Genomic DNA, 57390 nt, shown 5'->3' on the forward strand with positions numbered 1-57390 from the left:
CTTTGGTTGTGGCGCACACGGCACGGCGCTCGGCTTCCTCATGGAGTTCGAGCGCCTCGACTTTCCCGTGGCTGTAGAAGAACTGGCGCGCAGCGTGGGCGTCGAAGTTCCACATACGGATAGCGAACGGACCTCGTCCGAACCGCTGTTCACGGTACTCGAGAAAGCTGCCCACATTTTCAGACAGGCGCTGCGCGATAATCCGGTAGCCATTGACTACCTCAGGGAACGCGGCCTCGATGGTGAAACAGCACGGGAGTTCGGCATTGGCTATGCGCCGGCCGGCTGGGACACCCTGCTGAACAGCCTGGGCACCACCGAAGCGGACAGGGCACATCTGCTCGCAGCCGGACTCGTGATCGCACGCGACACGGGTGGCTTCTACGACCGGTTCCGCGAACGGATCATGTTTCCAATCCGCGACACGCGGGGCCGGGTCATCGCCTTCGGCGGGCGGATCATCGCCAATGGCGAACCCAAGTATCTGAACTCGCCCGAAACGCCGCTCTTTCACAAGGGCCGCGAACTGTATGGCCTGTATGAGGCACGGCGAGCCGAGCGGAATTTTGAGCGGATTCTGGTCGTCGAGGGCTACATGGACGTCGTGATGCTGGCCGCACATGGCATTCGCAATGCCGTCGGGACACTTGGCACAGCGACGACCACCGAGCACCTGCGTCGCCTGTTTGGCGTGACCGGCGAAATCGTATTCTGTTTCGATGGCGACCGGGCCGGTCGAGATGCAGCCTGGCGGGCACTGCAGACCAGCCTGCCACTGCTGCAGGATGGACGGCAGGTCCGCTTTCTCCTCCTGCCCGACAATGAAGACCCCGACTCGCTGGTGCGCCGCGAAGGCGCAGAGTCTTTCACCAGGCGCATCGGCACAAGCATGCCGCTGTCCGGGTTCATGATCGATTCGCTGACTCGCGATCTCAACCTCGACAACCTGGCAGACAAGGCGCGCCTCGCAGCACTGGCAAAGCCGCTGCTGGCCCAGTTGCCCGCCGGGGTGTATCGCGAACTGCTGACCGAGGAGCTGGCCCGCTGCGTCGGCCTGCCCCGTAACCGGCTCGAGGAACTGATGACCGGCGGCGCGCAGTCGCCGCTACCCGACCAGAAGCTGCCCCGGCGCAGCACAAGACCGGTCCGGCCCCATGGCGTGGCTAACCGGAGAGGATCTCTCAGCCGCCAGGCGATCAGCCTGCTGCTGCACTACCCCATTGTGGCCAGCCTGATACCCCTGCCGGATGCGCTGCTCTCGGCCGAGCTGCGCGGCCTGGAACTGCTCCGCGAACTGCATGGGCTTGCGAGCAGCCGGCCCGGCTTTGGCACTGCGGCCCTGCTTGAGCGTTTCCGCGGCCGCAGTGAACTGCCGCATCTGGCGCAACTGCTGGCCGAAGAACAGCTGATCGGTGCTGAAGATGCCAGTACCGAATTTGCCGATTGCCTGGAGCGCCTGGTTTCAGCTGCTATGCAGCAGGAACTGGCCGCGCTATTGCAGGAGGCCGGCCAGAGAACCCTGTCAGCCGAGGAACTTAGCCGCCTGGCCGACCTCCAACGAACGGTTGTCGCCAGTCATGGCACGGCCCGCCGGGGCCTTGATAACTAAGGCTTTGACGCATTGCTCCATCAAGAATTGGCAATCAGTGACCGACAAGATCAACCGTGGACCGGGTCCCCGCGACAGGCTGCAAGGGAATTTCTCTTAGGAGGCCGGCCGGTGTTCCGTATAATGGCGTGTTTTTATTTCTACGGCGAGGGCTGGTGAGTGGGTGAGCCAATCGAAAACAAGAATACCGAACAGCAGTCGCAGCTGAAGCTCCTTATCGCCCGCGGCAAGGAGCAGGGCTACCTGACCTACGCCGAGGTCAACGACCACCTGCCCAACGACATCGTCGATCCGGAGCAGATCGAAGACATCGTAAACATGATCAACGACATGGGGATCACGGTGCATGAGAAGGCACCGGATAACGAGTCGATTCTGCTCTCCGATTCCACGGTAGCAACTGACGACGAGGCAGCTGAAGAAGCCGCACAGGCCATTGCCACGGTTGACAGCGAATTCGGCAGAACCACCGACCCGGTGCGCATGTACATGCGCGAAATGGGTACCGTCGAACTGCTCACCCGCGAGGGTGAGATCCGCATTGCCAAACGCATTGAGGAAGGCCTTGATCAGGTCAAGCTGGCAGTCGCCATGTTTCCTCCCACCTACGATGTTCTGTCCAGCGCCTACGCGCCGGTACAGGCCGGTGAGGCGCGTCTGCAGGAGGTGCTGACCGGCTTTATCGATCCCAATGCCGTCAATGACGTGCCGCCACCCCCGGCGATACGCGATGCAGCGGCCAGCGTCGACAAGAATGACAATGACAGTGATAACGACAGCGATAGCGATGATTCCGACAGCGACACGGCCGACGAACCTGAAGATCAGGGCCCGGACCCGGTCGAAGCCGAAAAGCGCCTGCAGTCAATCTTTCGCCGCCACAAGCGTGTACTTACCGATCTCGACAAGGCCGGAAGCAAGGACAAGAAGGTGCAGAAGGCCCGCGAGAAGCTGGCCGGCGAGGTCATGGAACTCAAGCTCGCGCCCAAACTGTTCGATCAGCTGACCAATACGCTGCGTGAAGTCGTCGCCAGCATCCGTGCCCAGGAACGCAAGATCATGCAGTTCTGTGTGCGTGACTGTGGCATGCCACGCAAGGACTTCCTGGCCAGCTTCCCGGCCAATGAAACCAACCTGAAGTGGGTCGACAAGCACATCAAGGCCAAGCGCAAGTATTCTTCTGCGCTGCTCAAGATGCAGGAGGATATCCAGAAAGCGCAGAAGCGCCTGCAGCTGATCGAAACCGAAGTTCACCTGTCGATTCCCGAAATCAAGGAAATCAACCGCGAGATGTCGATTGGCGAGGCCAAGGCCCGCCGTGCCAAGAAAGAGATGGTCGAGGCCAACCTCCGGCTGGTTATCTCGATTGCGAAAAAGTACACGAATCGCGGCCTGCAGTTTCTGGATCTCATCCAGGAAGGCAACATCGGCCTGATGAAGGCTGTGGATAAGTTCGAATACCGGCGCGGTTACAAGTTTTCCACCTATGCGACCTGGTGGATCCGGCAGGCCATCACCCGCTCGATCGCCGACCAGGCACGTACGATCCGTATCCCGGTGCACATGATCGAAACGATCAACAAGCTCAACCGTATCTCCAGGCAGATGCTGCAGGAGATGGGCCGTGAGCCAACGCCGGAAGAACTGGCTGTCCGCATGGACATGCCGGAGGACAAGGTTCGCAAGGTGCTCAAGATCGCCAAGGAACCGATTTCAATGGAGACACCCATCGGCGACGATGAGGACTCACATCTCGGTGATTTCATTGAAGATACCGCGGTGTTCTCGCCGATCGAGGCGGCGACGATCGAGAGCCTCAAGGAAACCACGCATAACGTGCTCGCCGGCCTGACGCCGCGCGAGGCGAAAGTATTGCGCATGCGCTTTGGCATCGACATGAATACCGACCATACCCTTGAAGAGGTCGGCAAGCAGTTCGACGTAACCCGCGAGCGTATCCGGCAGATTGAGGCGAAGGCGCTGCGCAAGCTGCGCCATCCTTCGCGCAGCGATCAGCTGCGCAGCTTCCTGATCGAAGACTGAACGACCCCGCCGGGCATGCCGCGTGGTGTGCTCAGGCGGGATAGATTTCGCTGATCGGAATCGAACGGCCGTTGCCCTGCACGATACGGCAGTGCTGGCGTCGCAGCTGGCGCGCCTCGGCAACGCCACAGGAGTGGGCGATCACGTTCACTTCCTTTTCCATGTTCTGCTGATAGCGCATCACGCGCCTGGCCTTGTCTTCCGGAACCAGGCCGCGCTGCAGCCGCTCGTCGTGCGTAGTGATGCCGGTCGGGCAGGTATTCTTGTTGCAACGGAGCGACTGGATGCAGCCGAGCGCAAACATGAAGCCGCGGGCCGATGTCACGAAATCCGCACCGGAACACAGCGCCTGCGCAACGTTTGCCGGCGTGGTGAGTTTGCCACTGGCAATCAGCCGGACCCGGTCCTTCAATCCATGGCGGATCAGCAGGTCGGCGACCAGCGGCAGGCTCTCGCGAATCGGCAGACCGACGTTATCGATCAGGGCCATGGGCGCAGCACCTGTGCCGCCATCACCCGAATCGATGGTAATGAAGTCCGGTGCGCTCTCAATGCCACGCCGGCCGATTTCCTGAAACAGTTCGTCAAGCCAGTCGGTCGAACCGACAACCGTCTTGAAGCCGACCGGCTTGCCGCTGATCTCGCGAACCCTGTGTATGAAATCCAGCAACTCGCCGTTGCTGGCAATCTCGACATGGCGATTCGGGCTCAGTGAATCCTGTCCGGCCGGGATACCGCGAATGGCGGCGATCTCGGGCGTCACCTTGTCGCCCGGAAGAATCCCGCCCTTGCCGGGCTTGGCCCCCTGACTCAGTTTTATCTCGATCATGCGTACCTGGGTGTGCGCGGCCACGGCACGCAGCCGCTCATCGTCGAGGCGGCTAAGCGCGTCGCGCACCCCATACTTGGCTGTGCCCATCTGAAACACGATGTCTGCACCACCCTCCAGGTGATAAGGCGAAAGACCACCTTCGCCGGTGTTCAGCCAGCAACCTGCCGCCCTCGCACCCTGCGACAGTGCCTGTACGGCAGGCTTTGATATCGCGCCAAAACTCATCGCCGAAATATGGAAGAAGCGGTCCGTCGCATAGGGCGACCTGCAATAAGGCCCTATCGTCACTGCGGAAGGTTGCCGGACGTCCTCGTCGAGCGACGGGAATGGCGCATTGACGAAGATCGGTGTACCGACCGGACGGAGATCGCGGGTAGAACCAAAAGCCACCATGCTGTCTACGCCCTTGGCGGCCCGATAGGCCCAGGCGCGCTCGGCACGATTAAAGGGCAGTTCTTCACGATCCATGGCAAAGAAGTACTGGCGAAAAAACTCACCGAGGTTCTCGAACATGTACCGGAAGCGGCCAACCACCGGAAAATTGCGCCGGATCGCATGCGTCGTCTGCGTGACGTCGATGACATACATGACGACGACGGCCAGCACGCCGGCAACAAATGCGAACACGAATGCATAGGTCAGCAGATTCAGGAGTACGGATACAAAACTCACAGGCATCCCCTTCAGCGATGTGTACGACGCCTACGCCGTGCCTTGCGCAATTGCCGCCCGGTCAGCTTGCGCCAGAGGCGGCGAATCACCCGCGCCACCGATTCAATCATGGTCGGATGGTAGTAGCCGCGATCCTCGGCCGGAATCAGATCATAGCGACGCCGGTACTTCAGCTTCACCCAGGCATTCAGGTCCATGCGACAGATCTGCCGGAACAACAGGCCATTTAGCCATCCGCCACGCCTGCTGCGCAGCACTGCCGAACCGAAATCCAGCAGCACAGGACGACCATCGGGACTGATCAGGATATTGCCGCGGCGCTTGAGATCCGCATGCGCCACCCCGGCCGCATGCACAGCGAGAATGGACCGGAGCAATTCGCTGAAAAACATGTCGCGGTCGCGCAGGGCCGTAGCCGTTTCGCGGTAAGGCTCGCCCTCAAGAAACTCGAGCAGGAGGCTTCCGTCTGCTTCCACGCCGAAACAGCGCGGCACGCCAGGGACGCCCTGCAGACGTTGATAGGCCGCATACTCCCTGCGCAACATCACGCGGCGCAGCCAGAGCCCGAGCCCGTGTCCCATCGGTTGCTTGACGACGACCCGGCCCGTACCGGTATCGCGCAGGTAGACAACCCCCTGGTAACCGCGGCTCAGGAATTGGTCAATCTGCACCACGGAGGCATCAAGCCCGCATGCCGATCCAGGCAATGCAGATCAACGTGAATGCCAATACTAGGGGCTCAAGGTTCTGCCGCAGCGAAGTCATCAGTGACCAGCTGGCTGGCCCGCGCGGGATCAGCTTGCGGGGAATCACGGCTGGTACGGTACTGCTCCAGCGCTGCCATTCCTCGCCGAAAATACGCTGCAGCTTGCGGTCCTCGTAGCGGATCGCTACGGGATAGTAGAACCACCAGAAAGCCACAGCGACCAGCGGTGCCCACCAGCGCCCGCAGGCCGCAGTAAAGCCGATGAGGATCAGCAGATTACCGGTATAGAGCGGATGTCTGACCAGCGAATACGGCCCGTCGGTTGCCAGCTGTTTGTTCTTGACGATGAAACCCGAGGCGTAAACCCGCAACAGGGAGCCAGCAGCCACGCAAAACACCCCGAACCAGAACCCCGCAGGAACCGGTGTCGAGAAGAATGCGAATACGGGCATCAGTGCCAGGCCAACCCCCTGCCGCATTACTTCCTGATATCGCAGCTCGCGCACCATGTGTGGGATGCCGGTCAGTGGCGGGAGGTCTGCTGTTCGGCGAGACATGCGCTGTTCCTGTATTGCGGTTTTCGTCGGCAGTGTAGCCTCCGGACCAAGCTTAGGGCCAATTGGTACGCCGGCTGCTAGAATTGCCGCTGCCGATGATCGGGCCTGTAGCTCAGTTGGTTAGAGCGGCGGACTCATAATCCGTTGGTCCCAGGTTCAAGTCCTGGCGGGCCCACCAAATCAGGAAATGAAAATGCCCGCCGACGCGAGTCGGCGGGCATTTTCAGGAACCGTCCCGATCAGGTACTGACAACGACCGGAGATTTCCGTCGTCGTGCGCTACCTTCAGTAGCGGGGTCCGCGCGGACCGCGGCCGCCGCCATCACGGCCACCGCCGCCACCGTAACCGCCACCACCCTCGCGACCACCGCCGCCACCGTAGCCGCCACCGCCCTCGCGACCGCCGCCACCGCCGTAGCCGCCACCGCCCTCGCGACCGCCGCCACCGCCGTAGCCGCCACCGCCACGACGACCACCGCCACCACCACCGCCACCCTCGCGCTCACGCGCTTCGTTGACGCGCAGTTGACGACCACCCATGTCGTGGCCATTCAAACGGGCGATTGCGGTCTGGGCATCCGACTCGGGCATTTCCACAAAACAGAAACCGCGAAAACGGCCGGTCTCGCGATCGTTGATCAAACGAACTGCGTCGACTGTTCCATGTTGCGAAAACAACTCACGAACCGACTCCTCATCGGCGGTATATGGCAGATTGCCTACGTAAATCCTGGTCATGACGGGTACCTATTGAATCCTCAAGGTTGATGGACGGCACGAGAACAACGGCAAGAGGGCGCGAGCAAGGCTCACGTCCATGATTCGGAATTCGAAGGGAGAATCTGCAGGAAAACGGTTCACGGAAGGTGTCACAGAACGCTGCTTGCGGATTCGACTCAGATGCGGATGGCCCGACTCTAGCACGGCCTTCCCCGCGTTGCGATGGGGCAAGCTCGTAAGCAGCGCAAAAGAACGGGGTTCCGGATTGGCAGCCGGGGCGCATAGAATCCGGGCTGCCGTATTCCATGCGCACTGAGGTAATGCATGTCTGCACCGGGTCTGGGCGCTTTTTCTCATGTCACCATCGGCGTGGCGGACCTCGATACGGCCCTCGGCTTCTGGCAGCAAAACTTCGGGCTGGAAGTTCGCGTCGACCGCCAGGGACCGGACCAGGTCCTCGGGTTGCTTTGGGGCATCGACCCACTGACCATCACCCGTCAGGCAATCGTCGGCACTCCGATCGGTCTCGGGCGCTGGGCCACTGCCGGCGCAATGCACCTGGTTGAATTCAGGGATCCGCTGCCACCTGTACGGCGGGGTGCCAAAGCCTGGGACCTGCTCCCAAAAAATCTCGACCTCTATACCACTGACCTGCCGGCCCGGTATCTGGAACTCGAAGCAGCCGGACATCAGTTTCGTGCCCGCTGGGCCGAGATGCGCGCCGGCCAGCACCTGTTTCGTGAAGTGCAGATGCCAGGCCACGATGAGATCAATGTGGTACTGATCGAAGCCATCGGTCCCGGCTATGACACCACGATGTCAACGAAGGGATATGCGGGCATAGGTCCGCTCGTCACCATCGTTCCCGATGCCAAAGCAGAAACGTCTTTCTATCGCGAGGTACTCGGCATGGCGACCACTGTCGAACTGCAGCTGAGCGGTCCGGATATCGAACGAACTGCCGGACTGCCGCCGGGTGCCGGTCTCGGACTTCGTGTTTTTGGCGACCCGGAAGATCCCCTCGGCCGAATCGAGATCATCGAATACCAGCGACTTGAGGGCGAGGACCTGTACCCGCGTGCGAAGCCGCCGGCAACGGGTATCCTGCACATGAATTACCGGGTGAAGTCTCTCGCGCCGGTCCGGACCCGGCTGCGGGCCGCGCAAATCGCGGTCACGGAACACGGTGCCCTCAGCGCCCTGTATGGCAGCGGGCCGATCCTGTCATGTCACTCTCCGGCCGGCTTTCGAATCGAAGTACAGGGGGAAACCTGATGTCCAGACAGTTGCCGGGTATCCGCGCGCGGATGCTGCGCACCAAACCGCTCGCCCAGATCCTCGCGGATGCCGATCATCCCGACCACCGCCTGAACCGCACGCTGACCCTGACCGACCTCATCGCGCTGGGGGTCGGGGCAATCATCGGTACCGGAATCTTCGTACTGATCGGCACCGCGATCGTCGGTGACGCCGTGCGACTCGGCGCAGGGCCGGGCATCACCCTCTCATTCCTGCTCTCCGGCCTGGCCTGCGTGCTGGCTGCCCTGTGCTACGCCGAGTTCGCCGCCCTGATCCCGGTGTCCGGCAGCGCCTATACCTATTCTTATGCGACGCTCGGTGAATTCGTCGCCTGGATCACCGGCTGGAACCTGATCCTTGAATACGGTGTCTCCAGCGTTGCGGTGGCGATCGGCTGGTCGGGTTACTTCAACAAGCTGCTCGAGATTGCCGGCATCCATCTGCCGCACTGGGCCACTCATGCGCCGGGCGGCCCTGATGGCGGAATCGTCAATCTGCCGGCCATGATCATCGTCCTGCTGTGTACCTGGATGCTGGTGGTCGGCATCAAGGAAAGCGCACGCGTCACCACCATCATCGTCGCGATCAAACTGGCCGTTATCGGCTTCTTCATCGCCGTCGGCGCCGACCATGTCGACACGAACAACTGGTCACCCTATATGCCGAACGGCTTTGCCGGTGTCGGTGCTGCAGCGGCCATCGTGTTCTTCGCGTATATCGGCTTTGATGCCGTATCGACGACCGCCGAAGAAGCACGGAATCCACAGCGCGATATCCCGATCGGCATCATTGCCTCACTTGGTGTATGCACGCTGCTCTATCTGGCCGTTGCGGCAATTCTCACCGGAATGATTCCGTGGAAGGCGATCGATGTGAATGCACCGATTGCCGACGCACTCGGCCAGCTCGGATTCCGGTGGGGTGCCGCAATCGTTTCAGTGGGGGCCGTTGCCGGAATCACCAGTGTGCTTGTGGTGCTGCTGATGGGTCAGGTGCGCATCTTCTTCGCGATGTCGCGTGACGGGCTGCTCGGCAACTGGCTGGCTGGTGTACATCCGCAATACCGCACACCGCACAAGGCAACATGGGTCACCGGTATCGTCGTGGCATTGCTGGCGGGCGTCGTACAACTTGGCGAAGCAGCCGACATGACCAACATCGGCACCCTGTTTGCGTTCGCGATCGTGAGTATCGGCGTAGTCGTGCTGCGTTATGCGAAACCGGATGAACACCGGCCTTTTCGTACACCGTTCATGCCCTGGCTGCCGATTCTCGCGGCACTCGCCTGCTTTGGCCTGATGACCTTCCTGCCGCTGGTGACATGGATACGGTTCATGATCTGGTCGATCATAGGCATCGTCATGTATTTCGCCTACAGCATGCGTCGCAGCCATCTGAACCGGATACCGCAGCAGACAGACTGATCAACGGATCAGCCGGCGGCGGATGAAGATGCTCGCCGCCACATAGCCAACACCGGCATAGGCGAGCAGCACGGCGACATGCAGCACCGGGTCGGTCAGCGTCTGGCCGGCAACGAGCGGTCGTATCAACGCAATCGCATGGGACAGTGGCAGGATGTTTACCAGTACCTGCGCGATCGCCGGCAAGGTCGCCACCGGATAGAACACCCCGCTGAAGATGAACATGGGCGTGATCAGCAGCGTCGTGTAGTAATTGAAGAAATCATAACTCGCCGCACATGCGGCCATCACCAGCGCCGGGCCGGCAAAGCACAGCCCGACCAGAAAGAAGACCGGGATCGCAGCCAGTGCCGACCAGTCATGGATGGCACCCAGCAGGAAAGCCACCGCCAGGATCGGCAATGTATTGAGCAGTGACTTGGTCGCACACCACAGCATCTCTCCGGCCACGATGTCATCGACCGTCAGCGGCGTGGCCAGAATCGCGTCGTAGGTCTGCTGATGCGTCATGCGGGTAAACACCGAAAACATGCCTTCAAAGGAGGCCACGTTCATCGCTGAGGCCGCAAGCAGGCCGGCAGCCAGGAAAGTGAAGTACGGGATCCCGTTGACCTCACCGATGAATTGCCCCAGGCCGAAACCGAGGCCCAGCAGATAGATCACCGGCTCACCGAATGAAAAGGCCATGCTCGGCCCGATCAGTTTGCGCCAGACCAGCAGATTGCGCTGCCAGATCTTCAGTGCAGAAGCCTGCGGCCTTGGCAGTACCAGCCCCATGTTTGTCATCTTGGCGTACTCCGTATGACGGGTTATTCCCGAAGTTCGTGGCCAGTCAGTTTCAGGAAGACATCCTCGAGGTTTGCCGTCCGGTGCGTATAGCGAAGCTGCGGCGCAGACTCGAGGCGCGCCAGTACCGGGCCCAGTTCGCGCGCATAGCAGTAGTGAGTCTCGCCAACCGTAAGCAGCCGGGAACCGGGAATACTGCCAAGTACGGGTACCACGCGCGCGGTTTCGCCCTGCACCTCGATGACGTGCGGCTCGACATGCTCGTCGATCAGACCGCGCGGCGAGCCTTGCGTGACGATACGACCGCGATCGATCACCACAAGCTGATCGCAGAGCCGTTCCGCTTCGTCCATATAGTGGGTCGTCAGCAGCAGCGTCTTCCCGGAAGCCTTGAGCTTGCGCAGGCGGGTCCAGATCAGGTGGCGAACCTGCGGATCGAGCCCGGTGGTGGGCTCGTCAAGCATGATGAACTCAGGATCGTTGATCAGCGCCCGCGCGATCGACAGCCGCCGCTTCATGCCGCCGGAGAGTTCGCGCATGCGCGCATCGCGCCGATCAGCAAGCTCCAGAAAACCCAGCAATTCATCGATCCGGCCAGCGACCTCGGCGGGACGCAGCCCGAAATAGCGCGCGTACATGCGCAGGTTCTCGACCACCGTAAAGTCGGGGTCCTGGTTGTCACTCTGCGGCACGACACCGGTGCGAGCATGTATTTGGCGGATCGCTGCGGGCATCGGCAGTCCGAGTACCGACAGCGTACCGCCACTCATCGGCGCCTGACCGAGGATCATGCGCAGCGTCGTGGTCTTTCCGGCGCCGTTTGGCCCGAGCAGACCGAAGCAGCCCCCGCGGGGAATAGTCAGGTCGATTCCGCAGACCACTGTCCGCTCACCGTATTTCTTGGTCAGGCCGCGTGCGAGCACAACAGCATCGGCAGAATCAGGAGCAAGAGACATCTGGCAACTTCCGGACGGTGATCGGGTGCAAGGCGGAACTCATGGTGCCTGTCCTCAACAACAAAGTGAGAGCCGGCCCACAGACAGGGACCCGACATACGCCTACGTTATGTCAGGCACCTTTCATCAATCATTATGTCAAACGAACTGACGGTCGTACTGGCAGTCGCAAGCATCGCCGCCCTGGCGGGCGGTGCGCTGGTTGCCTGGCTCTCGCACCGGAACCTCGTTCGGGCCGATCCCGCCGAGGAAGGCCGCCGCGAAGTCGCAGTAATCGAGCTCCGCGACGCCGTAACAGCTTATACCCGTGAACACGAAGCAGCCAAAACAGCATTGCAGGAGCAGCGCGCGGAGACCGATCGCGCGCTCGCCCATGTTGCGACGCTTGAGGCACAGGTTGCGGCCTATCTGCGCCAATATGCGCAGGCAAAAAATACCCTCAAGGCCGAGATACGGCAGAAGAACGCCCTCCGCACTGAACTCGCCGCCGCCACCGCCCAGATCCAGGCCCTGCAGGGACGGGTCCAGGAACTGGAGATGGAGCGCAGCAGCGTCAGTGGTGTCAATCGCCGCATTACTGCCGTCTGAGCAGGTCTCAGCTTCCTGAGCTCGCGCAGCCCCCGCTGCGCTGCAGACAATCCGTCCTTGCTCCGGGAGCGAACATCACTCCTAAACTTTGAGTATTGAATTCCCGAGCGGGAGCCCCATCTCGTTATGAGGAAATCCTTGATCAGACGACGGGAGCAGATATCCGCATGAGCGAGAACGAAAACATCCATGAAGGCGCCGCGACCGGCAACCAGAACAGCGTGCCCGACGATGTGCTGATCATTCTGCCGATACGCAATACGGTGGTGTTTCCTGGCGCTGTCATTCCACTGACCATCGGGCGTCGCGTTTCCCTCGCTGCCGCCGAAGAAGCGGCCAGCAGTGGCCGGCCCATCGGTCTCGTGATGCAGCGTGACCCTTCTGTCGACGAACCGGGGCCGGACGACTTGTATCCGGTCGGTACCATTGCGCGCGTCATCCGCTATTTCACTGCACGTGACGGTACGCAGCATGTCGTCTGCCAGGGCGAGGAGCGGTTCCGCACGGTCGACTATCTGCAGGGTCTGCCCTTTCTCGCCGCCCGTTTCGACAAGCTGGCGGAGCATCGCACTGAAAGCACGGCGCTCGAAGCACGGCTGCTGATCCTTCGTGAGCGCGCCCTTGAGGCCATCGCACTCCTGCCACAGGCCATGCCGGAACTCGGCGCAATCGTGCAGGGCATCTCCGATCCCGGCCAGCTCGCCGATCTGGTGGCCGGATACCTCGACATCAAGCCGCGGCAGAAGCAGGAAATACTAGAGACCTTTGATGTCCAGGCTCGCCTGGATCGCGTGCTCGACCTGCTGAGTCACCAGCTCGAAGTGCTGAAACTGTCGCGCCAGGTAGACGAGCAGACCAAGGACAAGCTCGAAGGTCATCAACGCGAGTTCTATCTGCGCGAGCAGATGCGCACCATCCAGAAGGAGCTTGGTGACAGCGAGGACGTCGGCGAATTCGACACCTTGCGCGAAGCCATCGACAAAGCCGGGATGCCGGAAGAAGCGGAAAGCCAGGCGCGCAAGGAACTGAAGCGTCTCGAACGGATGCCCGAAGCCTCCGGCGAGAACTCCATGGTGCGAACCTACCTGGACTGGCTGGTCGCGCTACCCTGGTCAAAGCTCGATGCAGAGGCCATCGATATTGCCCACGCGCGAAAGGTGCTGGACGAGGATCACTTCGGGTTGCGCAAGGTCAAGCAGCGCATCCTCGAGTATCTTGCCGTACGCAAACTGAATCCCGAAGGCCGCTCACCGATACTGTGCTTCGTCGGCCCGCCGGGTGTCGGCAAGACCTCGCTCGGCCAGAGCATTGCCAGGGCACTCGGACTGAAGTTCGTGCGTGCCTCGCTGGGCGGCGTGCACGACGAGGCCGAGATCCGCGGGCACCGGCGCACCTATATCGGTGCGCTGCCGGGCAACATAGTCCAGCAGATCCGCAAGGCCGGCACCCGCAACCCCGTGTTCATGCTCGACGAAATGGACAAACTCGGCGCCGGCTTCCAGGGCGATCCTTCGTCGGCACTCCTCGAAGTGCTCGACCCGGAGCAGAACGCCAGCTTCCGGGACAACTACCTGGCTGTCCCGTTCGACCTTTCCAAGGTGTTCTTCGTGGCCACCGCCAACGTGCTCGACACCATCCCGGGTCCGCTGCGCGACCGTATGGAAATCATCGAGCTGCCCGGCTATACGCAGGAAGAGAAACTGGAAATCGGCCGCCGTTACCTGGTCGACCGGCAGCTGCGTGCCAACGGACTCGGCACCGGACAAGTCACGGTGAGCGACGACGCGCTCGCCGAAATCGTTGCCAATTACACGCGCGAGGCGGGCGTGCGCAATCTCGAGCGGCAAATCGGTGCCGTGCTGCGCAATGTTGCGGTGCGGATTTCGGAAGGCACGGAAACCGCAGTCAGCGTGGATGCAACTGCTGTGCGCGAGATTCTCGGTGCACGCAAGTACGAATCCGAAGTCGCACTCCGCACCAGCACCTCCGGTGTTGCGACGGGACTCGCCTGGACACCGGTCGGCGGCGACATTTTGTTCATCGAGGCAACGAGCATGCCGGGCAAGGGCCAGCTGATCCTCACCGGGCAGCTCGGCGATGTCATGAAGGAAAGCGCACAGGCCGCATTCAGTCTGGTGAAAACCCGTGCTGAAATGCTGGGACTCGGTTTATTTGACTTCGAGAAGCGCGATCTGCACGTGCATCTGCCGGCCGGCGCAATCCCCAAGGATGGCCCGAGTGCGGGCGTCGCACTGTTCATGGCGATAGCCTCGCTGCTCACCGGCCGAAAGGTGCGCAGCGACCTGGCGATGACCGGCGAGATCAGCCTGCGCGGCCTCGTGCTGCCGGTAGGCGGCATCAAGGAAAAAACCCTCGCCGCATTGCGCGCCGGCATTCACACCGTCCTGCTGCCCGCGCGTAACCGCAAGGACCTGGAAGAGATACCGGAAAATGCCCGCCAGCAGCTGGAATTCGTCTGGCTGGAAACGGTGGACGACGCATTGGCCGCGGCACTGCTGTAGGATCCCTCACCTGCCGACAACATTTCCCGGGGAGGGGTTCGCCATGTTCATTGCGCTGCGCTGTACCGCAATTCTTGCCGCCACGCTGTTGATCCTCAATGTCACGCAAGCTGCCGAGCGTGATCGTCGGGCGCCACCGAAAAGTGCAGCCGAGTTCGGTGAATGGAGCGGCTTCGAAGGCCAGGAGCAGATGCTCGGCGCCGCAGTCGCCAAGGCAATCCGCGAAGCCAGTGCGGACAAGGGTCCAGAACACGATTTCACCGGGCGTGAGGCCGAACTCGGCCAGGGCGTGGCAACGATTATCCGCACGCTTAACGTACGCAAGCCCTATCAGCACGAGATGAATGATGCGCTGGTCAAGATAACGCTCGACTATGTGCAGTTCGCCAAGGATCACGGCCTGCTCAAGGAACTGATCGAGAATGAAATCCGCACGCAGAAGCCGATGCTGACGCGTGTCGGAAAGCTCATACAGGAAACCGGTATCCGGGATCTTGCGCTGGTCGCCATGACTGATCGCACGAGCTGCTTCTATCAGTTGGCTCTGGACGTGAAGCGTGAACCGGGCAAGATCAGTTTCAAGTCACCCTACGGCCATGTGCTGGCCGTGACCAGATTCATCGGCCAGCACAACATGACGGAAAAGGAACTGCACGAAATCTGGACCAAGCCCCGCTTCGAGCAACAGGCCGCAGTGATGGGCGTGAATGTCGAAGTGTCTGACTGGCAGGATGACGGCTGGGTGACGCTGAGCGTTGCACCAGAGAAGGTGGCGAGTCGCTGATCCCAGGTCTTTGATCCGGAGACACGTTAAACTGCGCGCCCTGACCACACATCCAGCACCTGCTTCATGCCCGCAAACCTGACTCCCGTATACCGCAAGGCGGAGGAAGCCTATCGCGCTGCCCGCGAGCCCGCAGAACGCCTCGAGCATCTCAGGGAGATGCTGCGAACCATTCCGAAGCACAAGGGCACTGACCACCTGCAGGGTGACATCAAGCGCTGGATCAAGGAACTCACCGAAGAGCTGGGCTCCGGCAAGCAGGGCGGCAAGAAGAAGGGTCCGGTACATACGATCCGGCCCGAGGGCGCCGCACAGCTTGCGCTCCTCGGCGCGCCGAACGCCGGCAAGTCAGAGCTGCATGCAAGACTCACCGGATCGCGCGCAGACATCGGCCCTTACCCGTTCACGACCAAGCTGCCGATGCCCGGCATGCTCGGTTTCGAGGACGTATGGTTTCAGCTCGTCGACCTGCCGCCGATCTCCGGCGACTACATCGAGGGCTGGATGGGAAACTCGCTGCAGCCGGCCGACGGTGCGCTGCTCGTCATCGACCTCGCCGATCCCGGCTGCGCCGAACATCTCCAGGCCATCATCCGGCAGCTCGCAGACAAGAAGATTTTCCTGCACGGCTACTGGCCAGGCCTGCGCGGCCCGAAACCGGTGCCCGAGCCGGTCTTCGACGAGGCGGGCGAAGAGATCATCGAGGATCCTTTCCGCATCGAGCTGCCGACATTGCTGGTCGCCAACAAGTCTGACCTCGTGGAAGATCCCGAAGGCGAGATCCAGGTACTCATGGAGCTGCTGGAACTCGATTTTCCGACCATCCATGTCGCGGCAAGCACCGGCGCCGGCTGCGAGGCGCTGGGTCCGTGGCTCTTCAAGGCCCTGCAGGTCGTCCGCGTCTATACGAAGATGCCGGGGAAACCCGCGGAGATGGATCGCCCTTTCACACTGCGGCGCGGACAAACGGTGCTCGACGTTGCCCGTCTCGTGCACAAGGACATCGCCGCCGGCCTGCGTTACGCCAAGATCTGGGGTAGCGAGGTTTTCGCCGGTCAGCAGGTGGGGCCTGAACACCAGCTCGCCGACAAGGACGTCCTCGAACTTCACATGCGCTGAAGCATCAGTCAGCCGTCGCCTGGCTGGCTGTCACCTCAAACGAATTGTCCAGCAGAAATCCGAGCACGGTGCCCGAAGGCAGATCCACCTCGGTACCGGTTCTTTGCGCAACAGCCGCACCGGCAGCACCACCAACGATGCCACCGACAATCTTGCCGGTGCCTTTGTCGATCTTGTTGCCGATCACGGCGCCGACCAGGGCACCACCGGCAATCTTGGCCGTATCGCGAGCCGTATCGCTCTTGCCCTGCTGCACGAGGCGGCCGGAAATAGCCACGGCATTGCCATCAGGCAGCGAAAGCGTGTCGAAGCTTATGCCGAGCGTCGGGGTACCGCCAATCTTCCGGCTGCCGGATATGACTTCAGTGACGGAGCCGCTTACAGCCGAACCAGTCGTGACCAGCGTCTTGCCGTCCACGATGACATCTGCCGTGAGACGCCCATCGACGCGATCGCCGACCAGTGCCGTCTTCGTGCTGACGGGCGCCATGATCTGGACCGACAACTGTGTGCCCGCGGGGACGATGTAGGTCTTCAGCACAGGTGCCGGAGCAGGCACCTTTGCGGCCGGGGCAGTCGAGGCCACCTTCGGTGCAGCAGCCGGGCGCGGCGCAGCTTTCTGCCGGGCAGCCAGCTGGCTTTCGCGGCGCGCAAGGTCAGCTTCCCGTTCCTTGAGGGCCATATCGGCCTCACGGCGTGCCAACTCGGCTTCTTGTGCTGCTTGTGCCGCCTCCTGCGCAGCTTTCGCCGCAGCGGCATCGGCGTCTGCAGCCGCAGCGGCCACATCCTCCGTAACCGGCATATCCCCGGCGCCCGGCGCCGACGACTCCTTGGGCCCGCCACAGCCGGCCAACAACAGCCCGGTGCAGGCGGCAAGCAGAACAGGAAGAAGACGATTGGATTTGATCTCTGACACGGCGGAGCAACTCCTTGCAAGGGGGTCTGGTCACAACCAGATAACTGGAATCCAGACCGCATCATACCCGGACGACAGCAGCATGATCCGGTTCCATGACACATTCAGCGCCGGGCCATACGACCAGGTTCATTTCTCGTCGGGCACATCCTGTGCAAGCTGCAGTGCAGCCGCGTAGTCGGATGCAAACCGCACTGTGCCGCCGTCGCCGCCCAGATGAGCCCGGCGCAACATTTCAGCCGGCTGGGACTGAACGCCCGACAGAATGATCCTCGTACCCCCGGCATTGGCCTGCCGGATGAACTCTCCGACTGCCTTCACGCCGCTCGCATCAAGCAGTGGCACCAGCCGCATGCGCAGGATGATCACGCGCGGGCGTTGCCCTACCCGACGCAGTGTATCCAGCAGGTCTCCGGCCACCCCGAAGAAGAAAGGGCCGTTGATCCGGAACACCTCAACACCGTCAGGCAGCGAATCCCGTTGCTGAAGATCGTCGGTATCCAGTTCGGCATCCGGGACGATCTTTCGCGCATCCTCGATCTGTACTGACTCACTCATGCGCATCATGAACAGCAGCGACGCAAGCGTGACGCCCACACCGATGGCAACTGTCAGATCCACGAACACCGTAAGACCAAAGGTCAGCAGCAGGACAGCCCGATCACTGTTGGGCATCCGCAAAAGGCCGATGAACCGCTCGTATTCACTCATTCCCCAGGCCACCACAAACAGGATGGCTGCCAGAGCGGCCATGGGCACATAGGCCATCAGATCAGAGGCAAACAGCATGAAGAGCAGGACAAATACCGCATGCAGCATGCCGGCAACCGGCGTCAGCCCACCCGCCTTGATATTGGTTGCTGTACGCGCAATCGCGCCCGTTGCCGGTAATCCACCGAACAGCGCCGACGCGAGGTTGGCCACGCCCTGCCCCACGAGTTCCTGGTTGGACCGGTGGCGGGTGCCGGTCATTCCATCCGCAACAACCGCGGAAAGCAGCGCTTCGATACCGGCCAGAAATGCGATCGTGAATGCCGATGGCAATACCTGCCTGATCTTCTCGAGAGAGAGATCCGGCATCGCCGGCATCGGCAAGCCGCCCTGAATGTCCGGGAAGCGCGATCCGATCGTCTCGACCGGCAAGCCCATCAGGGTCACAACCACCGAGGCACCGACGACGGCAATCAGGAACCCTGGAACCCGCGGCGCAATCCGGCGCAGCAGGATAATCGTCGCCAGCGAAGCGGCGCCAATGGCCAGCGTCGCCCCGTTGATGCTGTCGAGCGCATGCCAGTAGGCTGCCCATTGCTGGAAAAAGTCCGCCGATACCTTGTCAATCCGGAGCCCCAGAAAATCCCGGACCTGGCTTGACGCGATGATCACGGCGATCCCGGCTGTAAAACCCGTAATCACCGGGTGCGGTATGAACTTGATGACCTGGCCGAGCCGGGCATAGCCCGCCACGATGAGTATCAATCCGGCCAGCAGGGTCGCAAGCAGCAACCCGTCAAAGCCATGCAGGGCTATGACGTTGAAGATCACCACGACAAAGGCGCCAGTCGGTCCACCGATCTGTACGCGTGACCCACCGAGAGCCGAGATGAGTAACCCGGCAATCACCGCGGTGATCAACCCCTTCTCGGGCGATGCGCCACTGGCAATACCGAGTGCCATCGCCAGCGGCAGGGCGACGATCGCAACCGTAAGACCCGCAACCGCATCACACCGGAGCTTGCCGAGGTCGTAACCTTCGCGAAAAACGCTCAGCAGTTTCGGTGTAAACATCCGCAAACCGGAATCAGACTGCACCGGATACTCCCTGCTGATCCAGAAATGCACTCAAAGTCGTGGCTGCGGTCAGCTTCTCGATCGCAGCCTGCACATCGTTTGCCATACGGTCCACAGGTCCTGCCCAGACCGGCGCCTGCAATGCACCCGTATCGCCGCCGGCACGCACGGCAGCCAGAATTTCAACGAGCGTGATCCGGGACATTTCCCGCGCCGGCATCAGCCCTTCGTCATCGTTAGCACTGAGCAGTGCAGCACCTTCAAGCTCCGACAGCACCGGTGCCAGTGTCGGAGCCGGTATACCCGTTGCACTTGAGAGGCGGTCAATCGTACAGCGTGTATCACCCGCCCTGAACGCCATGCCGATCAGGTACATGATATTCAGCGCAATGCGCTCACGCAGCTCATTGGCAAGTCGTGGCTCATGCTGCCCGATGCGCAAGAAAACCGGATTCTGTACATAGAAGGCGATCTGCGCACCGATCAGCAATATCAGCCAGCTCACGTAGAGCCAGATCAGGGCCGAGACAGCCACGGTAAAGGTACTGTAGATCGCGGCCTGGCTTGCGGACAGGGCAACCACGGATGCAAACACCGAGCCCACAAACGCCCACATGATGCCGGCCGCAATACCACCGGTCAGCGCTGCACCGAAACGCACGGTGGCATTTGGCAGGAACTTGTAGAGAAAGGTGAATACCGCGATGACCAGGATGTAGGGCAGCACTTTACCCAGCACCACGATCGCGGCGCCGAACGGTGCGATGGCCCTGAGTGCCTGCACGATCGAGTTCGCGCCGATCGAAGCGATCAGCCCCAGTGCAAAGGTCATGACGACCGGTCCGATCAGCAACACGCTGATGTATTCGCTGAGCCGTCGCGCCAGGTTGCGTGGACGCGTGACATGCCAGACGTAGTTGAAGGTGGACTCGACCTTCTGCACCATCGCAATGGCGGTGTAAATCAGGAAGACCAGCGACACGGTGCCGAGCACGCCGCCTTCGAGATTGTCGATCGCCCTGATTACCCAGTCGGTTATCTCCGCACCTTTGGCGCCCAGCGGCTCCATCAGATGGTAGAGCTGTGGCTGCAGCCGGTTGTGTACGCCGAATATCTTGATCACCGAAAAGCTGAGGGCCAGCAAGGGCACTGTCGACAGCAGCGTGGTGTAAACGAGACTCATGGCCCGCAGCGTCAGTTGCCCGCTCAGCAGGTCGCGCAATACGGCATGGAAATACCGTGCGATGGTCCAGACCAGTCTTTCCGGGAAGAGCTTGTCAGCGAGGTCCCGGCGCCAAAGCGCATGGTCGATGGTTTCAGTCAGCGTCTTCATGGCTTGATCCTGCACATCCCCGCTGCTCAGGGTTTTTTCGGCCCGAACAGTGCCGCTGCTGCATCCATCGCGGCCTGCTCGGCCGATGCCTGCCGGGCGTCAAAGGCGCCGGCTCGCGGCTTGAAATAATCACAGAAATTCGGCCGCTCTTTCTCGCGCACTTCCTCGGCATCGTCTTCACGACACTGCTTCGGCCGCGAACGATCGTAGTAGCGGCAAAGACGACAGACGTGCAACGGGCTGCGGCAGGACGCACATTCTTCGGTTCTGCCCAGCGGTAGCGGCAACGCAGCCAAAGAGGCCCCGCAACGCCAGCAATGCAATTCTTCAGCCATCTGCGGAGCTTAGCCGATACCTCGAGGGTGCGGCAGGCGCCGGTCTCGGCACCGATTGATTTGACGTAACCACCGAATTTGAAGGGTGCGGGAATTCAACCTAGACTGCTCCCATCTGCGGAACTCTCCCCCCGAGTATCACCATGAAGAATATTGCCGCATCTGTAGTAACCGCTGCATGCCTGCTGGCTTTGGCCGCTTGTGGCGGCGGTGGCGGCGGATCAGCAAGAATCGCGCTGGATACACCGGCAACGGTCGGCGTGCTCATTACCGACGCTCCGGTCGGGCGCTGGGACGAAGCGATCGCAACCGTCACCTCGGTACGCCTTATTGGTGACAACGGACAGGTCACCCTGTTCAGTGGCTCGCAGACACTTGACCTTCTCAAGCTCGGTGATTTCTCCGAACTTTTCGCTGTTTCCGACAATGTGCCACCCGGCCGCTACAGCAAGATCCGGCTGCAGCTTTCCGACCTGGTTCTGAATGACATCGATCCGGTAACCGGCAATGTACTGGAAAGTATCCAGCCACAACTGGTGGGCAACGGAAAGATAGACCTGAACCCGCAGGGTTCATTCGTGGTCGGACCCGGCGACATCATCATTGTCGAACTCGATTTTGACATGGCGAAATCGCTGAAGATTACCGAGACGGGCAACAACAGGATCATCCTCCGGCCGGTGGTATTCTTGAATATCCGCACGGATCGCCCCGACGGGCGGCTGGCGCGTGTTCACGGAGAGATCAGCCGGATAGACCCGGTCAGCGGCAAGTTCGAACTGTGCCAGACGGACTTTGCATCGCGTTGGGACGGCGATGGCAGCAACGCACTGCCAGGTTCTGGCGAGCGTCGTTGCCTTACGGCCAGCACGGATATTTCCACCGGAATCTTTGCGGAGAATGGGCTGCCGGAGACTTTTGCCGACCTCGCGCCCGGCGAGCAGGCGACGGTAATCGGACGCCTGCAACCCCGGCAAGACGACGGCCACCCCCCGTCGGCTACCGATCACTCCTTTGTACTGGATGCATATGTGATCGAGGAAGGAGCCCTAGGCACCTATTCCAGAATCCGCGGCATCACCGCTTCAGGCACAGACGGCAGCAATCGCTTTGCACTGGATATCGCATCCGGACAGGGCTTCGGCTCAGGCACACAACTGCCTGTACAGATCTACGACAGTTCCCGTATCTTCAACCGGGCGGGCCTGGAACTCAGCCCGGCAGACATCGTTGCCGACCGCAATGCAGTGGTGGACAGCATTCTGATCGTTGGCCAGGATGATTACATCCGCTCCCCGCTGATCATTCTCAATGAGGGCGCGCCAGTCGGCGAAGCGACAATCGAGGGTGACATCATCTCGACGAACACTGCCGGGCAAACGCTGCGGATCAATGATGGCACGATGGATCGTTGCGTAAACGCGGAAGCGGCCGGGATTTTCCTGGTGAGCGACGACGACGGTTTCTCAAGCACCCGTGGCCAACTCAGCGATCTCAGGCCAGGACAGCGGGTGGCGATATTCGGCACGGAGCAGACAGACGGTTGCCTGGCCGCGGAGACAATTCTGGCTGAAATCTGACCGGGGTTGTTCAGGCTACAATCGCGCCGGCATTCAAGCAGCCGGGAGGCATCCGATGGCTACCGATCAGATCAGCGCCGGCAACAGCGGTGAGCCTGGTTTTGGCTTTGGCAGCCTGCTGCTGAGGCTGCTGTTTGCCCTGCTCATCGTATTGCTGACCTTCAATCCCTCCGGCTTTTCCTTTTTGCACTGGGCGAAGGATGCCTTCATGTCCAGCAGCCTCGGGCCGCTGCATTTCCTGGCCGGGATCGCCTTGCTGATCGGCTGGGTGGTATTCGTGCAGGCCACAACGCAGTCGCTGGGAATGTCGGGCATCCTGCTGGTTGCAGCCCTGTTCGGGGTGCTGGTCTGGATGCTCTTCTTCTATGACGTGGTCAAGACCAGCTCCACCTCAACCATCACCTGGATCGTGCTGATCGCCGTGTCGGTCGTTTTGACCGTTGGCGTGTCCTGGGCACATATACGCCGCCGCCTGTCCGGACAGGCCACCGTCGATGAGATCAATGACTGAGGAACGGTGAAATCGCATGAGAAACATCCTGTTAGGGCAAGTCAGTCATCTTTTTGGGTGATGTTTTGTCAAATGGATGGGTCTATAGATAGGATGCCAAGGGAATGAGGTACCTCCAGGCTTTCTTTGCCCTCGGCCCGGCCCCGGTTTCGCCCCACGTCACCGGGGCCGGATTTCTTTCGCCTCCCCGGTGGAATCAGTAGCTTGGCAGGCTGGTTCTGGCTCATCGCGCTCGGATTGTTTCTGGTTCTGACCGGCCTCTACATACACTGGACGATCGTGCTCTTCGGTGCGCTGCTCCCATTTCTGCCCCTGCTCGCCGAACTCCTGCGCCGGCGCCGCAACCGCAGACCACCGCCCTGAGCGGCTTGCCGGGGCGCAAAGCCCGGATTCACGGGGCATATACATCTAAGTAATTTGTCTAACCCCCGGCCATACCCGTGGCTAAGCTGGCTGCCTTGAATTCCAGGGTTTCCCGGCATGCAGCCCACCGCACAAATGGTCGTTGCCAGTCGCCTGTCCGATGGGCGCGTGGTCTTTCTGAGCGCCCGCGAGCAGTGGGTCGAAAACATCCAGCTCGGTGCGCTGGCAATCGGCAAGGACGAATCCGAACGGCTCTTGCAGACAGGTCGCAAGGCTGAAGCCGATAACCAGGTGGTGGAGGCCTACCTGATTTCGGTCGACACCAGCACGGGCGAGCGACGGCCGACCGACTGGCGCGAGTCCATCCGGGCATGCGGACCAACCGTGCGTACCGACCTGCCGACCAGCGCTGGCCAGTCCGGCGCGCAGCAGCTGCTCCAGGAACGCCCATAGATGTATCGCTACGATGAATTCGATCACACCCTGGTCGCCGAGCGGGTGGCGGTCTTCCGGCGGCAGGTAGAGCGGCGCCTGTCGGGCGACATCACCGAGGACCAGTTCAAGCCGCTGCGTCTGCCCAACGGGCTGTATCTGCAACTGCACGCTTACATGCTGCGCATCAACGTTCCCTATGGCTGCCTGTCATCCCGGCAATTGCGCAAGCTCGCCTTCATCGCGCGGCGTTACGACCGGAACTTCGGCCACTTCACCACCCGGCAGAACATCCAGTTCAACTGGATCAGGCTCGACGAGGCGCCCGATATTCTGGCGGAACTGGCCGAAGTCGAAATGAACACCATGCAGTCCTCCGGCAACTGCGTACGCAACATCACTGCCGACCAGTTTGCCGGCCGCGCCCGCGACGAGATCGAGGATCCGCGTCCCTGGTGCGAACTGATCCGCCAGTGGTCGATCCTGCATCCGGAATTCGGCTATCTGCCGCGCAAGTTCAAGATTGCCGTCACCGGCGCGGCCAGTGACCGGGCTGCTGTCAAGTTTCACGATGTGGGTCTTTACCTGCGGCGCAATGCGGAAGGCGTGGTCGGCTTTGAAGTCATCGTCGGCGGTGGACAGGGACGCACACCCTTTGTCGGCCTCACCATCCGTGAATGGCTGGCCAAGGAAGACCTGTTTTCCTATCTCGAAGCGATACTGCGGGTCTACAACCTCGGCGGACGGCGCGACAACCCGAACAAGGCCCGCATCAAGATCCAGGTGAACGCGCTCGGCATCGACGAGTTCCGCCGCCTGGTCGAGGAGGAATGGGCGCAGATCAGGACCAGCCCGCTGCTCAGCGTTGATGCGGCAGAAGTCGCGCGAATCGCCGCCTATTTCCGGCCACCGGACTGGGAAACGCTGCCGGAGGAGAGCGGCTTGCTGCACAGACTGCGCAAAGCCGAGCCAGCGTTCGATGCATGGTGCCAGGCCAATATCGTCGAACACCGGACGCCGGGCTATGCCATCGTCAACCTGTCGCTCAAGGCACCAGGAATCGCCCCCGGTGACCTGACGGCTGACCAGATGGACCGCGTTGCGGACCTTGCCGATCGTTTCAGTCTCGGTGAGTTGCGGGTTTCGCACCGGCAGAATCTGGTCTTCACCGACGTCCGGCAGAAAGACCTCTACGAACTCTGGACCGAACTCGCCGGGCTTTCGCTGGCAACACCGAACATCGGCACACTGACCGATATCGTCGCCTGCCCCGGACTCGATTTCTGCTCACTTGCCAACGCGCGGGCCATCCCGGTGGCACAGGACATCAGCCGCCATTTCAGCGATTCAGCCAGCCTGCAGGATATCGGCGAGCTGACCATCAATATCTCGGGCTGCATGAATGCCTGCGGCCATCATCATGTCGGCCACATCGGCATTCTCGGCGTCGAGAAGAAGGGCCAGGAGTTCTACCAGCTGACGCTCGGTGGCTCATCGGCCGAAGATGCAGCGCTCGGCGACCGGCTGGGCCGCGCCATTTCGGCAGACGAGATACCCGCAGCCATCGAGGCACTGGTCGAATGCTACAAGCGGCTGCGCTCCGGTGACGAGCGCTTTCTGGACACCTGTCGCCGCATCGGTATCGAGCCATTCCAGGAAGCCGTCTATGGCGTTGGCGCCGCACCCCGGCGCGAGGTCGCATGATGACACTGGTCCGCAACGGTCAGTTCGTCGAGGACATCTATACCGACGCCAGGGATCTGGAGCCCGTTCCCGTGGACCGGCCGGTGATCGTCAGCCTGGCGCAGTGGCAGCACAACCGTGATGCGCTGCTGGCCGGTGGCCAGCCGCTCGGCATTCGCCTGCAGAGTGACCAGCCCCCGGCACTGGTGGCCAGCGAATTGCAGCACTTTGCCGTTGTGGCCCTGGAGTTCCCGAAATTCCGCGACGGCCGCGCCTATACGCATGCGCGGATGCTGCGCGAGCGCCATGCATTTGCCGGCGAGCTGCGCGCCGTCGGAGACGTGCTGCAGGAACAGCTCAACTACATGCAGCGTTGTGGTTTCGATGCTTTTGAAATCAGCGCTGCTGATCCGCTTGCCGCCTGGCAGGCCATCGAAAACGACCACACCGTCTGGTACCAGGCTACCGGCGATGGCCGGCCCCGCGCACTCGAGCTTCGTCAGCGCACATAGTCTCCCCAGTGGGCGATCAGCTGCGTGGCAGAACGCAGGGCACCCGCATGAATCGTGTAGGTCGGACTCACGCCACCACTGCAGGGAAACAGACCTGCGCCAGCCAGGATCAGGTTGCGTACCTCGTGGGTCCGCCCGAAGCTGTCGCACACCGACTGGCGCGGATCAATACCCATGATCGTTCCGCCCACGATATGTCCTGTCGGCATGCCCGACGATGTCCAGTAGTCCCGGGCACCCGCCGCACTGAGAACAGTACGGGCTTCATCCTGCATGTGTTTCCACAACGCCAGCATCGCCGCCGGATAGCGATGCACAGTGCGCGCCAGCGGATAGCCCTCGGCGTCACGACGGGTATCCAGCTCGACGCGATTGTCGCGGTCGGGAACACTGCCGCCAAAGCCGATCATCATGCCGAGATGCTGGCTTGCTGCTTCGAGAAAGCGCTGCAGTTCCGTACCGAAGAGCTGCGGCTTGCTCAGGGCAATACCCAGCAGGTCGTTGGGCTTCATCGCCGGGCCTATCTGCCACTGATAGCCACCAAAGGCATCGGGCCGCGCATCATTCACGTAGCCCTCGCGATAGGTGAGCTGACCGGCACTGATCCCCATCCAGGGCTGGGTCTGTTCGCTGAACAAGCCGAAACCCTGCACGATGAACTCGGCCATGAGGTAGCGCCCGACCAGGCCACTGCCGTTTGCAAGTCCCGCTGGATGTGCATCGCTCGCTGAATTGAGCAGGATGCGTGGATTGCCGATGATCGATGCCGCAAGGATTACCACATCGGCGGCTTGTACGCGGCGCTCGCCCTGGTGGAAGTACTCGACACCCGTCGCCTGACCGCGGTTGTCGGTCAGGACCCGCTTCACGTCGCAGTGCGCGCGAAACTCCACACCGGCTTCACGCGCTGCTTTCAGCCAGGTGACGAGCGGATTCGCCAGCGCGCCGATCGGACAACCCGCATCGCACCAGCCGTCCCACAGGCAGGCCGGTCTGCCGCGATAAGGAATGGTGTTGACGATCACCGGCAGCGGTGCAACCGGCTTGCCGAGTTTGGCGAACCCCCTGGCCAGCGCCTCACCCTGTCCGAAGCGCGGCACACCGGGCATCGGATAAGGGTCTCCGGGCCCGCGCCATATTTCGGCCTTCGCATCACCGGAGATTCCCATCTCCGCCTGGATGCGGTCATACCAGGGACGCATTTCGTCGTAGCTGACCGGCCAGTCCAGCCCCTTTCCGAACCGGCGCCGCACTTCGAAGTTTTCGGGCAGGAAGCGCGGCCATGTTCCGTAGTGATGCAGGGCTGCGCCGCCGAACCCGGAGCCCGTACCGAAATTGTTCCCGATGGGATGATCGCCAGACGCGCCGACCGGTGCGCCCCGCCATTTCAGCCGGCGCGCCCAGATCTGCGAACTGATCAGGTCATCCAGCGTCCATGCGGGCCCCGCCTCGAGCACGATCACCTGCTTGCCGGCCCGCGCAAGCTCGGCTGCATACACGCAGCCCGCCGCACCTGCGCCGACGATGACGACATCTGCCGCTTCGTCCTTCATTGGCTCTCCCCTTGACCAGCTCCCGAGCTGCCTCTAGGTTGTCGTTGCAGTTTAGACAAATCGGGGATCAGATTGTGGATACACAAAGACGACGATTCCTCCAGTCTGGCGGCCTCGGGCTGCTCGCCTTTTCGCTGGGCGGCGTCGAACTCCTGCTGACCCCGCAGGAAGCGCGGGCCAGGGCGCTGCCCGTCCGCATACTCAAGCCCGCTGAAGTCGCAACGCTCGAAGCATTTGGCGAGATCCTGCTGCCCGGCGCACGCAATGCCGGGATCGCGCACTTCGTCGATCATCAGCTGGCAGCAGACGCGGCCGATTGTCTGCTGCTGATCCGCTATCTCGATGTGCCACCTCCCTACATCGACGTTTACCGCCCCGCACTCGCGGCACTGGATGCTGCCAGTCAGGCCGCATACAAGAAAGTCTTCACCGCCCTTGATGAGAAGGATGCCATCAAGCTGGTACGCGCCATGAGCGAGACCAATCCCGAAGGCTGGCAGGGACCACCGGCACCGCTTTTCTACTTTGCGGCCCGCAGCGATGCAGTGGACGTCGTATACGGCACCGAAGAGGGATTCGACCGGCTCGGGATTCCATACATGGCGCACATCCGCCCCACCGCGAAATGGTAGCCCCGCGGCCTTGAACGGGGAATTCCGGCGCGGCTGGCGCGCCCTGGTCGCCAGTATTCTGGGTAATGCCGGCGGGATTCTTTCCATCACCTTTTACACACAAGGGCTGTTTGCGGGCCCGGTCAGCGCCGAGTTTGGCTGGTCGCGAAGCGACTTCTTTCTCGGCTTCACCATCATGCAGTTCTGCGGGCTGATTACGGCACCGCTGACTGGCACCATCGTCGATCGTTTCGGACCACGCATCGTCGGCATCGTCGGTCTCATCGGACATGCAACGATGTACCTGGTGCTGGCACTGAATCCGGGCTCGCTGTGGGCCTTTTACCTGAGCTTCGCCGGCCTGGCCGTGTTCGCCGCCGGCAGTCTGCCGGTCACCTGGACGACGGTGGTGAACAGCTGGTTCCATGTACACCGTGGTATGGCCATCGGCCTGACCATGGCCGGAATCGGACTGGCTGCCCTGCTCGCCCCGCCGCTTACCGAGTTCTTCATGGCATCCGCCGGCTGGCGCGTTGCCTATGCGGGTATCGGCCTGAGTGCACTGGCCTTGTCGCTGCCGGCGGTACTCCTCCACCTGCGCCTCGCGCCGGAGGCTGGCACCACTGCCCATAGCACTGACCCGGCACCCGTTCAGTGGGGTCCGACACGTGCCGAAGCCATGCGCGATTACCGGTTCTGGACCCTGGGCGCCGCGCTGCTTGTAATCACGCTGTCGGTCATCGGCCTGATACCCAACTTCGTGCCGTTGTTGCTGGACACCGGCTGGACCCCGGCCGAGGCCGCACAAGCCGCCACGCTGCTTGGCGTTGCAGTCATCGTCGGGCGGCTGATGGTGGGCTTTCTGGTCGACCGGATCTGGGCGCCAGCCGTTGCCGGCCTGTTTTTTGCCGGTCCGGCGGTCGCCATGGTGCTGATGGCCAGTCAGCCCATCACACCGGCGCTCGCGCTGGTCGCGGCCGTCCTGCTTGGACTGGCGGCCGGCGCCGAGCTGGACTTGCTGGCCTATCTGACCAGCCGGTACTTCGGCACCCGCCACTATGGCGCGGTATTCGGCGGCATCTATGCATTTTTCACGGTGGGTTCGGGTCTGGCTCCACTGATCTACGCACGGGTTTTCGATATGCTCGGCACCTATCGCCCGATGCTGGCGGTCGCGGCAATCGCCATCGTGGTTGCCGTCGGCCTGCTGCTTGCGCTGGGCGCCTATCCCCCGGCATCGCGACAAAACTGACCATGGAACATCCGCGAAAACTCGTTCACGTCAGCCTTCAGGCCATCCGCTGGGGCGACATGGACGCCTACGAGCACGTCAATAACACCATCTACTTCCGCTACATGGAGCAGGCGCGCGTTGAATGGCTGGAGACGGTCGGCTATCAATGCAATCCAAAGCAGGAGGCGCCGGTCATCGTCCATGCGGATTGCAGCTTCCTGTTACCGCTCAACTATCCGGGCACGGTCGAGGTGCGACTGTTTGCCGGCCAGGCCGGACGTTCCAGCCTGCCGACTTTCTACGAACTGCGGCTGCAGGGCGATGAAAAACTCCATGCCGAGGGCAGCGCCAAGATCGTCTGGATCAACCCCGCCAGCGGCAAGTCGGTGAGCTTGCCGGAATCCCTGCGACGGCTGGCGGCCGGTTGAATCAGCGGGTACCGGCCACCAGCTTGGCCGGTACCCTGCTCAGTCAATCAGCGCGACAATCCGGTCCAGCACCACGTCCCGCGTGGCCATTGTCTCCAGCTCCCACTGCCGGGCCTCTGCCAGGCGGTCACGGTACGGCACCGGGTCACCCAGTACACCATCGAGCACTGTCCTGACCTTTTCAGCCGTGGTTGGTCCTTGCGGTGGTGCCGAAAGGTGCGCCGCCAGACCAAAGGCCTTGCTGCGCGCAGCCAGTGCCGGTTGATCCCAGAAAAAGGGGCAGGACAACATCGGTACCTGGTGGAATATGGCCTCGTGCGTCGAATTCAACCCGTGGTGAGTAATGAATGCATCGGCCTCGGACAGGATCGCCCACTGGTCAACCCGCGTCCTGAGCTGCACGTTGGCCTTTTCGAGTAATTGCCGTTCCTCGGCGGGCCGGTCGGCGCCGCCAAAACTGATCACGGCAGCAGTGTCCGGCATCCCGGCAATCGCGTCCGCAATTGCAGCGAGAGCGGCGAGCGCCTCGCGCGCGTAATAGCGCCAGATCACGGTACCGAAGGACACATAGACCCTGCGGCGTGCATCAGCGGGGAAACAAGGCGAATCCGGTACCAGCCGGCGTCGTTCGATATACCCGATCGAGGGCAGTGAACCGAAGAAGGCCACAGGCTCGAAGACCCTCTGCTCCACCGGTTCCAGCCAGGCCGATGGCTCACAGTAGACGTTCAGGTACTGACTGAGTCCGGAGACATAGGAAAACGGCGACGCATCCGAAAATCCGTGCACGGTACGCAGCCGCTCGACGGCGCGGTAGCAGGCCGGCGCCACGGCGACCCGCGGATCTTCGGCCAGTACGGCCATGAACCGCTCCGGCTCAACGTTGTGTCCGGCACAAACGTTGACGATCGGCACGCCAAGTGCCGTCGCTACGACACGGCCGATTACCGCAAAGGTATCCGCGATGACCAGCGATGGCGCCAAAGCGCGGACATCGCGAATGATCTGTACACCGAAATGTCCGGCAAAACTCACATAGCGGCATGGAATCGGACGAGACTCATCGTCTGCTGCAGCGAGCGGATACCGGGAAAAGATATCCACAAGCCTGCCACCCGCACCGACGACCTGCGGCTGAAAGCGGGCATGCGTGAACACGCAAGGCTCGATGCCACGACGACTGAGTCCCGCAATGATCGGCAACAGGCGTCTGAGATGCCCTTCCTCGGGCATGCAGAAAACAGCAGCGACAGGACGGTGCATATTTTTCGGGACAGTCTCGACGGGATAGTTTCCGTCAGACTCTCCCTGCCAGCCCTTCACACAGGGGCTCCTCGTTTGCTCCGGCACAGCGACGCAATACAGTGAGGCCGGTGCCGAAGGGCAGGTCCAGGAGCTGCAGCGCCGGGTCCCGGCGCAATTCGCTGATGTAGTCACGCACGGTGACCTGGTAGGTCTTGTCCGGGCCGTAAATCGGGGAGCTGCGCTCGCCCATGCTGTCATGAAAAAGCACGCAGGCTCGCGGCGCCAGCTTGTCCGCGAAGGCCTCGTAATCAAACCGCACCTGCTCAGCCGTGTGATACCCGTCGACGAACAGCAAGCCGATATCCGCCATCTGGCGCCAGGCATCCGTACCGACGAACTGCTGGGTCGTGCACAGCCGATGACGGATGTTGTCGATGCCAAAGTCGGCAAAGTGGCGCTGCGTCTGTTGCGGATCCTTCCAGAAATCATCGACCAGCGAAGGATCGATGAACGTCACCTCACCGGAATCCCGGTTATCCTGAAGTGCCCTCGCGATCACCATCGGCACAAAACCCCGCCACGAGCCGATCACCACTGCATGTCGGGGTCGCACGAGCCTGGCGAGGCCGTAATAGATCCAGCCCAGACCAAGGTTGAGATCCTCAGCCGACTGGTTATGACCCATACGCAACAGTTCGGGATGAGCGTACAGTCGGCTTATCCACGCATCGAGATTGTCTGTCCGTTTCAAAAGCCCCTACCCCCTGCTATCCGGCAATTGTCGACCGCGCACGCACCAGACACTGGCAGCATCACGATAGCATTGAACCAACGGGGATTGATTCCGGCATGTGCAGCGTCTAACCGGCAGTCTGTGCAGTCTACCGATACGCCTGGAGAAAATGCGGAATGAACAACAGCGGAAATCAGGCCGTGAGCAAGGTTCCGGCAGTTACGCTGGTGTTCTGGTTGATCAAGATCGCTGCCACCACGCTCGGCGAAACCGGTGGCGATGCGGTGTCAATGTCGATGGACCTGGGTTACCTGGTCGGCACCGTGATTTTTGCCGCCCTGTTTGTCGTAGCCGTCTTTGCCCAGATCGTCGCCACGCGATTCAATCCGTGGCTCTATTGGCTAACCATCGTTGCCACGACCACCGTGGGCACGACGCTGGCCGACTATGTCACCCGCTCCATGGGTATCGGCTATGCCGGCGGCTCATCGCTGCTGTTTGCCCTGCTGATCGCTTCGCTCTTTGTCTGGCATCGCGATCTCGGCTCCATATCCATCGATACCGTCAGCACACCTCGGGCAGAGGTCCATTACTGGCTGACCATCATGTTCTCGCAGACGCTGGGCACTGCACTGGGTGACTGGACCGCAGATACCGCCGGCCTCGGCTACGTGGGAGCAGCGATCATTTTCGGCGCGCTGCTGGCGATGGTGGCGGGCGCATATTTCCGGACCACCCTATCCCGCACCGCGCTCTTCTGGACCGCATTCATCCTGACCAGGCCGCTTGGCGCGGTGGTCGGTGATTTTCTGGACAAGCCCGTTGCAGCAGGCGGCCTGGCCCTCAGCCGCTACTCGGCATCAGCTGTACTGCTGCTCTTCATGGTGGCCTGCATCCTGCTTTTCCGGCATCGCGCAGCAGAGCGCCCGCACTGACCCGGACCATCCTTCTGGCGCTGCACCACTCAGGAACGGCGGCGCAGCGGCACCACTTTTGACTTTGGCTTTGTGCGTCGCTTCTTCGGGGCGCTGGCATCCTTCGCAGCTGCGCTGTCGGCGACCACCACCGCGCGCACTCGTGCCACGCGGGCAGCCGGAAACGGCGCACCGCCGGCATAGAGGTCGGCCAGCACGCCAGCCTTGTCGGCTCCGGTCACGAACCAGATGATGCTCCGCGCACGATTGATCACCGGCAGGGTCAGCGTCATGCGCGAGTAACCATGATGCTCACCGGTGATGGCAACCGTGCGATCTTTCACCTTCAGGGCGGGATCACCGGAAAACAGCGAAGCCGTATGCCCGTCAGTACCCAGGCCGAGATGCACCGCATCGAGAACTGCCGGCACACCGGCCAGCTGCTCGATCCCGCTGGCATATTCCGCCGCCGAACCCAGCAGGTCGGCGCGATCGACCCACATGGGATGCAGATTCCGGCGCGGCAAGGGACCATTGGTGACCAGCATCTCTTCGATATTGGTCAGGTTTCGCGCCGCGTCACCGCGTGCCACGATCCGCTCGTCAACCTGGAAAACATGGATCGCTTTCCAGTCAAGCGGCTGGCGCACCAGCTCACCCAGCATCGGCAGCGGCGAACTGCCACCGCTGAGCGCCAGGGTCGCACGCGTGCGGCGGGCGATGCCGATACCGAGTACGGTGGCGATCAGCCGTGCGGCCATTGCGGCCGCCTCTGCCACGGTTTTTTCAACTTCCAGCCGCACCCGAATTTCCCGAAGCGAGCGGTCAGGCGCCGCGCCCGATCCCGTTCTTGCTGGGGTTGTACCAGCCGCCGGAGGCCGCAACCATGCGGTCGGCCTCACGCGGACCCCAGCTGCCGGGCTCATAGCGATACACCGGCCCGCCGGTGTTGATGATCGGATCGCAGATGGCCCACGCCGCCTCAACGCTGTCTTCGCGGGCGAACAATGTCGCGTCGCCGCCCATCGCATCTCCGATCAGGCGTTCATAGGCTTCCTTGGCCTCACTGGTGGAATTGCAGACGTAGAGTTCGACCTCCTCGCCTGCCATGCGCTCACCAGGCGACTTGGTACGCGCGCCGGCCGCGATCGCGACCTGATCCGGTCCCAGCCGGAAACGGAAATAATTGGATTGCGGCGGCACCGGTTCATCGAACACCTGCTGCGGTGGCGCCTTGAGTATCACCATCACCTCGGTGGCCGTAACCGGCAGCGACTTGCCGGCGCGGATGAAGAAGGGCACGCCCTGCCAGCGCCAGGAGTTCAGGTGCAGCTGCATCGCTGCGTAGGTTTCGACTTCGGAATCGGGCGCCACACCGGTATCGCCGCGATAGCCGCGGTACTGCCCGCGCACCAGGCTCTGGCCGGAAAACGGGCTGATCGCGCGCAGCACCTTGATGCGCTCGTCGCGCTGCGCCTCGCCCCAGTACCCGACCGGCGGATCCATGGCCAGACTGGCAACGACCTCGAGCAGATGGTTCTGCACGACATCGCGGATTGCGCCCACCTCCTCGTAGAACTTGCCACGGCCTTCAACACCGATGGTCTCGGCCATGGTGATCTGCACGCTTTCGATGTAGTTGCGGTTCCATATCGGTTCGAGAAAGGAGTTGGCAAAGCGGAAATACAGCAGGTTCTGCACCGGCTCCTTGCCCAGGAAATGATCGATGCGAAAGATCGACGACTCGCTGAATACCTGGTGCAGGGTCTTGTTCAGCTCTTTGGCCGATGCGAAATCGCGGCCAAAGGGCTTCTCGACGACGACGCGGGCATTTTCGGCACAGCCAGACTCGCCCAGCAGCTTGACCACCGGCCCGAACAGGCTGGGTGGAATGGCCAGATAGAAGAGCGGACGCTTCGCATCTTTCAGCGCTTCCTTGAGTCGCGCGAAAGTCGCCGGCTCATGGTAGTCGCCGTCCACGTAACGCAACTGTTCGATCAGCTTCGAAGCCGCCGGCGAATCAGCACTGCCCGTGCGTTTTTCCAGGCTGTCGCGGACACGATCGCGGAACTGCTCCAGACCCCAGCCCGAGCGCGCCACGCCGATCACCGGCACATCGAGTGAACCGCGCTTGACCATCGCGGCGAGCGCGGGGTAGATCTTGCGATGGGCGAGGTCTCCGGTCGCGCCGAGCAGCACCACGGCATCGGATTTTTCGGTCACTTGCCGGGTTCCTTGTGGCCACCGAACTGGAAGCGCATCGCCGACAGCAGGCGGTTGGCAAATTCTGCCTCGCTGCGCGACTCGAAGCGCGAATAGAGTGCGGCTGAAAGCACCGGCACGGGGACCGCGGTGTCGATGGCAGCCTTCAATGTCCAGCGACCCTCGCCGGAATCCGAGACGCGGCCCTGAAAGCCCTTGAGCTGCGGATCCTCCGACAGCGATGCGGCCGTCAGGTCGAGCAGCCATGAAGTCACCACACTACCCCGCCGCCACAGTTCGGCGACGGCACCAAGATCGAAGTCGTAGAGATAACGTTCGGGATGCTCAGGCATACCCGGACCATCCGAGCGGCCCGCACCGGCATGACGCAGCAGGTTAAAGCCCTCGGCATAGGCCGCCATCATTCCGTACTCGATGCCGTTGTGCACCATCTTCACGAAATGACCGGCACCTGGCGGGCCACAGTGCAGATAACCTTTGGAGGCCGGGTCATCCGGGCTGCGGCCAGCGACCGGTTCGATTTCGCCGCGACCCGGCGCGAGATCACGGAAGACCGGTTCCAGCCGCTGCACGGCCTCGCGCGCACCGCCGATCATCAGGCAGTAGCCGCGTTCGAGACCCCAGACACCGCCGCTGGTGCCGACGTCTACAAAGTGAATGCCCGCCGGGCGGAGTGTTTCAGCCCGCCGGATGGCATTTTCAAACGGTGAATTGCCGCCGTCGATCAGGGTATCGCCGGCCTGAAGGTGTGTGGCGACAGTCTTCACCACGCCTTCGACAACCGGCACCGGCAGCATGATCCATACCGCGCGCGGCGGCCTGAGCAGGGCGATGAACTCGTCGATCGAGGCTGCGCCCTTTGCGCCCGCGTCAGTCAGCGCCTTGACGGCATCGGCACTGGCATCGAAGACCACGCATTCATGGCCGCGCTGCATGAGACGGCGCACCATGTTGGCACCCATCCGGCCCAGACCGATCATTCCGAGTTGCATAGCCACTCCCCAAAGGCACAGAAGGCCAATGCCTGGCCGGATCTCCACAGAAGGCTGTCGGCACCGCACAGCGCAGCTTGAGGCAAACACGCGACCCGGCACCTGCAATCGTGACACGAGTGTACTTTGGCAAATTCGGCGGCGCACGCGACAATAGGCCATGTTCCGCTCAAGTCCCTTTTTCAGCTATGGCTTCCGGCCCTTCTTCTTGCTGGCCGGTCTGTTGGCCGTGCTGGGCATGGCCCTGTGGCTGCTGGCCATCAATGGGTCGCCATGGCCGGTGCAAGCCAGCCGGTCCACTTTCTGGCATGCCCATGAGATGGGGCTCGGCTTTGGCGGCGCGGTGATGGCCGGTTTCATTCTCACCGCCGGGGCCAACTGGACTGGAAGACCACCCATTCGGGGCCCGTTGCTCGTCTGCCTGGTCCTTGGCTGGTTGTGTGGCCGGGCCGCGATGCTGTACAGCGGATTGCTGCCGGCAACGCTGACGATGCTGCTCGACCTGCTTTTCCCGGTGCTGCTCGGCCTACTGGTCACACGCGAGATCGTCGGCGCACGCAACCGGCGCAACTACGGCGTGCTGACCATCGTCTGGGCACTGACCGTGTTTACGGTTCTCTACCATGTCGCGGCGATCGGCTCCCTCAGCGAGGAATCCGCTGCGGATATGCAGCGCATCGTGGCCCGCCTGTTCGTCTACCTGCTTGCCGTGCTGATCACCGTCCTCGGCGGCCGCGTCATCCCCGGATTCACCGGCAGCTGGCTGCGCATGCGCGGTGCAAGCAAGCTGCCTGGCGCCAGGGACTGGCTGGAAACCGGCATCGTCCCGCTGACCGTGGCGGCCGGCCTCAGTCAGGCACTTGCGCCCGACGGCATTGTCACGGCGGTGCTGTGCATCAGCGCCGGGGCTGCCCATGTGCTGCGGCTGTCCGGCTGGCGTGGACTCGCGACCGCAGCAGAACCGCTGCTGCTGGTGCTGCATGTCGCCTACGCGTGGCTGGGGCTCGGTTTTCTGCTGCTGGGCCTTTCAGCAGCGGGACTGCCCGTCCCGGAAACCGCCGCCCTGCATGCACTGACCGTGGGCGGCATCGGCGGCGTCATCCTCGGCATGATGACGCGCGTGGCGCTGGGACATACCGGGCGACCCCTGCACGCGGCGCGCATCACCCAGCTTGCCTATGTGCTGCTCGGCTTTTCTGCGCTCCTCAGGGCCTTTGGCCCGCTGAGCACAACCGGCAGCACCCTCGCCTACACCTGCTCCGGGCTGCTGTGGATTGCGAGCTTCAGCCTGTTCGTCTGGCACTACGCGCCTATCCTCACGCAGCCACGCGCGGATCAGCCACACGGCCTGGCAAACCGCCCATGAGTCTCCAGGTACTCATCATTCCGGTGACGGCATTTCAGCAAAACTGCTCGGTCATCTGGTGTACCGAAACCATGCAGGGGGCGGTCGTCGATCCAGGCGGCGACCTCGATGAAATCCTGGCTGGCGTGCAGGAGAACAATGTAGAGCTGGCGAAGATCCTGCTGACTCACGCCCATATCGATCATGCCGGTGCCGCCGCGGAACTCGCCAGACGTTACACGCTGCCGATCGAAGGTCCCCACGAAGGCGACCGCTACTGGATCGAAGCCCTGCCGGACCAGGCGCGCAACTTCGGTTTCGCACAGGTGGACACCTTCGAGCCGGATCGCTGGCTGCAGCAGGGCGACACCGTACAGGTAGGCCACGAAACGCTTGAGGTTTATCACTGTCCCGGCCACACGCCGGGACATGTGGTGTTCTTCAGCCGCTCGGCACAGGTCTGCTTCGTCGGCGATGTGCTCTTCGCCGGCTCCATCGGCCGCACCGATTTTCCGGGCGGCGACTACGCCACGCTGATCGAGTCGATTACTCGCCGGCTCTGGCCGCTCGGCAGCGAGGTGACTTTTGTACCCGGCCATGGGCCGACCTCGACTTTCGGGCAGGAACGGCAGGGCAATCCCTTTGTGGGCGACCGGGTGCTGGCAACGGCAGGTTGACGCAGGAGATTCCGGCGAATCGCCCACTGGATCCCGAATAATCAATTGCTCTTGCACAGCATTTCTGGCACCACATTTCCGCAAATCCATCACAACCGGCGGGATTCCCGTGTTGCCAGCACCAAAATGGCCATTTACACTCTGGAAATGGACATTTCGATCACCGAGTTCAAGCAGCGCTGCCTGGAGATCGTGCGCCGCGTCGAGAAGACCGGCCGGCCGGTCACGATCCGGCGGCGTGGCAAGATCGTCGCCCAGCTGGAACCGTCGCCGTCGGCCGAAATGGCCGGAATGAAGCCCTGGGAACAGCTGCGGATTATGGGCGGCAAGCTCTCGGCAAAACCCGGCGAATCGGTCCTGCGTGACGAGGACTTCGAGGCCCTGCGTTGAGGGCAGTGCTGGACACCCACATCTGGGTGTGGTGGCTGACCGGCGACCCGGCACTCACTGCCCGGGAGCGAACCGCTCTCGACGGCGCGGCCAATGCGGGCGATTTGTGTCTGGCTGCGATCAGTCTCTGGGAAGCCCAGATGCTGCATGCGAGGGGACGACTCTCACTGCCGGTGCCCTTCCCCGACTGGCTGCAGCGTGCGGCCGCGCCGCCAGTCGTGACGGTCTTGCCACTCGACGTTCAGGTCGTTACCGCGCTCGCCAAGCTGCCCGGACGTTTCCATGGAGATCCCGCGGACCGGCTGATCGTCGCGACAGCGAGGGCTCATCAGCTGACACTGGCCACGCATGACACGCGCATCCGCGCATCACGAACCGTGCGGATATGGAAGCCGTGAGAATACTGCAATAATCAACTGCTCCGGGACCCTCATGCGGCACCCTCATGGCACGACTATTCGAACAAATCGACGACGCCCTGGCAGCCTGGATCCGCCAGCAGCAGATGTTTTTCGTCGCGACCGCGCCGCTGTCGGCCGATAGCAGCGTGAACTGCTCGCCGAAGGGTCTGGATACGCTGCGCATCCTCGGCCCACACGAGGTCGCCTGGCTGGATCTGGGTGGCAGCGGCATCGAAACCGTGGCGCATCTCAAGGAGAACGGGCGCATCGTGCTGATGTTCTGCGCCTTCGAAGGTGCACCGCGCATTCTTCGCCTGCATGGGCAGGGCAGCGTGATCGAGCGCGGCCATCCGGACTTCAACACGCTGCTGGCAACCTTCCCACCGCAGCCGGTGTGCCGCAACCTCATCCGCATCAAGGTGACGCGCATCTCGGACTCCTGCGGCTGGGGCGTGCCGCTATACGACTACACCGGGCAACGCGACGAGATCGCGCGGGCGGTGGCCGGAAAGACGCCGGAACAGTTGCGCGCCAAGGCGGAAAAGCAGAATCGTCTCAGCGTCGACGGCCTCGAGGGTCTGGACCTCGAAGCGCTCAAGTAGCCCGGATCAGACCGCGATTTCCACCACACTGAAAAAACACGGTATCGCGCGCAGCATCTCGAAGCTGGGACTGGCCTCGCGCACGATCGCCGCGGACTGGGTGCGTGCCGGACGCCTTGCCGTCAACGGTCGTCTGGTGCTCGATCCGGAATTTCCGGTGGTCATTGATCGCGATCAACTGACCCTGGACGGGAAGCCGCTGGTCGCAGCCGAAAAGCGCTACCTGATGCTCAACAAGCCGCGCGGACTGGTCACCACGACAACCGACGAAAAGGGCCGCGACACGGTCTATCGTTGTTTCGATGCTGCCGGACTGCCGTGGCTTGCACCGGTGGGCCGACTGGACAAGGCCAGCGAAGGACTCCTGCTGTTCAGCAATGATCCGGAGTGGGCGGCGCGCATCACCGATCCGGTCACCGGACCCGACAAGACCTATCACGTGCAGATCAACGCGCAGCCCGATGCGGAACTGTTGCACCGCCTCGTTGCCGGCATCAACAGCGAGGACGGCCGGCTGGCGGCAAAATCTGCACAACTGATTCGCAGCGGCGAGAAGAATGCCTGGCTGGAAATCGTCCTCGATGAAGGCCGCAACCGGCATATCCGCAGGCTGCTGGAAGCGCATGGCATCGGCGTGCTGCGCCTGATCCGCACCGCCATCGGCCCGCTGCAACTCGGCACGCTGGCCAAAGGCCAGTGGCGTTGGCTGGCAGAGCACGAGTACCGCTAGAATTCGCGCATGCAGATCGGGCCCTACACGCTCAGTTCCCCGGTGATACTCGCGCCGATGGTCGGCGTCACCGACAAGCCGTTCAGGCTCCTGTGCCGGCAGCTGGGCGCAGGCCTCGCCGTGTCGGAGATGACCAGCGCCAATCCCCTCCTGCGCGGATCCCGGAAGTCGCAGCAACGTCTGGATTTCAGCAATGAGCCGGGACCGGTCGGCGTGCAGATTGCCGGCCATGATCCGCAACAGCTGGCCGATGCCGCACGCTACTGCATGGACCAGGGCGCGCAGATCATCGATATCAACATGGGCTGCCCGGCGAAGAAGGTCTGCAACGTGGCGGCCGGCTCTGCCCTGTTGCGTGACGAACTGCTGGTGGGACGGATACTCGATGCCGTGGTCCGCGCCGTACCCGTGCCAGTCACGCTCAAGATCCGCACCGGCTATACGCGCGGGCAGCGCAATGCCCTCAGCGTCGCGCGCGTCGCCGAATCGGCCGGCATCGCGGCGATCGCCGTACACGGCCGCACGCGCGAAGACCTGTTCAGGGGCGAAGCCGAATACGACAGCGTCGCCACCGTGAAGGCCGCGATCGGCATACCGGTGATCGCCAACGGCGACATCGATACGCCAGAGAAAGCACAACTGGTGCTTACGCAGACCGGCTGCGATGCCGTGATGATCGGCCGGGCGGCACAGGGCCGGCCGTGGATCTTCCGCGAGATTGCACACTACCTGGCCACCGGTACCGTGTTGCCGGCACCTTCACTCATCGAGGTGCGCGATCACCTGCTCGGACACCTTGAAGCCCTGCACACCTTCTATGGCGAACACATGGGTGTGCGCATCGCGCGCAAGCACCTGGGCTGGTACAGCCGCGCGCATCCGGGACATCTGGCTTTCCGCAACCAGGTCAACCAGACCGAAACTGCTGAAGCGCAGATCCGCGCCACGCAGGAACACTTCCGCATGCTGATCGACGGCGCCCGTCTCGCGGCGTAGTCAGCCGGCGATACGCCGGGCACGCAGCTGCCCGCAGCCACCGTCGATATCCTGCCCGGCCGAACGCCGCAGCTTGGTCAGCACACCGCGCTGATGCAGCCAGCGCGCCATCTCTGCCGCTCGCTCCATGGCAGGACGCTCGAAATCCAGCCCCTCGACGGTGTTGTACGGGATGAAGTTCAGCACCGCATATTTGCCTGCCAGCAGCTTCACGATGCCTTCGAGTTCATCGTCGCCGTCGTTCACGCCCTTGAGCAGCGTCCACTGGTACTGGATCGGATAGGTGGTCCTGCGCGCATAGGCTTCGCCCAGCTCCACCAGCTCTGCGGGATCGATGCGCGGTGCGCGCGGCAGCAGTTCGGCTCGCAGTACAGCCCGCGTGGTATGCAGCGACAGGGCCAGCGCCGGCTTGACCACGCCCTGTGGCAGACGCTCGAACACGCGGCGGTCTCCGACAGTCGAGAACACCAGTTCCTTGTGGCCGATTCCGCCTTCAGTGCCGAGCAGTTCGATGGCCTCGAGCACATTGTCCAGATTGTGGGCAGGTTCACCCATGCCCATGAACACCACGCGACGCACGCTGCGCCGGGCACGGGCAAGTGCGAACTGCGCGACGATCTCGGCGCTGCCGAGCTGGCGCAGCAGGCCTTCACGCCCCGTCATGCAGAAAAGGCAGCCGACCGCACAACCAACCTGGGTAGAGACGCAAACGCCGGCAGGCGGCAGCAGCACGGTTTCCACTGTCTGCCCGTCGGCAAGCTGCACCAGCAGGCGCTCGGAGTCATCTGCCCCGGCGTGCCCGGAATGCACGCACCCGAGTGCGGCAAGTTCGGCAGAAATGGCCGGCAGCGCGGCGAGCAGTGACCGGGGAAACGCCGACTCGGGTTTGTGCGCCCAGGTATCCGGCGCCAGACCGCGCAGCCAGGCCCGCAGCAGCAATGCCTCGTGCCGCGGCCGGGCGCCGCTGCTGCGCAGGAGTTCACGGAGGGTCTGGATACGCATGGGAGCGGCGCGAGCCTAGCACGTGGCCGACTTTAAGCAGCACTTAAGATTCGAGGTCTACAGTTGCCCCATACCAGCAACACGGGGCGACAGGACATGAGACAGACGGTAGTGATCGGCGGACTGGCAGCCTTGCTGCTCGCTGCCAGCCTGGCCCGGGCCGCCGACCCGCTCGAGGCAATCAGGGTTGCAGCACAGGCAGACAGGTCCTTCAGCGGCTTCTCGGCTGCGCGCGGCGAAGCCCTGTTTCGCACCAAGGGCAGCGACTGGAGCTGCAGCACCTGTCATACCACAGACCCCCGCAATCCCGGGCGTCACACCGTGACCGGCAAGGCGATCCAGCCGATGGCGCCGGTCAGCAACCCGGCGCGCCTGACCGATCCGGCCAAGGTGGAAAAGTGGTTCAAACGCAATTGCAAGGATGTTTTCGATCGCGAATGTACGGCCCGGGAGAAGGGCGATGTCATCACCTGGCTGCGATCACTGACACGTTAAGAGAGGAGCTTTGGCCATGAACACTTCGAAAGCGTCCGCCGGCGTCCGCCGCATCGGCACCACACTCCTGTACCTGGCCGTCATCAGCATGCCGTCGGTCGCCTGCGCAGACGGCGCAAAAAAGCCGGCACCCGCCAATCCGGTCTGGCAGGAAGAATGCGGCAGCTGTCATATCGCCTATCCACCCCGCTTCCTGCCGGCTGAATCCTGGCAACAGCTGATGGGATCACTGGAGGATCACTTCGGTACGGACGCCAGCATCGATGCCGGAGCGGCGGCCACCATCGAGGCGTTCCTGACCCAGAACGCCAAGCGCAGCAAGACCGGTACCGCGGCAACCGACGCACCCTTGCGCATCACCGAAACCAGATGGTTTCGCCGTGAGCATGACGAGATCGCAGCCGCGAAATGGAAGTCAGCGGCGATCGGGAGCGCAGCCAACTGCGGCGCCTGTCATCGCGAAGCCGACAAGGGCAGTTTTCGTGAACGGGACATCAAGGTTCCCTGAAGGAGAATCATCATGCAGACCAGGACACTGATATGGGATCTGCCCGTACGGGCTTTTCACTGGACGCTGGCCACGAGTTTCGCCGGCGCCTGGCTGCTGGCCGACGGCGAGCGCTTGCGAAACTTCCACGTGATGTTTGGCTACACCGTTCTCGGCCTCCTGTTGTTCCGGCTGATCTGGGGCTTCGTCGGCACCCGCTACGCACAGTTCCGCTCCTTCATGTATCGCCCGCGCGAGATGGCGGCCTACCTGCGGGGACTGCTGCGCGGAGATCGTCCACATTACGTCGGTCACAACCCCGCTGGCAGCTTTGCCATCTGGGCAATACTGGTACTCGCGGCACTGACCGGCCTCAGCGGTTACGCGACCTATAACGAGTTCGGCGGCGATGCCCTTGAGGAACTGCACGAGTTGTTCGCCAACACCTGGATGCTGGTCGTCGGCCTGCATATAGGCGGGGTCATTGTTTCCAGTCTGCTCGACCGGGAAAACCTTGCCCGCGCCATGGTGACCGGATACAAACGGGCTGAACCGGCAGCGGCAATCCGCTCCGGCGTCTACGGGCTGGGCTCACTGCTGCTGGTCAGCGTGCTCGGTTTCTGGCTGTGGACACTGGTAGCCGCCTGAGAGCCTCCACTACGCCATATATTCGGCGATACCAGCCAGGCTGCGCTGGGGTTTGGCAAGTCCCGTGTCGATCTGGCCGAGGATCCTGCCGGTCTCCAGGTCCACTTTCGACATCACACCGGTGAAGATGTTGGTGGTGAACACATGCCGCTCATCGCGCGAGGCCGTGATCATCGCATAGCCATATTCGTCGAGTTCGATGGTGCGCAGGGACTTCCCTTCCGGGCTGATGAAGTCGATGAAGCTGCCCCTGAGCAACAACAGCGTGCCATCCTTCCTGTACGCCACACCCGTGGTCCACTTGCGCATGTACTCGGGTCCACCGGGATAGGTCACGAGATCGGGCAGGCACTTGCCGTTGACCACATCGAAGCGGTGCACCTTCATGCCGAGATCGGTGATGTAGGCAATCGACTTGCCATCCGGATGCATCACGGTATGCGTCACGCCGTGAAAGCCGGTCATCGAGGGCGCGGTTTCAGCATCGTATTCGGCAACCGGTCGCATGTTCGCGTCGAATTTCGCAAAGCGGCCATAGCCGACGAAATTGGTGCCGGGCAGGCGACGCATGTCGCCCCCCTCATAGGGCTTGTCGCCCTTCAGGTACTCCCCCAGCCAGATGCTGCCATCGGGAGCAAAACACACGTTGCCCCAGGGGCGCACGCCGAAATCGACGGGCGGCAACTGCTTGCCATCCGGGGACACACGTACCACTGCATATTCGAAAGGATCGAAGCCCCACAGGGTGCCGTCCGGCGCAAAGCGCAGGTTGATGATCAGGTGGCTGGTACCCTCGGTGTACAGCGTGCCCTTCGGCACCATGTTGCGGTCAAACTGCAGGATACGGCCTTCGCCGGCGTGATCGTCGCCCGGCACGTTCATCAAATAGGTGCAGCCCAGAAAAATATCGCCTGGCGCAAATGGCTTCATGGTCGAGGTCTTGGTCATCGCGAAAACTCCGCTTCTGATTGGCGTTTTGGACTTGTTCTTTATCGACAGATTTTGCCTGTCTGCCAACCATAACGGATTTCAACTCTTTTGGGCATAGCACGCAGCGATGAGACACAGGTCGCAAAAATCCGGACCGCCACCCGTTCCCGGCCCGGGGACGATAAAGCTCCCCGTTTGCGGGCCGACTAGCCTCCCATGCGGAGTCTCCGTTCAAAAATCCTGGCGCTTGCGGCTCTGCTCGTCGTCCTTACCCAGTTCAGCACCATCGGCGCGGTACTGTTGACCACCAACCGGGAGGTCTCGAACCGGGCCGACCAGATCCTGCGCAAGGCAGCCACCATCGCCGGTCAGCTCTCGGTCGGCCGCCATACGCGGCTGCGTTCTGCAGGCGCTGTGCTCGCAGCAGATCCCCGGTTCCGCGGCACCGTGAAGAGCCGGGACATCGCCACGATCAACGAACTGCTCGGCGCCCATCGTTATCGCACCGAGATTGATCTTGCCCTCCTCCTCGATGCAGACGGCCGCGTACTCGCGGGTACGGAACCGATCGGCGCAGGGGAACTGCGCTACCCGGAGCTGGTCAGGCTCGCCATGACCGACGGGGCTGTGCCAGCCCATATGACGGCTTTCGACCACACCTATGAAGTGGTCACCGTTCCGGTTGGAGAGGCCGCGCCGATTGCATGGCTGGCCAGCGGCGTACTCGTGGAAAAGGACTTCGCGAAGCGCCTGTCTGCGCTGACAGGTCTCGACGTCACGCTGCTCGCGCGCGCGCACGACCGTCCGTCGATACTCGGCAGCTCGCTCGACGCACTCGACAGCGCAATACTGCTGCAGGATCTTTCGACGGCAGACCCGGATGCCGACCGCGCACTGCGCATCAGGACGGGCAACGGCGAGCACCTCGCGCTGCTCCAGCCGCTGATTTCCAGCCGGCCGGACATCGAGGTTTTGCTGTCCGAACCGCTGGACACGATCATGGCCCCGTACCGCACCCTGCGTTACACCGTGCTGCTGCTTGGTGCCATTGCGCTGTGTCTCGCGATTCTCGGCAGCCTGCTTCTGTCCCGCACGATCACCCGCCCGGTCAATACACTGGTACAGGCAGCCCGCCGGATTCGCGATGGTCACTACAACCAGGCGGTTCAGGTCGAAGGCAAGGGCGAAGTCGCGGAACTGGCCAGCGCGCTCAACGCCATGCAACAGAGTATTGCCGACCGTGAAGAGCACATCACCTTCCATGCCCGCTTCGATGCACTCACCGGCCTGCCCACGCGTCTCTCGGCACTCGATGAAATCGAGGCGGCCATCCTGCGCGCTGCAACGAATGCACAGCCCGTTACCGTACTGCTGGTCGATCTGAACAACTTCAGCGACATCGGTTCGTCACTGGGGTACGACATCAGCGATGCGCTGCGCAGTCAGGCTGCCGAGCGTTTGCGTGCCGGGCTGGATGCGCGGCACATGCTGGGCCGCATTGAAGGCGATCAGTTCGTTGTCGTGCTCGACGGTCGCGATGTCGACCAGGCAACGGAAATCGCCGAGGACCTGGTGCGCCTGCTCGGCGGGGGCCTTTCGGTGCGCGACATCAATGTGAGTGTCGAGGCACGGGTAGGCATTGCGAGCTTTCCGCAGCATGCGGCGGACGCCGAGCAGCTGCTGCAGCGTGCAGCCGTGGCCCGCAACGATGCACGAAACTCGGACGTCCGGATCCGCATCTACCAGGAGGGCAACGACGGACGGAACCGGCGTCAGCTGACCATCCTCGGCGATTTGCGCAAGGCTGCCCGGCATGACGAGTTCCGGCTCTATTTGCAGCCGAAGGTGCAGCTTCCGGATGGGCGGGTCTGCGGTGCCGAAGCGCTGGTACGCTGGCAGCATCCGGGGCTCGGATTCCTGACGCCGGACCAGTTCATACCCATCGCCGAAAAGTCCGGCAACATCTCGCTGATCACCCAATGGGCACTGGCAACCGCGATCCGCGAATGCCGGCTGTGGCTCGAGGAAGGGCTTGACCTGCCGGTCTCGGTAAACCTGTCGAGCCGCGACCTGCAGGACAAGAACCTGCCGTTTTTCATTCTGGAACTGCTGCGCAACCATGACCTCCCGGCGAAAAATCTGGTCCTGGAGATCACCGAAGAAGCCGTTGTACTCGACTTCAAACACGCCACGCTGGTCCTCGAATGCCTGCGCGACATCGGCATCCGGATTGCAGTGGATGACTTCGGCACGGGCTATTCTTCCTTGTCGCTGATCAAGCGGCTGCCGGTCGATGAGCTGAAAATAGACCGGTCCTTCGTCACCAACCTGCCGGACGACAGGGACGACGTGGCGATCGTCGGCGCGGCGATCAATCTGGCCCACAATCTGGGCCTGCAGGTCATCGCCGAAGGGGTTGAAACACAGGCCGGGCTGAGCTGGCTGGCAGAGAACGGCTGCGAACAGGCACAGGGCTATCTGATCAGCAAGCCGATGCCGGCGGAGGAGTTCTCCACCTGGGTCAGAACCTATACCGCTGCCGGCTTCCGCCGTATGGCCAGCAATGCAAGCGCACCAAAGCCTGCCAGCAGAACGAACAACGAAAACAGCGTGCCGAGAACCGGCACGGACTGCACGACCAGCGCAAACACCGTCACTGGCAACAGCAGCACCAGATCCCGCCAGGCCGGACTCCTTCCCGCAGCTGGCACCGGCTCCTGAGCTGCAATCCGGATCCGGATCAGCTGTACCAGCATCAGCAGGCCGAGCAGTCCGGACAGCAGCACCGCCAGCAGGTACGCCGTCAGCAACAGCAACCCGAACAGCCAGCCAAACACCGACACGAACAGCACGACGATCAGCAGCGGTGTCAGCGAAATCGCGATGGCGCCGGTAACAAGCGTGCGCACCGGCGACGCATTCAACAATGCGCCTGAACGCTCGACGAGCGCAGGGCTCAACCAGAACACGCCGGCGGCAGCGATCATGATCGCAAGGCCGAGTGCCCAGCCGCCAAACGCCGGTGCCGCTGTTTCAGGCAGCTCATCGACGGGCGCCGTTACCCCTGCCACCTCGCCCATGATCAGCGCGTCTTCGGCAATCAGCGGCGGTTGTTCGCTGTGCCAGACCAGATGACCGCCGATGGCGGCGCCGGACTCGATGCGGATCTCCTGCGCCGTAATCTCGACATTACCCTGGATCTGGCCGGTGATGATGGCAGTCCGGGCAAACACCCGAAGGTCATCGCCGATCTGGCCCGCCATTTCGAGCGTACCGGCTGCAATCCAGGCGCGCCCGGCAATGGCGCTGCCCTCGGCGATGTTGACGACACCACCGGCAATTACCGCATGGTCGGTGACAAACCCGCGCAGCGTTACATCGCCGCCAGCGGCCCGCAGATCATCACCCACACCACCGGAGATCCCGATCTGCCCGCCGGCAACGCTCACATCGCCATCGATATCGCCGTCGATCGCAACGGTGCCGGCAGCGAGTACGGCATCGCCGGTTACCGGGCCATCGATCCGCAACCTGCCGCCTACGGCGTAGAGGTCTTCCGGGACGGGCTCGCTGATGGCGATGGTGTCACCGACACGCGTTTCGGCAGCGACGGGCACCATGGGCAACGTCACCAGAAATGGCAGGAGGAAGACGAGCCGCATCTGCATGGCCTGGTCCAGTCGCCGCTCTCGTTTCAGACGGCAGCGGGCTGCAGATCCGCAAGCGCCGCAGGCAGCAGGGCGTATACCCTGGCGTAGAGCTGCTGCTCCAGCGCGGTCTCCGCTTCGGTACTGCCGGCCATGTATGCCCAGTCGGCTTCACTGAACAACTTCGCGGCCAGCTCGGTCGTCGCGCCGTGGTGCCCCATATTGGCCATGATGTAGGCCGTGTAGGCTGCACTGGCCTGCTCGAAGCGCTCCAGCGCATCGGCGCCTTCACTCTGCAGTGCGCTCTTTGCAGCAGAGAAAACCGTCAGGTGCGCCTGATTCCCGGTCAGGCGTTCGTGCAACTCGTCGAGTGCCTGCCTCGCCTTGTCATCGATCGTTACGAGCTTGCGGCGGATCATGTCGCCCATTTTCACATCCTGGGCGTGCAGACGCTCCATGGCCGCTTCCATGTAGTCGCCCAGGGCGATATAGAACGGTACGAATGACTGGTTGCCGCCGGACTTGCGTGCCACGGCAGTCGTCAGCAGCTGCCGCACCGACTTCAGGCGACGCCTTTCGCCGGCAATCTTCTCACTCTGTGTCGTCATGTCGGATACTCCTTGCCAGATATGGATTGCAACAGGCCCGGGGTCAGCCGGCCAGACCGGGCTCAGACATCGAGTGTGCCCAGCATGCTCTCCGGGTAGCGTTCACCCTGTACCAGATCCTCCGGAATCGCATGCGCAACTGCGGCCAGCTGTTGCGCTGAAAGCTGCAGATCGACCGCCGCCGCGTTTTCCTCAAGCCAGCGCCGCTTCTTGGTACCCGGGATCGGCAGCACCCCCTGCGACTGGCCGAGGACCCAGGCCAGCGACAGCTGGGCAGGCGTACAGCCTATGCCGCGCGCCAGCTCCCGCAGTCGTTCGGCTGCGGCGAGATTGTGCTCGAAGTTGTCCGCCTGGAAACGCGGGAACATGCGCCGCGTATCGCCTTCCGGGAAATCCGCAACACTGCTGATGGCCCCGGTCAGGAAGCCGCGCCCGAGCGGACTGTAGGCGACAAAGGCCACGCCGAGTTCTTCGCAGGTCTTCAGCGTCGTACCGCAGGCATTGCGCGTCCACGGTGAGAGTTCGCTCTGCAGGGCTGCAACCGGGTGTATGCGGCAGGCACGACGCAAGGTCTGCGGATTCGCTTCGGAAATGCCTGCGAAGCGGATCTTTCCGGCGCGCACCAGCCCGGCCATCACTTCCATCGAGTCCTCGATCGGCACCTGTGGATCGATACGGTGCAGATAAAAGAGGTCGATCTGCTCCACGCCCAACCGTTGCAGACTCTCGTCACATGAGGTACGGATCGTGGCTGCGCGGTTGTCGGCCGCAATACGCCCGTCGGCTGTGCGCGAAAGGCCGCACTTGGTCGCGAGGAACACCTCGGCGCGACGCCCGCGGATCGCTTCACCGACAAAGCGCTCGTTGGCGCCATCCTGATAGACGGCAGCCGTATCGAGGTGATTGATACCGAGATCAAGGGCCCGATGCAGGGTAGCCCGTGCCTCGGCATCATCGCGCTGGCCATACCAGCCCACCATGCCCATGCAGCCGAGTCCGAGCGCCGACACCGATTCGCCGGTATTGCCGAGTTTTCGCTGTTTCATGCGTTGATCATACCCGCGTCGGCGGGACTCGCGCAGCCCGGCACAGTTGGATATGCTCCGGGCATATCTGATGGAGAATCTGCCCATGTCCGTGACAAGAAAGATCGTCCTGATCGGTGCCTGCATCCTGGCCCTTGCGGCCTGCGCGAGCGGCACCGCGAGTATGTCGGCAGCGCCGCAGACCGTACTCGTGGCCGGCGCTACCGGACGCACCGGCACAGAGCTTGTCAGTCAGTTGCTGGGCGAGGGCTACACGGTGCGCGCACTGGTCCGTGATCCGGTGAAGGCGAGGGCCGCCTTTGGCGACCGGGTGAGCTATTTCACCGGCGATGTGACCGATCCGGCCACGCTGACACCCGCCATGCAGGGTGCAGATGCAGTAATTTCGGCGATCGGCGCCAAGGGTGCGAAAGGCCCTTCCCGGCCGGAAGTGATCGACTACGCAGGGGTCAGGAATCTGGCAGTTGCGGCATCCGTTGCCGGCGTCAGGCAGTTTGTGCTCGTTTCTTCACGCTCGGTAACCCAGAAAGACCACCCGCTGAACCGGATGTTCGGCGACGTGCTCATCTGGAAGCTGAAGGGGGAGGACGCATTGCGCGCCAGCGGTGTGCCTTACACGATCATCCGCCCGGGCGGACTGGGGAATGGCGAACCCGGCCAGAAGGCCTTTGTCATCGAGCAGGGCGACAAGTCTGCAGGGCAGACCACCATCGCACGATCAGACCTGGCCACCATCTGCGTACAGGCGCTGAAATATCCTGAAGCGCTCAACCGGACCTTTGAGGTCAATACAGTCGAGGGTTCGCCGGTGACCGACTGGCGCACGCGGTTCGCTGCGCTGAAACCAGATCCGTCAATGTAGCAAGGCTTCGCGATGCCATTGGCCGTCATGCCAGACGATCTGGTATGGCGGCCAGTAGGTGTCGTCCAGCCTGAGCGTCAGCACTTCGACCTGGCCATTCCAGGTAACAGTCGTGAGACGCACCGAGTCGCGGTTGCGTTTGCCGCCGACCACGGCAATGAACTGGTCCAGGTCGGCGATAGCGTTGCCATCCACGGCCGTAATCCGCCGTCCGGCAAGCAGGCCATGGCGCGAAGCCGGTGAACCAAAAGCGAAGTACGACACGTACACGCCGGTCGGCTCGACACCGCGTTGGGCCGCCATATCCCGGTACGGCGCCTGCAACAGCGCGCCTGCCCAGAGCAGCGCACGACGTATGCCGGTGCCGTCGAGCGGTACCGTGGCAATGTCGATACCGAGTACCTGACTGTTGCGCAGCACCTCCACCACGACCGTTGGCTTCTGTGTGAGCCGCTCGACTTCACGAAAGCGAGTCGCCACCACGCCATCGATGGTCAGCAGCAGATCGCCCGGCTGCAGCAGGTTCGCCGCCGGCGATCCGGCCACGGTGCGTGTGACACCCAGGATCTGACGGCGTTCAGGATCCTGCCCGGCAATGCGTTGCGCCCAGTCCGCTGGCAAACCCAGCCGACGCGCATCAGCCAGCGGCATCTGCGCCCATTCCACTTCCAGGGAATGCAGCGTCTGGCCGCTGCGGGCGATTTCGAGCAGCTCGGCAAGATACTCGGCGGGCATGCCGCGATTTTCCTGCCGCAGCTGGCCATTACCCTGCCAGGCAAAGCTCGACCAGAGCGATACCACTTCACCCCGGCGGTTCGTCACCATACCGTCGACGTCGCGGGGCGGACTGACCAGCGCCAGGGTTTCCAGGTTGCTCTCGCGAAAACGCATCGTGCGGGAGAGTGGATAGCTCACCGGTTCCAGCGACGAAAATGTCGTCGGCTGTGCCGCCAGCTTGTCGCCGCCGCGCAGGCCGATTACCCACAGCTCGTCGCCGGGCTCCGGGACAGTGCTGTTCAGGCGCACGGACTTCACCGGCGTATCGCCAATCAGCGCCGGGTCGTAGGCCAGAAGCGCAAGGTTGTGCACGGGATGCACGAAGACCACGCGTGCCGGTATCTCCAGTGTGCCGCCAAAAGTGATCCGCACATCGCCCATGGCCTCGGGAATCGTGTTGCGGTCGACGACCACGAAACCCCGTTCTGCATCCAGCACGACGCCGGTGCCGTAGTAATGCTGCTCGGACACGCCGGACACCACATACGGCATATCGAAGTTGACCAGCACCAGTGAGGGGGCGATCCGGCGGAGCCTCGGGTCGCGCTGCGGAACCAGGCTTGCGGTGCCGCCTTCCGGTGGCCGGGCCGGCGGCCCCGCAGCGAGATCCCTGCACGGCCACTCGCCACGCACATCGTCACGGTGGCAGCGCACCGCCGGAAACCAGCGCCGGTCCATGCGGATCACGCGCAGCCGGCTGGAGCCGGGTTCCTCGACGCTGATGATGCGGAGTGCGACCTGCTGCTGATCGGCAAGGCCCGCCAGCACCTGCTCGAGGTCGTCGATGGTGTTGATCACCTCACTGCCAGCGGCAACGATCACCGCACCACGGGGTATGCCGGCCGCTGCCAGCGTGAAGCCGGGGTTGGCCACGTACACGCCTTCGGCAGCGCGGTTGAAATAGCGCGCCAGTTGCCAGGACAGGTTGTTGACGACCGCATCGCCGAACTGCAGATACTCGTCGGGGTTGAACTGGTGCAGGTCCTGCACCGCCATGCGCAGACTCATGACCTGACCACCACGCTCGACGACCAGATCGACCGGCTGGCCCACATGCGCATCGAGCGCATCATCGAGCGGCACGAATTCCGACACGTAGTCGCCACTCACCTTGACGAGAATGTCCCCAACCTGCAGTACCCCGGCCGCCGCCGTTCCCGGCAGGATCTCGCTGACCACCAGCATGCCGATGCCATCGGGAAAACGCCGCCGCACCGCCGTTTCGCTCGCCTCCCGCAAACCCAGGCGACGCAGTTCGTCGAAAGCCGTATAGCTGAATATCGCCCCCAGCGTACCGCGCGGGACCGGCTGACCTGTGCGGAGCAGCGTCAGTGCCCGCTGCACGCGATCGAGTGGCAGGAAAAAACTCGATGCGGTGGCGTTGCTGGCCCCGGCATTCAGCGCCACCACATTGCCATCGATGTCGATCACCGGTGAGCCCGATGAGCCGCCCGAAGTGCTGGATGCAGCCTGCAGGTAGAAGGTATTGAAGTCGTTGTACTTGCCCCGGCCATAGTCAGGGGCTTCGCGACGCAGCCTGGCAATGGTCCCGGACAGGATCGACAACTGCTCACCGCCATCGTTGCCGACCACGCGGATCTCACGGCCGACCTGTGCGGCAGCCGGTTTGAGCGAAAGGGTCTTGGGCCGGATGTACTTCAGTGCTGCCGGGTCGTAGCGATAGAAGCCGAAGTCGTGTACCGGGTCACGATACACCGGAGTCAGTTCAACCTCTTCCTGGTTGGTGAAGATGGCGACTGCACGCACTGGCCCCGAGGTGACGACATGTCGGTTGGTCAGTATCAGGCCGCGCTCTGCATCGACCACAAAACCGGTCGCCTGGCCGGATTCATTCCATTCGGTATCGAAGGCGCGTGTCTCGTCCACCTGGATGGAAACCACTGCGGGAGAAATGCCCTCGATGGTGTTGCGCCAGGCGCCAGCGGCGGAATCGTTGGCCGCTGAAAGTGCCGGCAGCGCCACCAGGCACAGGATCAGCGCACATAACCTAGATGCCGAGTGCATGCCCGAACGCCGCACGAAACTCCTGCGCCAGTGATGTCGGGCTGAACTGGTGGTTCTGTGTGCCGCGATGGGCAATCTTGATCGAGCCGAGCAAGGCGGCCAGGCGCCCTGTTTCAGCCCAGGGCATACCACGCGACAGGCCGAACAGCAGTCCGGCGCGATAGGCGTCACCACAGCCGGTCGGGTCCAGCAACGCCGGCGGCTTGACGGACGGAATCACAATGCTCTCGCCCTTTGACCAGATCGTGGAACCCTGCGCACCACGCGTCACGATGAGCGCATCGACATGGCGGGCCAGTTCCGCCTCGTTCCAGCCCGTCCGTTCACTGAGCAGCCTGGACTCATAGTCGTTGACCGCCACCCAGCTTGCCAGTTCGATGAAACGGCGCAGCTCCTCGCCGCCAAACATCGGCAGCCCCTGCCCCGGGTCAAAGATGAAGGGCACGCCGGCGGCATGAAACTGCTCCGCATGCTGCAGCATGCCGTCGCGCCCATCCGGAGAAATCATGCCGAGCTTCAGGCCGGCGCCGGAAGGCACCTGGTTGAGGTGCGCGTGGTTCATCGCACCGGGGTGGAAGGCCGTGATCTGGTTGTCGTCCAGATCGGTGGTGATGTAGGCCTGCGCGCACAGCGTGTCCGGCAACTCGAGGATGTACCGGCAGTCGATCCCGTGACGATCCAGCCAGTTCCGATAGCTGCCGAAGTCGCCGCCTACCGTGGCCATGATCAGCGGCTCGTCGCCGAGCAGTTTCAGGTTGTAGGCGATGTTGCCGGCACAGCCGCCAAACTCGCGGCGCAGCTCCGGCACCAGAAAGGCGACGTTCAGGATATGAATCTGGTCGGGAAGAATGTGTTCCTTGAAGCGCCCCTGAAACACCATGATGTTGTCGTAGGCAATGGAACCGCAGATCAGGGCTGACAAATCTTCACTCTCCGGGCGGCGCCTGTGGCGCGTGGAATCAGTTGACGGTTCTGGGCTTGCCCTGCCACGTCAGGTCCAGCTGCCGGGCAGCGCGCACATCATCGAGTCGCCGTACCGGCGTGGTCTGCGGCGCGCGCTTCAGCTCGCCGACATCACGGCCAGCCAGATCACGGATTTCGGTGAGCGCCTGCACGAAGGCATCGAGTTCCTGCCGGGCCTCCGTTTCGGTCGGCTCGATCAGCAGGCACTCCGGAACCAGCAGCGGGAAATAGGTGGTCGGCGCATGGAACCCGCGGTCGAGCAGCGCCTTGGCAAAATCCATCGCCGTGGCGCCGGTATCGCGGGCAACGTCCTTCAGCGAGATGATGAACTCGTGACTGGCCCGCCGCCGGGGATAGGCGATCGTGAAGCCGGCGGATGCCAGCCGGGCACACAGGTAGTTCGCATTGAGTGTCGCGTACCCCGAGACGCGGCGCATGCCCTCCGCGCCCAGCAGGCGCATATAGATGTAGGCGCGCAGCAGAATGCCCGTATTGCCCATGAAGCCGGACAGCCGGCCGATGCTTTGCGGGCGGTCTGCTTCCTTCAGCCACACGTAGCCGCCATCGCGCTTGCCCACGATCGGAATCGGCAGGAAGGGCTCCAGGCGCTGATTCACCGCCACGACTCCCGAGCCGGGCCCACCGCCACCGTGCGGCGTGGAGAAGGTCTTGTGCAGGTTGATATGCACGACGTCGAAGCCCATGCCAGCCGGCAGCGCACGGCCGAGGATCGCATTCAGGTTCGCACCGTCGTAATAAAGCAGTCCGCCTGCCGCGTGAACGATTTCTGCGATCTCGCTGATGCGGCGCTCGAATACTCCCAGCGTGGACGGATTGGTCAGCATGATCGCAGCGGTCTTCGGTCCGACCACCTGGCGCAGGGCATCGAGATCCACATCACCGTCCGGCCCGGTCGGGATTTCTATCGCTTCGCATCCGCACATGGTCGCGGTGGCCGGATTGGTGCCGTGCGCGGCATCCGGCACGATCACCTGCGTGCGCTCGGTGTCGCCGCGCGCCAGGTGATAGGCACGAATCATCGCGATGCCGGCAAACTCGCCCTGTGCGCCCGCCATCGGCGTCAGCGATACACCGCTCATGCCGGTCACGGCCTTCAGCAATTCCTGCAAATCGAACAGGGATTCAAGTACGCCCTGGGCATGGCTGTCCGGCTCCAGCGGATGCCGCGCGAGGAAGCCGGGCAGCATCGCCAGGGTATTGGATGCCCGCGGGTTGTACTTCATCGTGCAGGAACCCAGGGGATAGAAGTGCGTATCGATGGAGAAATTGAGCTGCGACAGCCGGGTGAAATGCCGCACGACCTGCAGCTCCGAAACTTCGGGCAGCAATGGCGGCTCCTGACGCAGCATGGACGCCGGCAGATCGTCGATTGCAGCAAGAGTCGCCGGCGCATGTGTGGGCGCACGCCGGCCTGGCCGGGACTGTTCGAAAATCAGCTCTTCGCGCATCATGCGGCTGCCGCCATGCCCAGTGCGCCTGCCAGCGCCTGACGATAGGCCGCAATATCTTCCGCGGTACGCAGTTCGGTGGCGCACACCAGCACCGCCTGACCCAGCTCCGGAAAATCAGCGCCCAGGTCATAGCCGCCGAGAATCCCGGCATCGGCGAGTTCAGCCAGCACGGGCGCAACAGGCTGCGGCAGCTTCAGCACCGCCTCGTGGAAGTACGGAGCAAAGCGCAACTCCACACCATCCAGGCTGGTCAGTGCGCCGACCAGCGAGCGGGTATTGGCATGACACTGCGCGGCCACGCGCCGCAATCCCTCGCTGCCAAGCAAGGACAGGTGGATCGTGGCAGCCGTCACCATCAGACCCTGATTCGTACAGATGTTTGAGGTCGCCTTCGAGCGCCGGATGTGCTGCTCGCGCGCCTGCAGTGTCAACGTAAAGCCGCGGCGCCCTTCGATATCCAGCGTCTGGCCAACGATCCGGCCCGGCATCTGCCGCACCAGTGCCTGCCGGCAGGCCATGAAGCCGAAATAGGGACCGCCCGAGGCCAGCGGAATCCCCAGCGGCTGTCCTTCACCGCAGGCGATATCCGCACCCCGCGCACCCCACTTGCCCGGCGGCTTGAGCAGTCCGAGGGCGACCGGATTGCAGACGCCGATGACCAGCATGTTGCGGCCGTGCGCCCAGTCGGTCAGCGCATCGACCGGCTCCAGTCCGCCGAGGAAGTTCGGCCACGGCAGGCACACTGCCGCGAAATCCTGACCATCCAGTTTCGTCAGTGCATCCGGATCGGTGTGTCCGTCGACAGCCGGCATTTCAACCAGTTCGACGGCCTGCCCCTTGAGCAAGGTCTCGGCCGCCTTGCGCCACAGCGGATGCAGATAACGGGCCACGAGGACCCGCCGCGAATTGTTGCGGCTGGCACGCACCGCCATCAGGCAGGCCTCGGCAAAGGCGGTCGCACCGTCATACAAGGACGCATTGGAAACATCCAGGTCGACCAGGCCGGCCAGCATCGACTGATACTCGTATATGAGCTGCAAAGTGCCCTGGCTGGCCTCGGCCTGATAGGGCGTATAGGCAGAATAAAACTCGCCGCGCGTGGCGAGTTCCCATACGGCCGCCGGGATATGGTGCTCATAGGCACCGGCGCCGAGAAAACAGAGGCTGTCGGCATTCTGCGCCGCCCGCTTGCGCATCAGACGTGCAACGGCAGCCTCCGACAGGCCCGGCGGTACGCCGGGCAGGCTGGAAATCCGCAGCGCCGCAGGAATCTCGTCGAACAGG

54 protein-coding genes and 1 tRNA gene (2 of these 55 only partly in view) are annotated in these 57390 nt (G+C 62.7%); 31 read left to right on the plus strand and 24 right to left on the minus strand.

All coding sequences use genetic code 11. The annotated features are described in order from the left end of the window. Positions 1-1609 carry the 3' portion of a DNA primase gene (locus H6979_09040; protein ID MCP5139989.1) on the plus strand. It extends 182 nt beyond the left edge of the window, so only the last 1609 of its 1791 coding nucleotides appear in the window; the start codon falls outside the window, past its left edge; it ends in the stop codon at positions 1607-1609. A gap of 171 nt (positions 1610-1780) precedes the next feature. Beyond that, complete coding sequence (rpoD, locus tag H6979_09045) at positions 1781-3652, plus strand: RNA polymerase sigma factor RpoD (protein ID MCP5139990.1); 1872 nt, start codon at positions 1781-1783, stop codon at positions 3650-3652. Between the two features lie 31 nt (positions 3653-3683). Here the strand turns inward: rpoD and H6979_09050 are convergent, their stop codons facing one another. From H6979_09050 to H6979_09060, 3 genes are read right to left on the minus strand one after another with little or no spacing between them, the layout of a single operon-like run. Next, positions 3684-5162, minus strand: a complete 1479-nt coding sequence (locus tag H6979_09050) for an FMN-binding glutamate synthase family protein (protein MCP5139991.1) — start codon at positions 5160-5162, stop codon at positions 3684-3686. Positions 5163-5167: 5 nt separating this feature from the next. Next, complete coding sequence (locus tag H6979_09055; GenBank protein MCP5139992.1) at positions 5168-5827, minus strand: hypothetical protein; 660 nt, start codon at positions 5825-5827, stop codon at positions 5168-5170. 10 nt (positions 5828-5837) lie between these two features. After that, positions 5838-6419: an isoprenylcysteine carboxylmethyltransferase family protein gene (locus H6979_09060; GenBank protein ID MCP5139993.1), complete on the minus strand. Its 582-nt coding sequence runs from the start codon at positions 6417-6419 to the stop codon at positions 5838-5840. A gap of 101 nt (positions 6420-6520) precedes the next feature. Between H6979_09060 and H6979_09065 the strand changes: the two genes are divergently transcribed. Beyond that, positions 6521-6597, plus strand: a tRNA-Ile gene (locus tag H6979_09065). 107 nt (positions 6598-6704) lie between these two features. On the opposite strand, the gene H6979_09070 is transcribed toward H6979_09065, so the two are convergent. Next, entirely contained in the window at positions 6705-7157 is a 453-nt protein-coding gene (locus H6979_09070) for an RNA-binding protein (protein ID MCP5139994.1), read from the minus strand. 306 nt (positions 7158-7463) lie between these two features. On the opposite strand from H6979_09070, the gene H6979_09075 reads away from it, so the two are divergent. Both H6979_09075 and H6979_09080 read left to right on the plus strand, forming a co-directional pair. Continuing rightward, the gene (locus H6979_09075) at positions 7464-8414 is read left to right on the plus strand and encodes a VOC family protein (protein MCP5139995.1); all 951 of its coding nucleotides are present in this window, start codon (positions 7464-7466) and stop codon (positions 8412-8414) included. Positions 8415-8446: 32 nt separating this feature from the next. Then, positions 8447-9862, plus strand: coding sequence for an amino acid permease (locus H6979_09080; protein ID MCP5139996.1), 1416 nt, complete (start codon positions 8447-8449; stop codon positions 9860-9862). On the opposite strand, the gene H6979_09085 is transcribed toward H6979_09080, so the two are convergent. Both H6979_09085 and H6979_09090 read right to left on the minus strand, forming a co-directional pair. Next, positions 9863-10639, minus strand: coding sequence for an ABC transporter permease (locus H6979_09085; protein ID MCP5139997.1), 777 nt, complete (start codon positions 10637-10639; stop codon positions 9863-9865). 32 nt (positions 10640-10671) lie between these two features. Further along, on the minus strand, positions 10672-11604 hold the full coding sequence (locus H6979_09090; GenBank protein MCP5139998.1) for an ATP-binding cassette domain-containing protein: 933 nt from the start codon (positions 11602-11604) through the stop codon (positions 10672-10674). Between the two features lie 135 nt (positions 11605-11739). Here H6979_09090 and H6979_09095 point away from each other — a divergent pair, with 135 nt between their 5' ends. The 4 genes from H6979_09095 to H6979_09110 all read left to right on the plus strand — a co-directional run bounded on the left by H6979_09095 (position 11740) and on the right by H6979_09110 (position 16617). Continuing rightward, a complete protein-coding gene (locus H6979_09095; protein ID MCP5139999.1) occupies positions 11740-12192 on the plus strand; it encodes a hypothetical protein in 453 nt (150 codons plus the stop codon). A 167-nt stretch (positions 12193-12359) separates the two neighbouring features. After that, complete coding sequence (gene lon, locus H6979_09100) at positions 12360-14714, plus strand: endopeptidase La (GenBank protein ID MCP5140000.1); 2355 nt, start codon at positions 12360-12362, stop codon at positions 14712-14714. Positions 14715-14757: 43 nt separating this feature from the next. Continuing rightward, a complete protein-coding gene (locus H6979_09105) occupies positions 14758-15498 on the plus strand; it encodes a hypothetical protein (protein ID MCP5140001.1) in 741 nt (246 codons plus the stop codon). Positions 15499-15564: 66 nt separating this feature from the next. Further along, positions 15565-16617 carry a TGS domain-containing protein gene (locus H6979_09110; protein ID MCP5140002.1) on the plus strand — a complete coding sequence of 351 codons (1053 nt, stop codon included), beginning with the start codon at positions 15565-15567 and terminating at the stop codon, positions 16615-16617. Between the two features lie 4 nt (positions 16618-16621). Here the strand turns inward: H6979_09110 and H6979_09115 are convergent, their stop codons facing one another. The 4 genes from H6979_09115 to H6979_09130 form a co-directional block, all read right to left on the minus strand. Further along, the gene (locus H6979_09115) at positions 16622-17419 is read right to left on the minus strand and encodes a glycine zipper 2TM domain-containing protein (GenBank protein ID MCP5140003.1); all 798 of its coding nucleotides are present in this window, start codon (positions 17417-17419) and stop codon (positions 16622-16624) included. Between the two features lie 243 nt (positions 17420-17662). Further along, positions 17663-19318: a sulfate permease gene (sulP, locus tag H6979_09120; protein ID MCP5140004.1), complete on the minus strand. Its 1656-nt coding sequence runs from the start codon at positions 19316-19318 to the stop codon at positions 17663-17665. Between the two features lie 13 nt (positions 19319-19331). After that, the gene (locus H6979_09125) at positions 19332-20654 is read right to left on the minus strand and encodes a YihY family inner membrane protein (GenBank protein ID MCP5140005.1); all 1323 of its coding nucleotides are present in this window, start codon (positions 20652-20654) and stop codon (positions 19332-19334) included. A gap of 26 nt (positions 20655-20680) precedes the next feature. Further along, the gene (locus H6979_09130) at positions 20681-20989 is read right to left on the minus strand and encodes a hypothetical protein (protein ID MCP5140006.1); all 309 of its coding nucleotides are present in this window, start codon (positions 20987-20989) and stop codon (positions 20681-20683) included. 143 nt (positions 20990-21132) lie between these two features. Between H6979_09130 and H6979_09135 the strand changes: the two genes are divergently transcribed. The 6 genes from H6979_09135 to H6979_09160 all read left to right on the plus strand — a co-directional run bounded on the left by H6979_09135 (position 21133) and on the right by H6979_09160 (position 26070). After that, entirely contained in the window at positions 21133-22569 is a 1437-nt protein-coding gene (locus H6979_09135) for a DUF4382 domain-containing protein (protein MCP5140007.1), read from the plus strand. Between the two features lie 115 nt (positions 22570-22684). Beyond that, entirely contained in the window at positions 22685-23080 is a 396-nt protein-coding gene (locus H6979_09140) for a hypothetical protein (GenBank protein MCP5140008.1), read from the plus strand. A gap of 204 nt (positions 23081-23284) precedes the next feature. Further along, positions 23285-23443: a hypothetical protein gene (locus H6979_09145; GenBank protein ID MCP5140009.1), complete on the plus strand. Its 159-nt coding sequence runs from the start codon at positions 23285-23287 to the stop codon at positions 23441-23443. Between the two features lie 117 nt (positions 23444-23560). Beyond that, positions 23561-23896, plus strand: a complete 336-nt coding sequence (locus tag H6979_09150) for a DUF2849 domain-containing protein (protein ID MCP5140010.1) — start codon at positions 23561-23563, stop codon at positions 23894-23896. Continuing rightward, positions 23897-25579, plus strand: a complete 1683-nt coding sequence (locus H6979_09155; GenBank protein MCP5140011.1) for a nitrite/sulfite reductase — start codon at positions 23897-23899, stop codon at positions 25577-25579. Then, a complete protein-coding gene (locus H6979_09160; protein MCP5140012.1) occupies positions 25576-26070 on the plus strand; it encodes a DUF934 domain-containing protein in 495 nt (164 codons plus the stop codon). The genes H6979_09155 and H6979_09160 overlap by 4 nt, the downstream gene beginning before the upstream one ends. Here the strand turns inward: H6979_09160 and H6979_09165 are convergent. After that, on the minus strand, positions 26058-27623 hold the full coding sequence (locus H6979_09165) for a GMC family oxidoreductase (protein ID MCP5140013.1): 1566 nt from the start codon (positions 27621-27623) through the stop codon (positions 26058-26060). The two genes, H6979_09160 and H6979_09165, sit on opposite strands and share 13 nt — an antisense overlap. A 74-nt stretch (positions 27624-27697) precedes the next feature. Here H6979_09165 and H6979_09170 point away from each other — a divergent pair, with 74 nt between their 5' ends. Genes H6979_09170 through H6979_09180 form a run of 3 tightly spaced genes read left to right on the plus strand, consistent with a single transcriptional unit; the run spans position 27698 to position 29896 of the window. Beyond that, positions 27698-28255, plus strand: coding sequence for a gluconate 2-dehydrogenase subunit 3 family protein (locus tag H6979_09170; protein ID MCP5140014.1), 558 nt, complete (start codon positions 27698-27700; stop codon positions 28253-28255). 10 nt (positions 28256-28265) lie between these two features. Continuing rightward, complete coding sequence (locus H6979_09175; protein MCP5140015.1) at positions 28266-29486, plus strand: MFS transporter; 1221 nt, start codon at positions 28266-28268, stop codon at positions 29484-29486. Between the two features lie 2 nt (positions 29487-29488). Then, positions 29489-29896, plus strand: coding sequence for an acyl-CoA thioesterase (locus H6979_09180; GenBank protein ID MCP5140016.1), 408 nt, complete (start codon positions 29489-29491; stop codon positions 29894-29896). A gap of 39 nt (positions 29897-29935) precedes the next feature. Here the strand turns inward: H6979_09180 and H6979_09185 are convergent, their stop codons facing one another. Next, positions 29936-31129 carry a glycosyltransferase family 1 protein gene (locus H6979_09185; GenBank protein ID MCP5140017.1) on the minus strand — a complete coding sequence of 398 codons (1194 nt, stop codon included), beginning with the start codon at positions 31127-31129 and terminating at the stop codon, positions 29936-29938. A gap of 64 nt (positions 31130-31193) precedes the next feature. After that, positions 31194-31826, minus strand: coding sequence for a class I SAM-dependent methyltransferase (locus H6979_09190; protein MCP5140018.1), 633 nt, complete (start codon positions 31824-31826; stop codon positions 31194-31196). A gap of 224 nt (positions 31827-32050) precedes the next feature. On the opposite strand from H6979_09190, the gene H6979_09195 reads away from it, so the two are divergent. After that, on the plus strand, positions 32051-32809 hold the full coding sequence (locus H6979_09195; GenBank protein MCP5140019.1) for a hypothetical protein: 759 nt from the start codon (positions 32051-32053) through the stop codon (positions 32807-32809). 29 nt (positions 32810-32838) lie between these two features. Here H6979_09195 and pgl read toward each other — a convergent pair whose 3' ends face one another. The 3 genes from pgl to gnd are packed head-to-tail and all read right to left on the minus strand — an operon-like array spanning position 32839 to position 36003. Further along, positions 32839-33591, minus strand: coding sequence for a 6-phosphogluconolactonase (pgl, locus tag H6979_09200; protein MCP5140020.1), 753 nt, complete (start codon positions 33589-33591; stop codon positions 32839-32841). Positions 33592-33613: 22 nt separating this feature from the next. Next, positions 33614-35011 (minus strand): glucose-6-phosphate dehydrogenase, encoded by a 1398-nt coding sequence (gene zwf, locus H6979_09205; protein MCP5140021.1) that lies wholly within the window; start codon positions 35009-35011, stop codon positions 33614-33616. Further along, positions 35008-36003 (minus strand): decarboxylating 6-phosphogluconate dehydrogenase, encoded by a 996-nt coding sequence (gnd, locus tag H6979_09210; protein MCP5140022.1) that lies wholly within the window; start codon positions 36001-36003, stop codon positions 35008-35010. The genes zwf and gnd overlap by 4 nt, the downstream gene beginning before the upstream one ends. Positions 36004-36163: 160 nt before the next feature. Here gnd and H6979_09215 point away from each other — a divergent pair, with 160 nt between their 5' ends. The 7 genes from H6979_09215 (at position 36164) to dusB (ending at position 41144) form a co-directional block, all read left to right on the plus strand. After that, on the plus strand, positions 36164-37369 hold the full coding sequence (locus H6979_09215) for an NnrS family protein (protein ID MCP5140023.1): 1206 nt from the start codon (positions 36164-36166) through the stop codon (positions 37367-37369). Continuing rightward, complete coding sequence (locus H6979_09220) at positions 37366-38025, plus strand: MBL fold metallo-hydrolase (GenBank protein ID MCP5140024.1); 660 nt, start codon at positions 37366-37368, stop codon at positions 38023-38025. The genes H6979_09215 and H6979_09220 overlap by 4 nt, the downstream gene beginning before the upstream one ends. A gap of 147 nt (positions 38026-38172) precedes the next feature. Beyond that, positions 38173-38415, plus strand: coding sequence for a type II toxin-antitoxin system prevent-host-death family antitoxin (locus tag H6979_09225; GenBank protein ID MCP5140025.1), 243 nt, complete (start codon positions 38173-38175; stop codon positions 38413-38415). Then, entirely contained in the window at positions 38412-38813 is a 402-nt protein-coding gene (locus tag H6979_09230; protein MCP5140026.1) for a type II toxin-antitoxin system VapC family toxin, read from the plus strand. Before H6979_09225 ends, H6979_09230 begins: the two co-directional genes overlap by 4 nt. Positions 38814-38860: 47 nt before the next feature. Beyond that, complete coding sequence (locus H6979_09235; protein MCP5140027.1) at positions 38861-39418, plus strand: pyridoxamine 5'-phosphate oxidase family protein; 558 nt, start codon at positions 38861-38863, stop codon at positions 39416-39418. Next, a complete protein-coding gene (locus tag H6979_09240) occupies positions 39366-40148 on the plus strand; it encodes an rRNA pseudouridine synthase (GenBank protein MCP5140028.1) in 783 nt (260 codons plus the stop codon). Before H6979_09235 ends, H6979_09240 begins: the two co-directional genes overlap by 53 nt. A gap of 9 nt (positions 40149-40157) precedes the next feature. After that, positions 40158-41144, plus strand: a complete 987-nt coding sequence (gene dusB, locus H6979_09245) for a tRNA dihydrouridine synthase DusB (protein MCP5140029.1) — start codon at positions 40158-40160, stop codon at positions 41142-41144. Here the strand turns inward: dusB and H6979_09250 are convergent, their stop codons facing one another. Continuing rightward, positions 41145-42146: an RNA methyltransferase gene (locus H6979_09250; GenBank protein ID MCP5140030.1), complete on the minus strand. Its 1002-nt coding sequence runs from the start codon at positions 42144-42146 to the stop codon at positions 41145-41147. It lies immediately after the preceding gene. A gap of 96 nt (positions 42147-42242) precedes the next feature. Between H6979_09250 and H6979_09255 the strand changes: the two genes are divergently transcribed. Genes H6979_09255 through H6979_09265 form a run of 3 tightly spaced genes read left to right on the plus strand, consistent with a single transcriptional unit; the run spans position 42243 to position 43776 of the window. Next, complete coding sequence (locus H6979_09255; GenBank protein ID MCP5140031.1) at positions 42243-42641, plus strand: DUF1924 domain-containing protein; 399 nt, start codon at positions 42243-42245, stop codon at positions 42639-42641. A 16-nt stretch (positions 42642-42657) separates the two neighbouring features. Further along, positions 42658-43149, plus strand: a complete 492-nt coding sequence (locus H6979_09260; protein MCP5140032.1) for a diheme cytochrome c — start codon at positions 42658-42660, stop codon at positions 43147-43149. Between the two features lie 12 nt (positions 43150-43161). After that, positions 43162-43776, plus strand: a complete 615-nt coding sequence (locus H6979_09265; protein MCP5140033.1) for a cytochrome b/b6 domain-containing protein — start codon at positions 43162-43164, stop codon at positions 43774-43776. A 9-nt stretch (positions 43777-43785) separates the two neighbouring features. Here the strand turns inward: H6979_09265 and H6979_09270 are convergent, their stop codons facing one another. After that, positions 43786-44724, minus strand: coding sequence for a hypothetical protein (locus H6979_09270; protein MCP5140034.1), 939 nt, complete (start codon positions 44722-44724; stop codon positions 43786-43788). Between the two features lie 198 nt (positions 44725-44922). Here H6979_09270 and H6979_09275 point away from each other — a divergent pair, with 198 nt between their 5' ends. Continuing rightward, positions 44923-47427 (plus strand): EAL domain-containing protein, encoded by a 2505-nt coding sequence (locus H6979_09275; GenBank protein MCP5140035.1) that lies wholly within the window; start codon positions 44923-44925, stop codon positions 47425-47427. A 973-nt stretch (positions 47428-48400) separates the two neighbouring features. Here H6979_09275 and H6979_09280 read toward each other — a convergent pair. Next, on the minus strand, positions 48401-48961 hold the full coding sequence (locus H6979_09280) for a hypothetical protein (GenBank protein MCP5140036.1): 561 nt from the start codon (positions 48959-48961) through the stop codon (positions 48401-48403). A gap of 62 nt (positions 48962-49023) precedes the next feature. After that, entirely contained in the window at positions 49024-50007 is a 984-nt protein-coding gene (locus H6979_09285) for an aldo/keto reductase (GenBank protein ID MCP5140037.1), read from the minus strand. 85 nt (positions 50008-50092) lie between these two features. Between H6979_09285 and H6979_09290 the strand changes: the two genes are divergently transcribed. Continuing rightward, positions 50093-50869: an SDR family oxidoreductase gene (locus tag H6979_09290; protein MCP5140038.1), complete on the plus strand. Its 777-nt coding sequence runs from the start codon at positions 50093-50095 to the stop codon at positions 50867-50869. Here the strand turns inward: H6979_09290 and H6979_09295 are convergent. The 4 genes in view from H6979_09295 to gcvPA are tightly spaced (at most 37 nt apart) and all read right to left on the minus strand, a layout consistent with a single transcriptional unit that may run on beyond the window. Next, positions 50861-53686 (minus strand): trypsin-like peptidase domain-containing protein, encoded by a 2826-nt coding sequence (locus H6979_09295; GenBank protein MCP5140039.1) that lies wholly within the window; start codon positions 53684-53686, stop codon positions 50861-50863. The genes H6979_09290 and H6979_09295 overlap by 9 nt on opposite strands. Continuing rightward, on the minus strand, positions 53655-54593 hold the full coding sequence (locus tag H6979_09300; protein ID MCP5140040.1) for a carbohydrate kinase family protein: 939 nt from the start codon (positions 54591-54593) through the stop codon (positions 53655-53657). Before H6979_09300 ends, H6979_09295 begins: the two co-directional genes overlap by 32 nt. Positions 54594-54630: 37 nt before the next feature. Next, a complete protein-coding gene (gene gcvPB, locus H6979_09305) occupies positions 54631-56103 on the minus strand; it encodes an aminomethyl-transferring glycine dehydrogenase subunit GcvPB (GenBank protein ID MCP5140041.1) in 1473 nt (490 codons plus the stop codon). After that, positions 56103-57390: the 3' portion of an aminomethyl-transferring glycine dehydrogenase subunit GcvPA gene (gcvPA, locus tag H6979_09310; GenBank protein ID MCP5140042.1), read on the minus strand. It continues 74 nt past the right edge of the window; the window shows 1288 of its 1362 coding nt (coding positions 75-1362); the start codon falls outside the window, past its right edge; it ends in the stop codon at positions 56103-56105. The genes gcvPB and gcvPA overlap by 1 nt, the downstream gene beginning before the upstream one ends.

The organism is Chromatiales bacterium (assembly GCA_024234935.1).
Lineage (GTDB): Bacteria > Pseudomonadota > Gammaproteobacteria > Steroidobacterales.

Bases quoted from the DNA above. Each gene is read 5' to 3' on its own strand.
- H6979_09050 (MCP5139991.1), bottom strand. From the start codon at position 5,162: ATGCCTGTGAGTTTTGTATCCGTACTCCTGAATCTGCTGACCTATGCA.
- H6979_09060 (MCP5139993.1), bottom strand. From the start codon at position 6,419: ATGTCTCGCCGAACAGCAGACCTCCCGCCACTGACCGGCATCCCACAC.
- H6979_09070 (MCP5139994.1), bottom strand. From the start codon at position 7,157: ATGACCAGGATTTACGTAGGCAATCTGCCATATACCGCCGATGAGGAG.
- H6979_09075 (MCP5139995.1), top strand. From the start codon at position 7,464: ATGTCTGCACCGGGTCTGGGCGCTTTTTCTCATGTCACCATCGGCGTG.
- H6979_09080 (MCP5139996.1), top strand. From the start codon at position 8,447: ATGCTGCGCACCAAACCGCTCGCCCAGATCCTCGCGGATGCCGATCAT.
- H6979_09085 (MCP5139997.1), bottom strand. From the start codon at position 10,639: ATGGGGCTGGTACTGCCAAGGCCGCAGGCTTCTGCACTGAAGATCTGG.
- H6979_09090 (MCP5139998.1), bottom strand. From the start codon at position 11,604: ATGTCTCTTGCTCCTGATTCTGCCGATGCTGTTGTGCTCGCACGCGGC.
- H6979_09095 (MCP5139999.1), top strand. From the start codon at position 11,740: ATGTCAAACGAACTGACGGTCGTACTGGCAGTCGCAAGCATCGCCGCC.
- lon (MCP5140000.1), top strand. From the start codon at position 12,360: ATGAGCGAGAACGAAAACATCCATGAAGGCGCCGCGACCGGCAACCAG.
- H6979_09105 (MCP5140001.1), top strand. From the start codon at position 14,758: ATGTTCATTGCGCTGCGCTGTACCGCAATTCTTGCCGCCACGCTGTTG.
- H6979_09110 (MCP5140002.1), top strand. From the start codon at position 15,565: ATGCCCGCAAACCTGACTCCCGTATACCGCAAGGCGGAGGAAGCCTAT.
- H6979_09115 (MCP5140003.1), bottom strand. From the start codon at position 17,419: ATGCCGGTTACGGAGGATGTGGCCGCTGCGGCTGCAGACGCCGATGCC.
- sulP (MCP5140004.1), bottom strand. From the start codon at position 19,318: ATGTTTACACCGAAACTGCTGAGCGTTTTTCGCGAAGGTTACGACCTC.
- H6979_09125 (MCP5140005.1), bottom strand. From the start codon at position 20,654: ATGAAGACGCTGACTGAAACCATCGACCATGCGCTTTGGCGCCGGGAC.
- H6979_09130 (MCP5140006.1), bottom strand. From the start codon at position 20,989: ATGGCTGAAGAATTGCATTGCTGGCGTTGCGGGGCCTCTTTGGCTGCG.
- H6979_09135 (MCP5140007.1), top strand. From the start codon at position 21,133: ATGAAGAATATTGCCGCATCTGTAGTAACCGCTGCATGCCTGCTGGCT.
- H6979_09150 (MCP5140010.1), top strand. From the start codon at position 23,561: ATGCAGCCCACCGCACAAATGGTCGTTGCCAGTCGCCTGTCCGATGGG.
- H6979_09155 (MCP5140011.1), top strand. From the start codon at position 23,897: ATGTATCGCTACGATGAATTCGATCACACCCTGGTCGCCGAGCGGGTG.
- H6979_09160 (MCP5140012.1), top strand. From the start codon at position 25,576: ATGATGACACTGGTCCGCAACGGTCAGTTCGTCGAGGACATCTATACC.
- H6979_09165 (MCP5140013.1), bottom strand. From the start codon at position 27,623: ATGAAGGACGAAGCGGCAGATGTCGTCATCGTCGGCGCAGGTGCGGCG.
- H6979_09180 (MCP5140016.1), top strand. From the start codon at position 29,489: ATGGAACATCCGCGAAAACTCGTTCACGTCAGCCTTCAGGCCATCCGC.
- H6979_09185 (MCP5140017.1), bottom strand. From the start codon at position 31,129: ATGCCCGAGGAAGGGCATCTCAGACGCCTGTTGCCGATCATTGCGGGA.
- H6979_09190 (MCP5140018.1), bottom strand. From the start codon at position 31,826: ATGGGTCATAACCAGTCGGCTGAGGATCTCAACCTTGGTCTGGGCTGG.
- H6979_09195 (MCP5140019.1), top strand. From the start codon at position 32,051: ATGAACAACAGCGGAAATCAGGCCGTGAGCAAGGTTCCGGCAGTTACG.
- gnd (MCP5140022.1), bottom strand. From the start codon at position 36,003: ATGCAACTCGGAATGATCGGTCTGGGCCGGATGGGTGCCAACATGGTG.
- H6979_09215 (MCP5140023.1), top strand. From the start codon at position 36,164: ATGTTCCGCTCAAGTCCCTTTTTCAGCTATGGCTTCCGGCCCTTCTTC.
- H6979_09220 (MCP5140024.1), top strand. From the start codon at position 37,366: ATGAGTCTCCAGGTACTCATCATTCCGGTGACGGCATTTCAGCAAAAC.
- H6979_09225 (MCP5140025.1), top strand. From the start codon at position 38,173: ATGGACATTTCGATCACCGAGTTCAAGCAGCGCTGCCTGGAGATCGTG.
- H6979_09235 (MCP5140027.1), top strand. From the start codon at position 38,861: ATGGCACGACTATTCGAACAAATCGACGACGCCCTGGCAGCCTGGATC.
- dusB (MCP5140029.1), top strand. From the start codon at position 40,158: ATGCAGATCGGGCCCTACACGCTCAGTTCCCCGGTGATACTCGCGCCG.
- H6979_09250 (MCP5140030.1), bottom strand. From the start codon at position 42,146: ATGCGTATCCAGACCCTCCGTGAACTCCTGCGCAGCAGCGGCGCCCGG.
- H6979_09255 (MCP5140031.1), top strand. From the start codon at position 42,243: ATGAGACAGACGGTAGTGATCGGCGGACTGGCAGCCTTGCTGCTCGCT.
- H6979_09260 (MCP5140032.1), top strand. From the start codon at position 42,658: ATGAACACTTCGAAAGCGTCCGCCGGCGTCCGCCGCATCGGCACCACA.
- H6979_09265 (MCP5140033.1), top strand. From the start codon at position 43,162: ATGCAGACCAGGACACTGATATGGGATCTGCCCGTACGGGCTTTTCAC.
- H6979_09270 (MCP5140034.1), bottom strand. From the start codon at position 44,724: ATGACCAAGACCTCGACCATGAAGCCATTTGCGCCAGGCGATATTTTT.
- H6979_09275 (MCP5140035.1), top strand. From the start codon at position 44,923: ATGCGGAGTCTCCGTTCAAAAATCCTGGCGCTTGCGGCTCTGCTCGTC.
- H6979_09280 (MCP5140036.1), bottom strand. From the start codon at position 48,961: ATGACGACACAGAGTGAGAAGATTGCCGGCGAAAGGCGTCGCCTGAAG.
- H6979_09285 (MCP5140037.1), bottom strand. From the start codon at position 50,007: ATGAAACAGCGAAAACTCGGCAATACCGGCGAATCGGTGTCGGCGCTC.
- H6979_09290 (MCP5140038.1), top strand. From the start codon at position 50,093: ATGTCCGTGACAAGAAAGATCGTCCTGATCGGTGCCTGCATCCTGGCC.
- gcvPB (MCP5140041.1), bottom strand. From the start codon at position 56,103: ATGCGCGAAGAGCTGATTTTCGAACAGTCCCGGCCAGGCCGGCGTGCG.